At 65.6% G+C, this 57,194-nt stretch carries 52 protein-coding genes and 1 tRNA gene (1 of these 53 running past the window's edge); 43 read left to right on the top strand and 10 right to left on the bottom strand.

Annotation, left to right across the window (positions count from 1 at the left end):
* Nucleotides 1-25, top strand: partial view of a recombination mediator RecR gene (gene recR / locus ACPYOD_RS11560; protein WP_481301877.1) — the 3' portion only. The gene continues 578 nt to the left of window position 1, outside the view; 25 of the gene's 603 nt are visible here — the last part of the coding sequence; its start codon lies beyond the left edge, outside the window; it ends in the stop codon at nucleotides 23-25.
* An 18-nt stretch (nucleotides 26-43) separates the two neighbouring features.
* Nucleotides 44-388, top strand: coding sequence for a histidine triad nucleotide-binding protein (locus tag ACPYOD_RS11555; RefSeq protein ID WP_481301876.1), 345 nt, complete (start codon nucleotides 44-46; stop codon nucleotides 386-388).
* A 37-nt stretch (nucleotides 389-425) separates the two neighbouring features.
* On the opposite strand, the gene ACPYOD_RS11550 is transcribed toward ACPYOD_RS11555, so the two are convergent.
* The 5 genes from ACPYOD_RS11550 to ACPYOD_RS11530 are packed head-to-tail and all read right to left on the bottom strand — an operon-like array spanning nucleotide 426 to nucleotide 6,237.
* Nucleotides 426-1,649 (bottom strand): DUF418 domain-containing protein, encoded by a 1,224-nt coding sequence (locus ACPYOD_RS11550; protein WP_481301875.1) that lies wholly within the window; start codon nucleotides 1,647-1,649, stop codon nucleotides 426-428.
* 58 nt (nucleotides 1,650-1,707) lie between these two features.
* On the bottom strand, nucleotides 1,708-2,307 hold the full coding sequence (locus ACPYOD_RS11545; protein WP_481301874.1) for a Slp family lipoprotein: 600 nt from the start codon (nucleotides 2,305-2,307) through the stop codon (nucleotides 1,708-1,710).
* A 41-nt stretch (nucleotides 2,308-2,348) separates the two neighbouring features.
* The gene (locus ACPYOD_RS11540; protein WP_481301873.1) at nucleotides 2,349-4,343 is read right to left on the bottom strand and encodes a transglutaminase TgpA family protein; all 1,995 of its coding nucleotides are present in this window, start codon (nucleotides 4,341-4,343) and stop codon (nucleotides 2,349-2,351) included.
* Nucleotides 4,340-5,296: a DUF58 domain-containing protein gene (locus tag ACPYOD_RS11535; protein ID WP_481301872.1), complete on the bottom strand. Its 957-nt coding sequence runs from the start codon at nucleotides 5,294-5,296 to the stop codon at nucleotides 4,340-4,342. The genes ACPYOD_RS11540 and ACPYOD_RS11535 overlap by 4 nt, the downstream gene beginning before the upstream one ends.
* Nucleotides 5,296-6,237 carry an AAA family ATPase gene (locus ACPYOD_RS11530; protein WP_481301871.1) on the bottom strand — a complete coding sequence of 314 codons (942 nt, stop codon included), beginning with the start codon at nucleotides 6,235-6,237 and terminating at the stop codon, nucleotides 5,296-5,298. Before ACPYOD_RS11530 ends, ACPYOD_RS11535 begins: the two co-directional genes overlap by 1 nt.
* 5 nt (nucleotides 6,238-6,242) lie before the next feature.
* Here ACPYOD_RS11530 and ACPYOD_RS11525 point away from each other — a divergent pair, with 5 nt between their 5' ends.
* Nucleotides 6,243-7,862: an ArnT family glycosyltransferase gene (locus ACPYOD_RS11525; RefSeq protein WP_481301870.1), complete on the top strand. Its 1,620-nt coding sequence runs from the start codon at nucleotides 6,243-6,245 to the stop codon at nucleotides 7,860-7,862.
* A gap of 15 nt (nucleotides 7,863-7,877) precedes the next feature.
* Here ACPYOD_RS11525 and ACPYOD_RS11520 read toward each other — a convergent pair whose 3' ends face one another.
* Entirely contained in the window at nucleotides 7,878-8,462 is a 585-nt protein-coding gene (locus tag ACPYOD_RS11520) for a Maf family protein (RefSeq protein WP_481301869.1), read from the bottom strand.
* 2 nt (nucleotides 8,463-8,464) lie between these two features.
* Nucleotides 8,465-8,794, bottom strand: coding sequence for a hypothetical protein (locus ACPYOD_RS11515; protein WP_481301868.1), 330 nt, complete (start codon nucleotides 8,792-8,794; stop codon nucleotides 8,465-8,467).
* Nucleotides 8,795-9,068: 274 nt separating this feature from the next.
* Between ACPYOD_RS11515 and ACPYOD_RS11510 the strand changes: the two genes are divergently transcribed.
* From ACPYOD_RS11510 to nuoN, 28 genes are all read left to right on the top strand, one after another.
* Nucleotides 9,069-9,584 (top strand): YceD family protein, encoded by a 516-nt coding sequence (locus tag ACPYOD_RS11510; protein ID WP_481301867.1) that lies wholly within the window; start codon nucleotides 9,069-9,071, stop codon nucleotides 9,582-9,584.
* Between the two features lie 18 nt (nucleotides 9,585-9,602).
* Entirely contained in the window at nucleotides 9,603-9,797 is a 195-nt protein-coding gene (rpmF, locus tag ACPYOD_RS11505) for a 50S ribosomal protein L32 (RefSeq protein ID WP_090054210.1), read from the top strand.
* A 133-nt stretch (nucleotides 9,798-9,930) separates the two neighbouring features.
* Entirely contained in the window at nucleotides 9,931-10,899 is a 969-nt protein-coding gene (locus tag ACPYOD_RS11500) for a beta-ketoacyl-ACP synthase III (protein WP_481301882.1), read from the top strand.
* A 162-nt stretch (nucleotides 10,900-11,061) separates the two neighbouring features.
* On the top strand, nucleotides 11,062-11,997 hold the full coding sequence (fabD, locus tag ACPYOD_RS11495) for an ACP S-malonyltransferase (protein ID WP_481301866.1): 936 nt from the start codon (nucleotides 11,062-11,064) through the stop codon (nucleotides 11,995-11,997).
* Between the two features lie 21 nt (nucleotides 11,998-12,018).
* Complete coding sequence (gene fabG, locus ACPYOD_RS11490; RefSeq protein ID WP_481301865.1) at nucleotides 12,019-12,762, top strand: 3-oxoacyl-ACP reductase FabG; 744 nt, start codon at nucleotides 12,019-12,021, stop codon at nucleotides 12,760-12,762.
* Between the two features lie 173 nt (nucleotides 12,763-12,935).
* Entirely contained in the window at nucleotides 12,936-13,175 is a 240-nt protein-coding gene (acpP, locus tag ACPYOD_RS11485; protein WP_072321351.1) for an acyl carrier protein, read from the top strand.
* 149 nt (nucleotides 13,176-13,324) lie between these two features.
* Nucleotides 13,325-14,614 (top strand): beta-ketoacyl-ACP synthase II, encoded by a 1,290-nt coding sequence (gene fabF, locus ACPYOD_RS11480; RefSeq protein WP_481301864.1) that lies wholly within the window; start codon nucleotides 13,325-13,327, stop codon nucleotides 14,612-14,614.
* A gap of 4 nt (nucleotides 14,615-14,618) precedes the next feature.
* A complete protein-coding gene (locus tag ACPYOD_RS11475) occupies nucleotides 14,619-15,965 on the top strand; it encodes an aminodeoxychorismate synthase component I (protein ID WP_481301863.1) in 1,347 nt (448 codons plus the stop codon).
* Nucleotides 15,962-16,798 (top strand): aminodeoxychorismate lyase, encoded by an 837-nt coding sequence (pabC, locus tag ACPYOD_RS11470; RefSeq protein WP_481301862.1) that lies wholly within the window; start codon nucleotides 15,962-15,964, stop codon nucleotides 16,796-16,798. The genes ACPYOD_RS11475 and pabC overlap by 4 nt, the downstream gene beginning before the upstream one ends.
* 2 nt (nucleotides 16,799-16,800) lie before the next feature.
* Nucleotides 16,801-17,823: an endolytic transglycosylase MltG gene (gene mltG / locus ACPYOD_RS11465; RefSeq protein WP_481301881.1), complete on the top strand. Its 1,023-nt coding sequence runs from the start codon at nucleotides 16,801-16,803 to the stop codon at nucleotides 17,821-17,823.
* Complete coding sequence (tmk, locus tag ACPYOD_RS11460) at nucleotides 17,820-18,464, top strand: dTMP kinase (protein ID WP_481301861.1); 645 nt, start codon at nucleotides 17,820-17,822, stop codon at nucleotides 18,462-18,464. The genes mltG and tmk overlap by 4 nt, the downstream gene beginning before the upstream one ends.
* Nucleotides 18,461-19,396: a DNA polymerase III subunit delta' gene (gene holB, locus ACPYOD_RS11455; protein ID WP_481301860.1), complete on the top strand. Its 936-nt coding sequence runs from the start codon at nucleotides 18,461-18,463 to the stop codon at nucleotides 19,394-19,396. Before tmk ends, holB begins: the two co-directional genes overlap by 4 nt.
* A gap of 77 nt (nucleotides 19,397-19,473) precedes the next feature.
* Entirely contained in the window at nucleotides 19,474-20,436 is a 963-nt protein-coding gene (locus tag ACPYOD_RS11450) for a PIG-L deacetylase family protein (RefSeq protein WP_481301859.1), read from the top strand.
* Between the two features lie 35 nt (nucleotides 20,437-20,471).
* Nucleotides 20,472-20,831, top strand: a complete 360-nt coding sequence (locus ACPYOD_RS11445; RefSeq protein ID WP_167023400.1) for a PilZ domain-containing protein — start codon at nucleotides 20,472-20,474, stop codon at nucleotides 20,829-20,831.
* Between the two features lie 276 nt (nucleotides 20,832-21,107).
* A complete protein-coding gene (locus tag ACPYOD_RS11440) occupies nucleotides 21,108-21,464 on the top strand; it encodes an NADH-quinone oxidoreductase subunit A (RefSeq protein ID WP_481301858.1) in 357 nt (118 codons plus the stop codon).
* Entirely contained in the window at nucleotides 21,455-22,009 is a 555-nt protein-coding gene (locus tag ACPYOD_RS11435; RefSeq protein ID WP_072321341.1) for a NuoB/complex I 20 kDa subunit family protein, read from the top strand. The genes ACPYOD_RS11440 and ACPYOD_RS11435 overlap by 10 nt, the downstream gene beginning before the upstream one ends.
* Before the next feature lie 15 nt (nucleotides 22,010-22,024).
* The gene (locus ACPYOD_RS11430) at nucleotides 22,025-22,753 is read left to right on the top strand and encodes an NADH-quinone oxidoreductase subunit C (RefSeq protein WP_481301857.1); all 729 of its coding nucleotides are present in this window, start codon (nucleotides 22,025-22,027) and stop codon (nucleotides 22,751-22,753) included.
* Between the two features lie 27 nt (nucleotides 22,754-22,780).
* On the top strand, nucleotides 22,781-24,010 hold the full coding sequence (locus ACPYOD_RS11425; protein ID WP_481301880.1) for an NADH-quinone oxidoreductase subunit D: 1,230 nt from the start codon (nucleotides 22,781-22,783) through the stop codon (nucleotides 24,008-24,010).
* A 21-nt stretch (nucleotides 24,011-24,031) separates the two neighbouring features.
* Nucleotides 24,032-24,559, top strand: coding sequence for an NADH-quinone oxidoreductase subunit NuoE (gene nuoE, locus ACPYOD_RS11420; protein WP_481301856.1), 528 nt, complete (start codon nucleotides 24,032-24,034; stop codon nucleotides 24,557-24,559).
* 10 nt (nucleotides 24,560-24,569) lie between these two features.
* Complete coding sequence (nuoF, locus tag ACPYOD_RS11415; protein ID WP_481301855.1) at nucleotides 24,570-25,913, top strand: NADH-quinone oxidoreductase subunit NuoF; 1,344 nt, start codon at nucleotides 24,570-24,572, stop codon at nucleotides 25,911-25,913.
* Nucleotides 25,910-28,225, top strand: a complete 2,316-nt coding sequence (gene nuoG / locus ACPYOD_RS11410) for an NADH-quinone oxidoreductase subunit NuoG (RefSeq protein ID WP_481301854.1) — start codon at nucleotides 25,910-25,912, stop codon at nucleotides 28,223-28,225. The genes nuoF and nuoG overlap by 4 nt, the downstream gene beginning before the upstream one ends.
* A gap of 2 nt (nucleotides 28,226-28,227) precedes the next feature.
* Nucleotides 28,228-29,250: an NADH-quinone oxidoreductase subunit NuoH gene (gene nuoH, locus ACPYOD_RS11405; protein WP_481301853.1), complete on the top strand. Its 1,023-nt coding sequence runs from the start codon at nucleotides 28,228-28,230 to the stop codon at nucleotides 29,248-29,250.
* Between the two features lie 6 nt (nucleotides 29,251-29,256).
* Complete coding sequence (nuoI, locus tag ACPYOD_RS11400) at nucleotides 29,257-29,748, top strand: NADH-quinone oxidoreductase subunit NuoI (RefSeq protein WP_166698874.1); 492 nt, start codon at nucleotides 29,257-29,259, stop codon at nucleotides 29,746-29,748.
* An 18-nt stretch (nucleotides 29,749-29,766) separates the two neighbouring features.
* The gene (locus ACPYOD_RS11395) at nucleotides 29,767-30,420 is read left to right on the top strand and encodes an NADH-quinone oxidoreductase subunit J (RefSeq protein WP_481301852.1); all 654 of its coding nucleotides are present in this window, start codon (nucleotides 29,767-29,769) and stop codon (nucleotides 30,418-30,420) included.
* A complete protein-coding gene (nuoK, locus tag ACPYOD_RS11390) occupies nucleotides 30,417-30,722 on the top strand; it encodes an NADH-quinone oxidoreductase subunit NuoK (RefSeq protein ID WP_481301851.1) in 306 nt (101 codons plus the stop codon). Before ACPYOD_RS11395 ends, nuoK begins: the two co-directional genes overlap by 4 nt.
* Nucleotides 30,723-30,726: 4 nt before the next feature.
* Complete coding sequence (gene nuoL, locus ACPYOD_RS11385) at nucleotides 30,727-32,820, top strand: NADH-quinone oxidoreductase subunit L (protein WP_481301850.1); 2,094 nt, start codon at nucleotides 30,727-30,729, stop codon at nucleotides 32,818-32,820.
* A gap of 14 nt (nucleotides 32,821-32,834) precedes the next feature.
* Nucleotides 32,835-34,346, top strand: coding sequence for an NADH-quinone oxidoreductase subunit M (locus ACPYOD_RS11380; RefSeq protein WP_481301849.1), 1,512 nt, complete (start codon nucleotides 32,835-32,837; stop codon nucleotides 34,344-34,346).
* Nucleotides 34,347-34,359: 13 nt separating this feature from the next.
* The gene (gene nuoN, locus ACPYOD_RS11375) at nucleotides 34,360-35,820 is read left to right on the top strand and encodes an NADH-quinone oxidoreductase subunit NuoN (protein WP_481301848.1); all 1,461 of its coding nucleotides are present in this window, start codon (nucleotides 34,360-34,362) and stop codon (nucleotides 35,818-35,820) included.
* A 147-nt stretch (nucleotides 35,821-35,967) separates the two neighbouring features.
* On the opposite strand, the gene ACPYOD_RS11370 is transcribed toward nuoN, so the two are convergent.
* Nucleotides 35,968-36,044 (bottom strand) — tRNA-Met (locus ACPYOD_RS11370).
* A 280-nt stretch (nucleotides 36,045-36,324) separates the two neighbouring features.
* On the opposite strand from ACPYOD_RS11370, the gene ACPYOD_RS11365 reads away from it, so the two are divergent.
* Nucleotides 36,325-36,786, top strand: a complete 462-nt coding sequence (locus ACPYOD_RS11365; RefSeq protein ID WP_481301847.1) for a YccF domain-containing protein — start codon at nucleotides 36,325-36,327, stop codon at nucleotides 36,784-36,786.
* A 51-nt stretch (nucleotides 36,787-36,837) separates the two neighbouring features.
* On the opposite strand, the gene ACPYOD_RS11360 is transcribed toward ACPYOD_RS11365, so the two are convergent.
* Nucleotides 36,838-38,760, bottom strand: a complete 1,923-nt coding sequence (locus ACPYOD_RS11360) for a glycoside hydrolase family 76 protein (RefSeq protein WP_481301846.1) — start codon at nucleotides 38,758-38,760, stop codon at nucleotides 36,838-36,840.
* 463 nt (nucleotides 38,761-39,223) lie between these two features.
* Here ACPYOD_RS11360 and ACPYOD_RS11355 point away from each other — a divergent pair, with 463 nt between their 5' ends.
* The 4 genes from ACPYOD_RS11355 to ACPYOD_RS11340 all read left to right on the top strand — a co-directional run bounded on the left by ACPYOD_RS11355 (nucleotide 39,224) and on the right by ACPYOD_RS11340 (nucleotide 45,014).
* Nucleotides 39,224-40,588, top strand: a complete 1,365-nt coding sequence (locus tag ACPYOD_RS11355; protein ID WP_481301845.1) for a hypothetical protein — start codon at nucleotides 39,224-39,226, stop codon at nucleotides 40,586-40,588.
* A gap of 91 nt (nucleotides 40,589-40,679) precedes the next feature.
* Nucleotides 40,680-41,555, top strand: a complete 876-nt coding sequence (locus tag ACPYOD_RS11350; protein WP_481301844.1) for an AraC family transcriptional regulator — start codon at nucleotides 40,680-40,682, stop codon at nucleotides 41,553-41,555.
* A 357-nt stretch (nucleotides 41,556-41,912) separates the two neighbouring features.
* Nucleotides 41,913-44,405: a protease pro-enzyme activation domain-containing protein gene (locus ACPYOD_RS11345; protein ID WP_481301843.1), complete on the top strand. Its 2,493-nt coding sequence runs from the start codon at nucleotides 41,913-41,915 to the stop codon at nucleotides 44,403-44,405.
* Nucleotides 44,406-44,489: 84 nt separating this feature from the next.
* Nucleotides 44,490-45,014 (top strand): 2'-5' RNA ligase family protein, encoded by a 525-nt coding sequence (locus tag ACPYOD_RS11340; protein ID WP_481301842.1) that lies wholly within the window; start codon nucleotides 44,490-44,492, stop codon nucleotides 45,012-45,014.
* A gap of 100 nt (nucleotides 45,015-45,114) precedes the next feature.
* On the opposite strand, the gene ACPYOD_RS11335 is transcribed toward ACPYOD_RS11340, so the two are convergent.
* The gene (locus ACPYOD_RS11335; RefSeq protein WP_481301841.1) at nucleotides 45,115-45,747 is read right to left on the bottom strand and encodes a GIY-YIG nuclease family protein; all 633 of its coding nucleotides are present in this window, start codon (nucleotides 45,745-45,747) and stop codon (nucleotides 45,115-45,117) included.
* Nucleotides 45,748-46,057: 310 nt separating this feature from the next.
* Here ACPYOD_RS11335 and ACPYOD_RS11330 point away from each other — a divergent pair, with 310 nt between their 5' ends.
* The 7 genes from ACPYOD_RS11330 to pnp all read left to right on the top strand — a co-directional run bounded on the left by ACPYOD_RS11330 (nucleotide 46,058) and on the right by pnp (nucleotide 55,242).
* Entirely contained in the window at nucleotides 46,058-46,573 is a 516-nt protein-coding gene (locus tag ACPYOD_RS11330) for a ribosome maturation factor RimP (protein ID WP_481301879.1), read from the top strand.
* 42 nt (nucleotides 46,574-46,615) lie between these two features.
* Nucleotides 46,616-48,130, top strand: a complete 1,515-nt coding sequence (gene nusA / locus ACPYOD_RS11325) for a transcription termination factor NusA (protein ID WP_481301840.1) — start codon at nucleotides 46,616-46,618, stop codon at nucleotides 48,128-48,130.
* A gap of 133 nt (nucleotides 48,131-48,263) precedes the next feature.
* Nucleotides 48,264-51,134, top strand: a complete 2,871-nt coding sequence (gene infB, locus ACPYOD_RS11320; RefSeq protein WP_481301839.1) for a translation initiation factor IF-2 — start codon at nucleotides 48,264-48,266, stop codon at nucleotides 51,132-51,134.
* Nucleotides 51,135-51,195: 61 nt separating this feature from the next.
* Nucleotides 51,196-51,570: a 30S ribosome-binding factor RbfA gene (gene rbfA, locus ACPYOD_RS11315; RefSeq protein WP_481301838.1), complete on the top strand. Its 375-nt coding sequence runs from the start codon at nucleotides 51,196-51,198 to the stop codon at nucleotides 51,568-51,570.
* Nucleotides 51,571-51,695: 125 nt separating this feature from the next.
* Nucleotides 51,696-52,691: a tRNA pseudouridine(55) synthase TruB gene (gene truB / locus ACPYOD_RS11310; RefSeq protein ID WP_481301837.1), complete on the top strand. Its 996-nt coding sequence runs from the start codon at nucleotides 51,696-51,698 to the stop codon at nucleotides 52,689-52,691.
* A gap of 145 nt (nucleotides 52,692-52,836) precedes the next feature.
* Complete coding sequence (rpsO, locus tag ACPYOD_RS11305; protein WP_166698855.1) at nucleotides 52,837-53,106, top strand: 30S ribosomal protein S15; 270 nt, start codon at nucleotides 52,837-52,839, stop codon at nucleotides 53,104-53,106.
* Nucleotides 53,107-53,136: 30 nt separating this feature from the next.
* Nucleotides 53,137-55,242 carry a polyribonucleotide nucleotidyltransferase gene (gene pnp / locus ACPYOD_RS11300; RefSeq protein ID WP_481301836.1) on the top strand — a complete coding sequence of 702 codons (2,106 nt, stop codon included), beginning with the start codon at nucleotides 53,137-53,139 and terminating at the stop codon, nucleotides 55,240-55,242.
* Nucleotides 55,243-57,194 lie beyond the last annotated feature (1,952 nt).

Here is a 57,194-nt window from a genome sequence, read left to right as displayed (position 1 = left end):
CGGAAGCCGGCAGTCGCTTGGCTGATCTTTTGAGGACCCCAGGATGACCGATACGATTTTCGCCAAGATCGTTCGCCGCGAGATTCCGGCCGACATCGTCTACGAGGACGACGACGTGCTGGCCTTTCGCGACCTCAACCCGCAGGCGCCGGTGCATGTGCTGTTCATTCCGAAGCGGCCCATCGCCACGCTGGACGATGCCGTTGCCGGCGATGCCGAACTGCTCGGCAAGCTGCTGTTGGCCGCCGCGGAGTACGCGCGGAAACAGGGTTTAGCGAAGGACGGCTATCGCACGGTGATCAACACCAACACCCACGGCGGACAGACCGTGTTCCACATCCATGTCCACCTCCTGGCCGGGCGCCAGATGCACTGGCCGCCGGGCTGAGGGTCGCGGCCGAGCGTCAGCACGATGCATGGACCCGTTAGGGGGTCCTGATCCGCCAAGGTTGGCGAACGCCATACATCAGCGTTCGCCATAACCATTCCATCGGGCCGAACCGATACCGCTTCAGCCACCAATGGCTGACAAAGACTTGACCAAGGTAAACGGCCATCCCAAGCCACATGGCTTGCGATGGACTCAGACAGCCAAACAGGCCTAGTCCGTACCCGAAGAATATCCAACCGAAAATCAGGGACTGGGCCAGATAGTTGCTGAAGGCCATTCGACCCAGGGGGCCAAGCACGCTCAGCAGGTGATCGGCCCTGGTGAACGTGTAAAGGGCTACGCAGGCGGCTCCATAGCCGATGGCGAGCACGACCGGGCCCAGCGTGATCAGAGCGGAGACGACGGGCGCCAAAACTCGCCAGGAAGATCCTGCATCAGGTAACTCCAACAGGCCTATACCTGCGCCAAGGACGAGGCCGAACACGGCGGCACCGATGAATACACGGCGATGCCTCTCGGGATTGCGGAACACACCGCTCCGCCAAGCGAACACGCCAAGCAAAAACAACGCGAACGTCCGCGGGGCCACCAATACGTGGAGCGGAGCAATGCGAGGTATTTCGGCGAGGTTGAAGCGGACGACTTCGCTCCAGGTTCCACTCGAATAGACCAACGTAGCAACCCGGACGTATTGTCGAAGTGCCGCCTCGTCGGGTCCAAGGAAACTGTCGGGAAGCCACCATGGCATGACGGCATAAGCCAGCATGGCCACTGCACAGGCGGCGACGAGGACGCGATTCGAGGCATATAGGAATGGCAGGGCTATCAACCCTATCAGCGCGTACTCCGTGAGGATGTCGCCATTCCAGATGAAGCACAGATGCAGGACGCCAAATCCAAGCAGAGCAAGCAGTCGTCGGACCAGCAGCGATAGGCGCTGTGCTTTGGCAGCGAGCCTCTCGAACTGAATGGCAAGGCCAATGCCAAACAATAGGGAGAACAGGGCAAACGCCTTCGATTCCATACCAATGCCGACCACCGCATCGACCATACGATCCAAGCGGGATCCTTCCATGGTCGGCGGCAGAAACTGCTGAAACAACGAAACACGGAACTCGGTGATCAGGTTGACCGAGAGCACCCCGAAGAGTGCCACGCCGCGCAGCACGTCGATGACGGATATCCGATGGTCGGGGCGGATGGGTAGCGCAATATCCTGCCCCAAGTATCCGCCCGGTGTTGAAACTTGAGTATCCATGTAAGCCATGCGCGATGGACAAAAAAAGCCGGCTTTTGACAGCCGGCTTTTTCGTGGGTCACTTGCGGGGCGGGGGTGCTACGTGGACCGGCCGCACGATGACCGTGCGCGGGCGGTACCAGAACGGGTCGCCCCAAGGACCGTAACCGTACGGGCCCCAGCCCGGACCCCAGCCCGGGCCCCAGAACGGGTCGTAGAAACCTGGCGGGTAGCGGTTCACCGGAACGCGCTTGGGCCACAGGTACACCACGTCGGCCTCGACGCGCGGGTAGGCGTAATCGAAGTCGCCGACCTTCTGCGTGACGGCGCCGTGCAGCGTGCCGGTCACGGTGATCTCGCGACCGCGGACGAAGACCTCCGGATCGTAGAAACCGTCGCGGCAGGCCACGAAGCGGCCCTGGCTCTCGTTCTTGCCGGCCGTGGGCCGTGCCTGATCGTCGAGCGGTTCGGACAGTACGAAGAAGCAGGTTTGCTGCGGGCCCGGCTCGGTCTTGATGATCTCGCCGCCCCAACGCACCTTGGCGCCCGGCGCGCCGCCCTGCTGGGCACCGGCCGTGGATACGTCGTTGAACTGGCCCTGCAACGGCTGGGGCACCGTGGCGCAGGCGCCGAGTGCGAGAGTCGCCGCGGCGATGGCCAGCGGTTTGTACATGGACATGTCACGTCTCCTGAATACCGGGCACGGCCGATACCATGCCCTTATTTGACCACGCGGCGCGCCTTGAATTCCTTCACCTCGCGCCGAAACCGGATGACCGATTCAGGCGGCGGTTCGTCATGCCCGTAGCGCGACCGCAAGTAAAGCTCGCTCAACCTTTCCAATGCATTTCTCTGCGTGGGCAAGGCGCGTCCGGCGCGTGCAAGGAAATGCCTTGGACCTTCACCCGTCCTTCGCGCGACACCCGCTCTTGCCAGCTTCCGCTGGAGCCTGCGCATCGATACGTCCAGCGCATCGCCCTCGCGCGGCTGGAACAGGGCCCAACCCAGCGCCACGGCGATCAGCAAGGCGCAGCCGACGGCGAAGATCGCGACCAGGTCCGCCGCCTCGGCGCGCGCGACGCCGAACGGTTGCAGCAGTCCTTGCTGACGTAGCGCGTCGAAACCGATAACGCCCCGGTTCCACCATTGGTTGACCACGTCCCAGCGGTCGCGGAGGTTGCGCAGCCAGGCCATGTCGAAGAGGCCATCGCCGCCGCCATGTCCCGCGTTCGCGGCGGCGGCACCGAGCTGCACGCGCTCCGGGCGCACCGCGGCCGTCGGATCGAAGCGGACCCACCCCCGACCCTCGAGCCATACCTCCGACCAGGCGTGCGCGTCCGCGCGCCGCACCAGGAGGTACTGTGCATTGGCGTTCCAGTAGCCGCCCTGGTAGCCGGTGACGACGCGGGCGGGCAGGCCGGCCGCGCGCATGAGGAAGGTAAAGGCGGACGCAAAGTGCTCGCAGTAGCCCTCGCGCGTGCCGAAGAGGAAATCGTCGATGCGGTCGCGGCCCAGTGGCGCGGCAGCGAGCGTGTAAGAAAAATCGGCGTGGAACATGGCCAGGGCGGCACGGGCGATGGCCTCGCGATCCTCCCCGTAACGCTGTGCCCAGGATGAGGCGAGGGCCCGTGCGCGCGGGCCTACCCCGGCCGGCAAAAGCAGGTTTTCCGTCCGGGTGGCCTCGCCCAGGGTCGCCTCGAGCCGGTAACGCGTGGCGGCAAGCCCGGCGAAGGATGTGACCTCGTCGATGCGCTTCCGTGCCAGCACGGTGTGATCGGCATGCATGACCGTCTCGGGCGGTGCAGCCATGGGCAGGTCGAGCATGGGCACGACCCGGTCGTGCGTGGGTTCGATCGACACCTCGTAGGCCGTCTGGCCACCGTATTCGGCCGGCGCGGGCGAACGGCCCATGTTGCGGAAACCCGGCGCCCAGGCTTTTCCGTCGAACGACTGCATGGTGAATGCGCGGAAGTACCGCAATTCGTTTGGCGGTGGCGGCCCGGCGAAGGTCACGCGAAGCGCCGGGGTGTCGTCGGTCATCAACTCCATCATGTCGCCGGGCGCGAGACGATTCGAAAGTCCGGTGGTGGCCGCGGCATTCTGCGGCGTTCCCCATAGCGGCGTGCTGAGGCGTGGCACGAACAAGAAGGCGAACAGCGACAGCGGCACTGCGGCGAGGAGGGCGAGCAGCACGGGTTTGAATTCGCCCGCCCACGTCGTGGTCTGCGGCTCGATCTCCTCGAGCGAGCGCAGTGTGGCCAGTGCCGGCACGATGCCCAGGCAAACGAAAAAGCTTGCGACCAGCCCCTGGTCGAAAAGCAGCGCGCTCATGAGGGCGAAGCAGGCGAAGGCGATGCCGACGCGCGCGTCGCGCCGGTGTTCGCTCTCGAGCAGCTTGAGCACGAGCAGGCCTACCGCGAAGGCGCTGCCTGGCTCGCGTCCGAAAAGCGTGCCGTTCTGCATGATGATGGCGCCGAGCAGCAGGCCGATCAGCGGCAGCTTGATCCACACGGGCGCGCTACGGCCTCCGGTGCGCCGCTGCCGCCACCGCGCGGCAAGGATGACCGAGAGTGCCCCGGTGAGCCAGATCGGCAGGTGGAACGCATGCACCAGCAGCACGAATCCCATGGTGAGGCACAGCAGGTCGAACGAACGCCTGCCAAGCACGGGATCGCTCGTCGGTGCGCGCCGGAGCGACGGACGGAAGCCGGTCATGGCCGCAGCGCCAGGGCGGTCATGCAACGGTGATAGTGCTCGTCGCCCTGCGCCACGTCGAAATAGGCGTCGGGAAGACGCAGGCTCCAGCGACGTCCGGTATCGCGTGCTTCGTCGATCCAGCGCGCGAGCCGGGCGATGCGCGACTCGTCATCGAGGCCGTGCACGCCGTCCCAGTCCAGGCGCCAGTCTTCTTGCGGCGCCGGTTGTTCGAGATCCTTCACCAGCAGGCCATGGTGGCGTGCGCTGAGTTTCCAGGCGATCTGCCGGCGGGGATCGCCAGGACGGTACTCGCGCAACGACGCCGGTTCGTCGCCAGGGCGCGGACGTCCGCGATCCGTGTCGCCGCGGGGCTCGAACGGTTTCGGACCGAGCGCCTCCGGGCGCGGATAGACCAGCACGTTGCGGTCGGGACGCAGCCAGCTCCAGACCCTGAAGAGGCCGAAGGGCCACCGGCTGTGCATGCGCATGCGCGGCAAGGCGAGCCAGCCGCGGAATTCGGTGGGCAGTTCGAATTCCACCGTCACGGTGCCACCGTCGGGAACGCCGAACGCGAATTCGCGACCGGCGACGTCGAGCCGCACCGCCATGCGTTTGCGCTGGCTGGCGGCAACGTCGATCGACACATGGATGGCCTCGCCCGCACGCGCGGTGCCGGTGCGCACGCCGCCGATGGTGAGGCCGTTGAGCACGCGGAAAGCCACCAGCATGCTTCCCGACGCCGCCGCGCCGAGCAGACAGGTCAGCATCAGCGCGGCGTTGTTCGCGTAATTCAGCGCCCCGACGAGCATCACGGCGAGCAACACCGAAAAGCCCATGCCGAATCCGGTCGGCACGATATAGATGCGGCGCCGGTGCAGCAGGATGGGCAGCGGCTCCGGTTGGCGGAGCCGGGTCAGCGATGGCAGGCGACGCTCCGCCCAGGCGACCACCCGCTGGACCTGCGGCAGCATCAGGGCACCGCGGTCTCGGCGAGGATGGCGCGCGCGATGGCCTCGCGATGGCTACCCCGCGCGGGCACGAGGCGATGGGCGGCGGCAGGCACGAACACCGTCTGCAGATCTTCCGGAATGACGTAGTCGCGACTGCTCACCAGGGCCCACGCACGCGCCGCCGCGAGCAAGGCGAGACCGGCGCGCGGCGACAGCCCCACACGCACGTCGTTGTGCTTGCGGCTGGCGCTCAGCAGGGCCTGCAGGTAGTCGAGCAGGGTGCCGCTCGCCTTCACCGCCTGGGCCGCCGCGTGCAATTGGCCGATGGCCGCCATGTCGAGGCGCGGCGTCAGTGAGGCCATCATGTCGCGGCGGTCTTCCCCGGTGAGCAGGGCGCGTTCGGCGGCGGGGTCCGGGTAGTCCAGGCTCAGCCTGAGCATGAAGCGGTCGAGCTGCGAATCGGGAAGCGGGAACGTGCCCGCAAGGTCGAGCGGATTCTGTGTCGCCACGACGAAGAATGGCTTGGGCAGTTCCCGGGTGACACCGTCCACCGTGGTCTGTCCCTCGGCCATCGCCTCGAGGAGCGCGCTCTGCGACTTTGGCGTGGCGCGGTTGATCTCGTCGGCGAGCAGCAGGCTGGTGAAGATGGGGCCGGGATGGAAGCGGAACTCCCCCGTCTCGCGCTCGTAGACGCTGACCCCGATAATGTCGGACGGCAGGAGGTCACTGGTGAACTGGATGCGCTGGAATTCGAGATCGAAGGTAGCGGCCAACGCATGCGCCAGCGTGGTCTTGCCCACGCCGGGCACGTCCTCCAGCAGCAGGTGCCCGCCGGCGATGAGACAGGTAAAGGCCAGCTTCACCTGGCGGGGCTTGCCCAACAACACGCCATTGACCTGGGCCAGGGCGGCGTCGAGGCGGTGCCGCAGCATTTCATCGTGTAACGGATTTATCGCGGACATGATCGATGCGTCTGCCCCCCGGCCTGGCGATAGCGATGAGTGAGCGTTCGAGTGTAGCCGTGCCTGCGCGATCGTGGCGAGGCATCTTTCTCGCCGTGTTCGTCGCTTCGTGCGTCGCGAAGCTGGTGATAGCGTGCACGTTGTCGCCTTTCGGTGACGAGGCGTTCTATTGGCAGGAAAGCCTCGCTCCCGCATGGGGCTACAGCGACCTCCCGCCACTCACGGCCTGGCTCATCGCCGCGTCGGAGGCCGTGTTCGGCCACGGCCTGCTGCCCATGCGCCTGCCGTTCCTGCTCATCGGCGCCATGCTTCCCTGGCAGGTGGGCGCGATGGCCGCGCGCTACGGTGGCGAGCCGGCGCGCTGGCAGGCGGCCACGTTCGCGGCGCTTCTGCCTCTGGCGGGCAGCCTTGGCGTGCTCGCGCTGCCCGACGTACCGCTCACCTTCGCCACGCTCCTCGCACTGCACGGCCTGCTGATCGCGCTCGACACCGATCGCTTCGATGGGTCGCTCCTGCTGGGCCTTGGCCTCGCCATCGCCTGGATGACGCATTACCGCGCGGCGATGCCGATGCTGGGCGGCCTGCTTTTCCTTTTGCTTACGCCACGCGGACGCCTGCAGTGGCGGCGCCCCGGTCTGTGGATCGCGATGGGCGTCGCCGCGCTCGGGCTGTTGCCCATCGTCCTCTACAACGTGGGCGCGCATGGAGCAGGCCTCGCTTTCCAACTGGTCGATCGCAATCCCTGGCGATTTCATGCGGATGCCCTCGTGCAACCACTGGAACAGGCCGTGGCGTGCACGCCGCTCGCCTGGGCGGCGCTGCTTTGGGCGATGGCGCGCGCATGGCGTCGCCGTGCCGAGCCACCCCTGGATGCGATCGCGGTTATCGGCGGCACGTTCGTCGTGGCGTACTTCGTCCTCGGTTTGTTCGCCGACGACCTGCGATTCCGCGCCCATTGGCCGTTGCCGGGTTACCTCGTGGCGTGCGTCGGGTTGCCGCTGGTGCTGCGCGATTCGCGAGTCGCCTGGCGCCGCACGGTCCTGGCCGGCTTCGTTCTGGCGGGTCTGGGGCTCGCCGCCGGCCTGAGTTACCTCGGCCTTGCCGCATCGACGCACGGTGCCACCGTCCTTGCCGGCGTGAAGGCGTTCCCTACGAATTTCACAGGGTGGCGAGAGAGCGCGGCGGTAAGTCGCGAGGCATTGGCGACGCGGCCGGACGCCATCCTCGTCGCCGACAACTTCATGCTTGCGGCGGAACTGCGCTTTGCGCTCGGTGCGTCGCATGCCGTCTATTCGTTGGACGGCCCGTTGAACGTGAAGCATGGGCGGGCGCCGCAACTTGCCACTTGGGAGCTGGACGAAGCAGGCCTCGCGAAACATGCGGGGCGCAGGATCCTGCTGGTGGTCGACGAGTCGAAGCTGCACGACGTCGAGGCGCGCGACTGGCTCGGTTCGATCTGCGCGCGGGTCGACATCGTCGCGCCCGCAGGGCGGGTAGAGGCGTTCGGCAAGCGCCGCAGCTTCGCGCTGTACGAGGGCAGGGCGAAAGCATCGCGTGGCCCCATCGGCCATCCGGACGATTGCGTCGTCTGGATGGCCGCCTACAAGGCGTCGCTTGCCAAGTAGCTTGGTGGGAGCCGGTTACGGGAGCATCACGCCGGCGGCTCTGAGCAGGCGCGATGTCGCGATCAGGGGCAGCCCCACCAGTGCGGTGGGGTCTTCGTTGTCGATCCGTTCGAACAGCGCGATGCCCAGGCCTTCGCATTTGAAGCTGCCGGCGCAATCCAGCGGCCGTTCGCGTTCGACGTAGCGCTCGATGTCTTCCGCGGACAACTCGCGGAAACGGACCCGGGTTTCGTCGACATGGGTCGTCGCGTCGCCATGGAGGTCGATCACGCACACGGCCGTATGGAAGACGACGTCGCGGCCCGAACTGGCCGCCAGCTGTTCGTGCGCCGCCCGCACGGTGCCGGGCTTGTCCAGTATCCGGCCTTCCAGGTCGGCCACCTGGTCCGACCCGATGATGACGGCGCCGGGGAACCGGCCGGCGACGTCCCTGGCCTTGGTTTCCGCGAGCCGAGCCGCGCGTGCCATCGGGCTTTCGTCGTGCCAGGGCGCCTCGTCGGTGCCCGGAGGCGCCTGTTCGAAGTGATCGAGCAGACGGCGAAGCAAGGCGGCGCGGTAGTGCGATGTCGAGGCGAGTACGACGGTGGGTTGCGGTGACACGTTCAGAAGTCCTTGTGGATGTGCTCGCGCACGGCGGTATCCAGGGCGGTCTGCGCGTCGTCGAGGGCCCGCAGGCGCGGTTCGAGCTGGTGCCTGGCCCGCACCAGGGCATCCACCGCGTCGTCCAGTTCCCTCTGGCTCGCCTCCGGGGCGCGGTCGCGGATCCACAGGCGTTGCTGGAGCAGGGCGCGAAGACCGGAATCCACCGCCTGCTGGGCTTCCAGTTCACCGGAGGCGGGCACGTCCGGGCTCACCGACATGACGGCGTGCGCTCGCTGGAGGCGATCGCGGCAATCCTTGAGATCGGACTCAAGCCGGTCGGCATTGTCCATCAGGTCTTGCAGGGCCCCGTGGCGTCGGCGCGACCGTTGATGACGCAAGGTCCACGCGCACAGCCCCAAGGCTATGATGACGGTGCCCGCAAGTGCATAATAGGCAAAGGAAAACACGCGCTCTCTTCCCCTTCATGGGCACCGGCCCGCCAATGGGGCACAGGAAGGGCAGTCTGCCCGAAAGTCGCCGGACCGCGCAAAAGCGTCGGAAAGTCCTGTCGGCGCCCCCTAACCGGTTGACTTCAGGCATGTTGATGCCTAACATCTCACGATTATGTCCGTGACATTGCCATCGTCCGTGGACGCTTGGCGCGAAGTTCGTGCGCGGCGTTCGTTCCAGGGTCAACTTCCCGTTTCGGCGTTTTCGCGCCTGGGTGAAGTGGTCGCGTCTCCCGAGGGCGACGTGACCTATGAACTGGATTTCGGCCGTGACGAATTCGGTGTTGCCTACGTGGCTGTACGCGCGAAGGCCGGGTTGACCCTCATCTGTCAGCGCTCGCTGGAACCATTCCAGCTGCCGGTGGAAGTCGATGCCCGTCTCGGACTGATCGTCGAGGAAAGCGAGGAGGCTTCATTGCCTCCCGGGTACGAAGCGTTGCTCGTCGAACAGGACGGCAAGCTCGATCCGATAGCGACCATCGAGGACGAACTGCTGTTGGCGCTGCCACTGGTTCCGGTGAATCCGGACCACGAACTGCCCGACGATGTACTGGGATCCGACGGGGACGACACGACCCCGCAGGAAAAATCTGAAAACCCGTTCGCGGCACTCCGCGGACTCATAAAGTAATTTCGCTGGAGATTTGTCATGGCCGTTGCCAAGAGCCGCAAGACCCCGTCCACCCGCGGCATGCGTCGTTCGCACGATGCGCTGAAGTCCGTGCAGCTGTCGACCGATCCGACCAGCGGTGAAGTGCACCTTCGTCACCACGTGACCAAGGACGGCTTCTATCGCGGCAAGAAGGTCATCGACACCCGCGGCGCGGTCGAAGTCGAGGACTGATCTCCCTTCCAGGGACGATCACAACGCAGGCGGCGCGGCAACGCGCCGTTTTGCGTTTGTGGCATATGGTTTTTCCGGCCCCGGGCCCGTCATGTCGCCCGGGTGAATCCTCCGTCTCATTGGGGATACGGTTCTGAAATACGCCCGCATCATCGGTACCGGCAGCGCGCTTCCCGAGAAAGTGCTGACCAACGCCGATCTCGAAAAGATCGTCGACACGAGCGACGAGTGGATCCGCACGCGCACCGGCATCACCGAACGCCATATCGCGGCGGAAGGCGAGACCACCGGCGACCTCGCCTTCCTCGCTGCCCAGCGCGCCCTCGAGGCGGCCGGCGTGAAGGCCACCGAGATCGACCTCATCGTGCTCGGCACCACCACGCCCGACATCATCTTTCCGTCCACCGCGTGCCTCGTCCAGCATCGTCTGGGCGCCAATGGCTGCGCCGCCTTCGACGTCAACGCCGCCTGCTCGGGCTTCGTCTACGCGCTGGGCATCGCGAACGCGTTCATGCGCAGCGGTCAGTCCAAGAAGGCCTTGGTGATCGGTGCCGAGACGCTCACCCGCATGGTCGACTGGACCGAGCGCGAGAGCTGCGTGCTCTTCGGCGACGGCGCGGGCGCCGTGGTGCTCGAGGCCTCCGACGAACCCGGCATCTTCACCACCCGCATGCGTGCGGACGGCGGCTTCAAGCACCTGCTGTTCAACCCGGTGGGCGTGTCGGCCGGTTTCAAGGACGAGCCGAATCACGGCGTGCGCATCAGCATGCTGGGCCGCGAAGTCTTCAAGGTGGCCGTCAAGACGCTCGACTCCCTGGTGGGTGAGACGCTCCAAGACGCCGGCATGAAGGAAGAGGAAATCGACTGGCTGATCCCGCACCAGGCGAACCTGCGCATCATCGAAGCAACCGCGAAGCGGCTGAACATGTCGATGGACCGCGTCATCGTCACCGTCGACAAGCACGCGAACACGTCGTCCGGGTCCGTGCCGCTGGCGCTCGATTACGCCGTGCGCTCGGGCAAGGTCCAGCGCGGCCAGAACCTGCTACTGGAAGCTTTCGGTGGCGGCTTTACCTGGGCCTCGGCGCTGCTGCGCTACTGACCGGGGAGAATGTGGGAGCCGCTTCAGCGGCGATAGGTGCTCCCGGCGGCCTCGCACGCCGCCGCGGGATCGCCGGCGTAGCCGGCTCCCACAAACAGACGGTGGCGCATGGCAGGAGCTTGCTGGCACCATTCGCGGTTTGAAGTCCCGGAACCGTTTCGCATGACCTCATCGCTTGCCTTCGTTTTCCCCGGCCAGGGATCGCAATCCGTCGGCATGCTCACCGAACTGGCGGCGGTCCATCCGGAAGTCCGCGCCACCTTCGACGAAGCCTCAGAAGGCGCGGGCGCCGATCTCTGGTCGATCAGCCAGGATGGCCCGAAGGAACTGCTGGACAGCACCGAGAACACCCAGCCCGCGCTGCTGGCCGCCAGCATCGCCGTCTGGCGCGTCTGGTTGAAGCAGGGTGGCCGCATGCCGGCCCTTCTTTCCGGACACAGCCTCGGCGAATACAGCGCCCTGGTGGCCGCCTCGGCCATTTCGCTGAAGGATGCCGCCGGCCTCGTCGCCGAGCGCGGCCGCCTGATGCAGGCGGCCGTGCCTCCGGGCGTTGGCGCCATGGCCGCCATCCTGGGGGGCGACGACGCCCAGATCGCCCAGGTGTGCGAAGAAGTGGCGCAGGGGCAGGTGGTGTCCCCGGCCAACTACAACTCCCCGGGGCAGCTGGTGATCGCCGGCCATGCCGAGGCCGTGGACCGCGCGTTGGCGCGTCTCGCGGAACTCGGCGTGAAGAAAGCCGTGAAGCTTGCCGTTTCCGTACCTTCGCACTGCATGCTGATGCGCGACGCGGCCGACCGCCTCGGCGAGCGCATGGCGGCCCTGGACTGGTCGCTGCCGTCGATCCCGGTGGTGCAGAACGCCGACGCGAAGGTGCATGGTTCCATCGAGGACATTCGCGGCGCGCTGATGCGCCAACTCTACCTGCCGGTGCGCTGGACCGAATGCGTGCAGGCGCTCGCCGCGGCAGGAATCGTCCAGACGCTGGAATGCGGCCCTGGCAAGGTGCTCAGCGGACTCATCAAGCGCATCGACAAGTCCATCGACGGCAAGGCCATCGGCACGCCGGAAGAGCTCGAAGCGGCCCTGGCCGCTGCCTGACCCTCACCACAGGACATCCTCATGACCTCATCCCTGCAGGGTGAAATCGCCCTCGTTACCGGTGCCAGCCGTGGCATCGGCGCCGCCATCGCCGACCTTCTCGCCGCGCGCGGTGCCACGGTCTACGGCACGGCCACCAGCGAAAGCGGCGCCAAGGCCATCGGCGAGCGGCTCGCGGCGCATGGCGGCCATGGCCGTGTGCTCGACGTGACCGACGCCTCGGCCATCGAAGGCCTGGTCGACGCCATCGCCAAGGAAACCGGCGCGATTTCCGTCCTCGTGAACAACGCGGGTATTACGCGTGACCAACTCCTCATGCGCATGAAGGAGGAGGACTGGAGCGCCATCATCGAAACCAACCTCACCTCCGTCTTCCGCACGTCGAAGGCCGTGATGCGCGGCATGATGAAGGCGCGCAAGGGCCGCATCGTGAGCATCGCGTCCGTGGTCGGGGTTACCGGCAATCCGGGGCAGGCGAACTACGCGGCGGCGAAGGCCGGCATCATCGCCTTCTCGAAATCGCTGGCCCGTGAGATCGGATCGCGTGGCATCACCGTGAACGTGGTGGCGCCGGGGTTCATCGATACCGACATGACCCGCGCGCTGCCGGAAGAACAGCGCACCGCGCTGCTGTCCGGCATTGCCCTGGGCCACCTGGGCGAGGCCAGCGACATTGCCGAGGCCGTGGCCTTCCTGGCTTCGCCGGCCGCCCGGTACATCACCGGTGAGACCCTGCATGTCAACGGCGGCATGTACATGCCCTGATAGGGCGCCCCGGGCGAGGCAGTCGCCACCGGCCCGGATTTGAGAGACAATCGCTATTTCGCGCCCCGCTCGTCACCGGTGGGGCGTCATCAACGTGATGGCGGCATGCTGGCGGGCACGGTCCTTAGCCACTACAATGCCGCCGGATTTTCCCTCGGGAGGCAAAGGCAAACATGAGCACCATCGAAGAACGCGTCAAGAAGATCGTCGTTGAGCAGCTGGGCGTCAAGGAAGAAGAAGTCACCACCAACGCGTCGTTCGTTGACGATCTGGGCGCCGATTCTCTGGATACGGTCGAGCTCGTGATGGCCCTCGAAGAAGAGTTCGAGTGCGAGATCCCGGACGAGGAAGCTGAGAAGATCACGACGGTCCAGCAGGCGATCGATTACGTCAAGGCTCACGTCAAGGCCTGATCGAGCGACTGGTTGTCGATCGGAGGCGCCGCCTCCCGTCGATCTCCGAGCGACACGGAAGCTGCGCCGTCATGGCGCAGTTTTCGTTTGCGCGTAACGCAACCTGCGCCCGCGTATGGTTCGCGCGAAACAGTGAAGGATGAGAACGCATGAGTAAGCGACGTGTGGTAGTGACCGGTATGGGCATCGTCTCGCCGGTCGGCAACGATCTCGCCACCGCGTGGAAGAACGTCGTGGAAGGCAACAGCGGTATCGGCCCCGTCAGCGATTTCGACGCCACCGCCTATGCGACGAAGATTGCCGGCGAGGTGCGCGATTTCGATCCGGTCGAGGCTTATTTCGTCGGGTCCGACGCGGACGACGACGAGAGGCGCTCCATCGCGAAGGACTTCAAGCGGATGGATCCGTTCATCCACTACGGAATCGTCGCGGGCACGCACGCGCTGCGTCAGTCCGGGCTGAAGATCACCGACGAGAACGCCGGGCGCATCGGCATCGCCGCGGGCGCGGGCATCGGCGGCCTGCACACCATCGAGGCCACCGCGATCGAGCTGCGCGACAAGGGTCCGCGCAAGGTCTCGCCGTTCTTCGTGCCGAGTTCCATCATCAACATGGTGGCGGGCAACCTGTCCATCTACCACGGCATGAAGGGCCCGAACATCGCCCTCGTCTCGGCATGCACCACGGCTGCGCACAACATCGGCATGGCCATGCGCCTCATCCAGTACGGCGATGCCGACGCGATGCTGGCCGGCGGTGCCGAGTTCGCCACCACGCCGACGGCAATGGCGGGCTTCTGCTCGGCCAAGGCCATGTCCACGCGCAACGACGATCCGACGCACGCCAGCCGTCCGTGGGACATCGGCCGCGATGGCTTCCTGCTGTCCAACGGCGCGGGCATGCTCATGCTCGAGGAATACGAGTTCGCCAAGGCTCGCGGTGCCACCATCCTGGCGGAGCTGATCGGCTTCGGCATGAGCGGCGACGCGTACCACATCACCGCGCCGAGCGGCGACGGTGCCGAGCTGGCCATGCGCAACGCGCTGCACGACGCCGGACTGAAGGCGGAAGACGTGCAGTACGTGAACGCGCACGGCACGTCCACGCCGGTCGGCGACCTTGGCGAAGCCAAGGCCATCCGCAACGTGTTCGGGGACCATGCCACGCAGAAGGGCAAGTTCGCGGTGAGCTCCACGAAGTCGGTCACGGGCCACCTGCTCGGTGCCGCCGGCGGCGTCGAGGCGATCTTCTCGATCCTCGCCATTCGCGACGGCATCATTCCGCCGACGATGAACCTCGAGAACGTCGATCCGGAAGTCGAGGCCCTGGGCATGGACCTCGTGCCGAACAAGGCGGAGAAGGCCGACATCCAGGTCGTCATGTCGAATTCGTTCGGCTTCGGCGGCACCAACGGCACGCTCGTCTTCCGTCGCGCCTGACGCGTTGGCATTCGTCACGCGAACCCTGGCCGGCCGGCGCGACCTCCTCGCGCCGGCCGCGTCGTATCCGGAGCGCTATGCGGCGCTGCTCGCCAGTGCCGTCACCGGCACGCCGCAGGCACGCTTCGACATCCTCCTCGCCGCAGGCGCGGAATCGCTGACCCTTTCGGCCGACGGCGTGACCCGCAACGAGCGCGGCGACGTGTTGCCCGGTTCCTTCCTCGACCTGCTGGACGCCGCCTGGGCCGCGCGTCGCCGCCCCCGTGTCGACGACGGTCTTCCATTTCATGGCGGATGGGTGGTCTACCTCGCCTATGAACTGGTGGGCCAGATCGAGCCCAGCCTCCGCCTGCCGGTGTCCGACGGTGCCATGCCCGTGGCCTTTGCGCTGCGCGCGCCGGCCGCGGCCATCGTCGACCATGTCGAGCAGCGCACCGTGCTCGTCGCGGAGGAGGGCGCGGAGGCATGGCTGGACATCCTTGCCGTCGACCTCGACGCCGAAAGTCCCGAACTACCGCTGGCGATGCCGTTCGCCGTGGAGGAAGACGATCCGTCGCGCTTCCTCGAGGGCGTACGCCGCGTGCACGAACACCTGCATGCGGGCGACGTGTTCCAGGTGAACCTCTCGCGCCGCTGGACGGCTCGCTTCACCGACGCGCCGGCTCCGGCGTCCCTCATGCGTGCCCTCCGCGCCGCCAATCCGGCACCGTTCGCCGGGCTGTTGCAGCGCGCCGGTTGGGCCGTGGTCAGCTCGTCACCCGAGCGGCTTGTGGCGTCGCGCGATGGCGTGCTCCAGACCCGGCCGATCGCGGGCACGCGACCGAGAGTGGCGGGCGACGACGATGCCGCGCGTGTCCGCGAACTCGTCAGCCATCCGAAGGAGCGCGCGGAGCATGTGATGCTCATCGACCTCGAACGCAACGACCTGGGGCGCGTATGCGTGCCGGGCAGTGTATCGGTCGACGAATTCATGGTGGTGGAGAGTTATGCGCACGTGCACCACATCGTGTCCAACGTGCGTGGCCGTGCCCGCGAGGGCACCACGCCGGGCCAGGTGATCGCCGCCACGTTCCCCGGCGGCACCATCACCGGCTGCCCCAAGGTGCGTTGCATGGAGATCATCGGCGCGCTGGAACAGGAGGCCCGCGGTGCCTATACCGGCGCGCTCGGCTACCTCGACGACAGCGGCGACATGGACCTCAATATCCTCATTCGCACGCTGTCCGTCGAAGGCTCGCGTGTCTCGTTGCGCGCGGGTGCGGGCATCGTCACCGACTCGATACCCGAGCATGAGCTTGACGAAACACGGGCCAAGGCGCGCGGCCTGCTTCGCGTGTTCGGCCTGGCATGACGTCGCGGACGTCCGTGGATTTCCTCGACGCGGACCGCGTGTCCGTGTCCGATCGCGGTTTCACCTATGGCGACGGGCTGTTCGAAACCGTCCGCGTCTTCCAAGGGCAGGCCCCGTTGTGGCCGCGTCATGTCGAGCGCCTGCACCTGGGTTGCGAGCGTCTGCGCATTTCGCCGCCGGACTTGGCGGCCGTCGGCAATGAAGTGTCGCGTTTGTCCGTGGGCCTCGACGATGCCGTTGCGCGCATCACGCTGACCCGTGGCACCGGCACGCGAGGCTACGCGCCTCCGGCCTCTCCGCACCCGACGCTTGTCGTGACCGTGTCGCCCCTCGCGCTCGACCCGGCGGCGGGCAGGGATGGCATCACGGTACGGCTTTGCACGACACGGCTCGCCGTCCAGCCGTTGTTCGCCGGCATGAAGCACCTCAACCGTCTCGAGCAGGTCATGTCGCGCGGCGAATGGGACGATCCGAGGATCGCCGAAGGCCTGATGCTGGACACCGACGGCCACCTGGTTTGTGCCATCGCCGCCAATCTCTTCGCCGTGTTCGGCGACCGGCTGGCGACACCGCCGGTCGATCGCTGCGGCGTGGCCGGCGTGGCACGGGCGGAAGTGATGTCGATACGCGACGTGGACGAAGTCCGCCTGAACCCGGCTCGACTCGCCGAAGCCGACGAGGTCTTCCTCACGTCGGCGGTTCGCGGCATTCTCCCGGTCCGGGTTTTCGCGACCCGCACGTGGCAGCCCGGCCCCGTCACCCGCGCCCTGCAGGCGCACTGGCGTGACATCGGCCTGCCTTCGCCAACAGGTTTCGAGGAATCCGATCGATGAAAATGCGCGGCGCCGCCTTGTGGCGGGCCATCCTGCTGGTGGTGCTGGTCGCGGCGATCGCCGTCGGCGCCTGGCTCTGGTTCGACTGGGCGCGCTTCGCCGGCACGCCACTGACCGTGCCCGCCACGGGGCAGAGCATCGACGTGGCGCGCGGGGCCTCGTTCAAGGACATCGTTCGCGATCTGCGTACACGCAAGGTCACGCACGCGTCGCCGCTTTACTGGCGCCTGCTGGCGATGGAAATGCATGCCTCGGGCCGGCTGCACGCGGGTGAGTACGTGCTGCGTCCCGGCATGACGCCGCGCAACCTCATCGCCGACATGGCAGCGGGTAAGGTCATGCAGCGCAATTTCACCATCGTCGACGGTTGGACCTTCGCCGACCTGCGCAAGGCACTGGCCTCCGTGGACACGCTGGCGCACGACACCGCCGGCGCCGACGACGCGGACGTGATGAAGCGCCTTGGCGCGGAAGGGGACCATCCGGAAGGCCGCTTCCTTCCGGAAACCTATGCGTACGTGAAGGGCGATACCGACTCGAGCATCCTGAAGCGCGCATACGCCGCGATGTCGAAGACGCTCGACACGGCATGGAGCGGCCGCGCGCCCGACCTGCCGCTGGCCACGCCCTACGAGGCGCTGATCCTCGCGTCCATCGTGGAGAAAGAGACGGGCAGGGCTGACGAGCGTCCGCGCATCGCCGGGGTCTTCATGCGCCGCCTTCGCCTGCGCATGCTGTTGCAGACCGACCCGACGGTGATCTACGGGATGGGTGCGGCATACGCCGGCAACATCCACCGCAGCGACCTCACGGCCGACAGTCCCTACAATACGTACACGCGGGTCGGCCTGCCGCCCACGCCGATCGCCCTGCCGGGACGCGCGGCCATCGAGGCGACGCTGCATCCGGCGGACGGCAAGGAGCTGTATTTCGTTGCCCGGGGCGACGGCAGCCATGTCTTCTCGTCGACTCTCGAAGAACACAACCGGGCCGTGGCCTGCTACCAGTTGAAGCGATGCCAGTGACGAGTACTCAGCGCGGCCGGTTCATCACCCTCGAAGGCGGCGAAGGCGCCGGCAAGAGCACCTTGCTGCGCGGCCTGGAGGAACACCTGCGCGAGCGTGGCATCGACCTCGTCGTCACCCGCGAACCGGGCGGCACTGAGGTGGGCGAGGCCGTGCGCGCCGTCGTGCTCGATGCCGCGAACAACGCGCTCTGCGCCGAGGCAGAACTGCTGCTGATGTTCGCCGCCCGGGCGCAGCACGTGCGCCAGGTGATCGAGCCGGCGCTGGCCGCCGGACGCTGGGTGCTCTCGGACCGCTTCACCGATGCCAGTTATGCGTACCAAGGTGGCGGCCGCGGCCAGCCCATCGAGCGTATCGCCGAACTGGAACGGTGGGCGGCGGAAGGCCTGCGTCCCGACCTGACCCTGCTGCTCGACCTGCCGGTCAGCGATGGCCGTGCCCGCGCCGCCGGCCGCGGCGAAGCCGATCGCATCGAGGTGGAGGGCGACGCCTTCTTCGAACGCGTGCGCGATGCGTACCGCGCCCGTGCCGCCGCCGATCCCGCCCGTTTCCGCCTGCTCGACGCCTCGGCCTCGAAAGCGGACGTGCTCGCGCAGGCGGTCGGTGGCCTCGTTCCCCTCCTTGCCGGAGGCACGCGATGAGCCGCTGGCCCTGGCACGACGACGCCTGGTCTCGGCTGCAGGCGCGGCACGAGCGGGGTGCGCTCCCGCATGCGCTGCTGCTGGCCGGCCCCGCGGGGCTGGGCAAGCGCGATTTCCTGGCCGCTTTCGTGAAAGGCCTGCTTTGCCAGCGACCGGTGGACGGCGAGGCCTGCGGCGCCTGCCGTGCGTGCCAGCTGGTGGATGCCGGTTCGCACCCCGACCTCGTCGCGTTGTCGTTCGGGCTGCGCAAGGACGGCGTCACACGCAGCGAGATCGTGGTTGACCAGGTACGCGACCTCTCGCAGAGGCTGTCGATGGCCAGCCAGTTCGGTGGCTGGCAGGTAGTGACGATCGACCCTGCCGACGCGATGAACGCCGCAGCGGCGAATGCCCTGCTGAAGACGCTCGAGGAACCGACGCCGTCGACCCTTCTCGTGCTCGTCGCCGACCAGCCGGCGCGATTGCCTGCGACCATTCGCAGCCGCTGCCAGCGCATCGACTTCCTGGTGCCCCCGCGCGACGTGGCCCTCGAGTGGCTACGCGCCCAGGGCGTGGCCGACGCCACCGCCGCGCTGGAAGCCGCCGGCGGCAATCCCGGCATGGCGCGGGCGTGGGCGGCCGACGGCGCACTGAAGCAGCGCGGCGAGGTCCGTCACGACCTGAAGGCGCTGGCCGCGGGGCGGGGCGACGCCATGGAAGTCATCAAGCGTTGGCAGGCCGCCGATCCGGCGCGCTATCTCTGGTTTGCCGCGCAGGCCGCCACCGACGAATTGCGCGCCCGCGCCGCCGGAATGCCGCCGCCGCTGGAGAGCCAGCTCGACGACGAAGCCCTCGATGGCTGGTACGGCAAGGCCAACCGGGCGCGCGATGCACTGCGTGGCCCCCTGCGCGCCGACCTCGTGCTCCTCGAAGTGCTCGCCGCCTGGCGCTGAAGCCATGCCCGTTGACGCGCTTTTATCGCGTCTTCGGTCTTAATCGAGCCGACGTTTCGATTCATCAGGAGCACTCCTTGGCACGCCATCCGGTCATCGACGGCAGCACCCGTCTCCTCGTCGTCGCCCCGCATCCGGACGACGAATCGCTGGCCGCGGGCATGCTGATCCAGCGCACGCTGGCGGCGGGCGGGCGTGCCGACGTGCTGCTGCTGACCGACGGCGACGACAACCCCTGGCCGCAGCGCTGGCTGGAGCGGCGCCTCGTCGTCGACGCCAGCGCGCGAGCGCGCTGGGGCGCCAGGCGCCGTGGTGAGGTGGCGGCGGCCCTGGGTCGATTGGGGGTCGGGTCCGACCACCTGCACGCCCTCGGCTGGCACGACATGGAGGTCACCAAGGAATTGCGCGTGCGCCATGCCGAGGCCCTGGCATCGGTCCGCCGCGTGCTGGAGCGGGTACGGCCCAATCTCGTGGTCATCCCCGATCTGGGGGACACCCATCCCGACCACGGCTCGGCCCACGTACTGGCCCGGCTAGCCCTGGCGGCGGCCGGGTCGATGGCCGACGTGCTCACCTACATGGTGCACGGGACGGAGCGCTCGGCGCCGGAAGACCTGCTGGTGCCGGACCTCGACCCGGAGCGGCAGGCGACGAAAGTCAGCGCCGTGCTGGAACACGCGACCCAGATGGCCCTCAGCCGGAAGCGGATGCTCCGCGTAGCGTCGCGGCCGGAACGCTTCGACCGCCCGCCGCCCGCACCCGGCACCGGCGCCCTGCGCCTGCCATGGCGGCCCGGCCCGCTGGCCCGCGCCCGCCTGCGGGTGGTCCTGGCAGACGGGAAGGGCGTGGTGGTGTGGCCGTGGCGGAAGGCGCCCCTGGAGCGGTCGGGCGGCGACTGGATCCTGCCCCTGCGCGACGCTCCGGGCCCGGCCTTCGCGAAGCTCACCGCCGACCTGTCCACGCCGTGGATCTACGACCGCTATGGCTGGGCCGGCCAGGACCCCGAACCGGTCGGGCTTGTAGCCCGCCCCGTGGGGTAGCTAGCATGGCCGTCAATCCAGGGAATCCTACGTCCATGACCGCCACCGCCTCCTCGCCGCGACAGGGCATCCTTTCGCTGAAGATCAAGGACGTGAACTCCCTGTACATCTCGTACATGCCCTACCTGAAAACGGGCGGCCTGTTCGCTCCCACGGCACAGCGCTACAGCCTGGGCGACGAGGTGGCCCTCCTGGTCACCCTGATCGACGAGAACGAGCGCCTCTCCGTCGCCGGCAAGGTGGTCTGGATCACCCCGGTGGGCGCGCAGGGCAACCGCACGGCCGGCGTGGGCGTCCAGTTCAACGAATCGCCCGAGAGCGAGGCCGCCCGGCAGCGCATCGAGGGCCTGCTGGCGGGCACCCTCTCGTCCGAGCGTCCGACCCAGACGATGTGAACCGCTGGCGCGGCACCGTCGAAAGCCTGCGAATGCACCATCGCAAGGCAGTTTCGCCTCATTAAGGCTTGTCGGAATACCTGCACGCACTGGTACAATAGATCGGTTCCCCAACGTGAGATTGTGGATATCCGGAGTCGTTGGCGCGTCCGTCGCGCCGGCACGGAGCGGTCCGTTTGGATCGATTCGAAAAAAGCTCCGGCGACACTAGCCGGACCGCTCGTCCCCGCCGACGGTCACTGATGCGCCCAGCGAGGCGCGGAGGTACGCAGCATCGTGCTTGCCCAATACTGGCCCGTCCTGTTGTTCATCGCCGTCGCCATCGGCCTTGGCATCGCCCTCCTGGTGATCGGCATGCTTGCCGGTCCGAAGCGTCCGGACGCCGAGAAACTCGCGCCGTACGAGTGCGGCTTCGAGGCCTTCGAGGATGCGCGCATGAAGTTCGACGTGCGCTACTACCTCATCGCCATCCTCTTCATCATCTTCGACCTCGAAATCGCCTTCCTTTTCCCGTGGGCGGTGGTGTTCGACAAGATCGGCGTGATCGCCCTCGTCGAAATGGCGCTGTTCCTCGCGCTGCTCGTGGTCGGTTTCGCTTACGTCTGGAAGAAGGGAGCGCTCGAATGGGAGTGATGACCAGCATCGACCGGGTGATGCACAACCCGGAGCCGCTCAATCTCGTCGACGACATCCTGCGTCCCAACGGCGACGCGCCGGTGGTGAACCGCGGTTTCGGCGTCACCAGCATCGACGCGCTCATGAACTGGGCACGCACGGGCTCCATGTGGCCGATGACCTTTGGCCTCGCCTGCTGCGCCGTCGAGATGATGCACGCGGGTGCCGCGCGCCTCGACCTCGACCGCTACGGCGTCATCTTCCGTCCCAGCCCGCGCCAGTCCGACGTGATGATCGTGGCGGGCACGCTGGTGAACAAGATGGCCCCGGCGTTGCGCAAGGTCTACGACCAGATGCCGGACCCGAAGTGGGTCATCTCCATGGGTTCCTGCGCCAACGGCGGCGGGTACTACCACTATTCCTATTCGGTCGTGCGTGGTTGCGATCGCATCGTTCCGGTCGACATCTACGTGCCGGGTTGCCCGCCGACGGCCGAAGCGCTGATCCACGGCATCCTGCAGTTGCAGAAGAAGATCCGCCGCACCCACACGATCGCGCGCTAACAGGGCCAGGGCATCATGAGCGTTATCAACGAGACCTCGCTGGTCGAACGGCTCGCCGCGCGCTTCGGCGACATGCTGAACGTGAAGGTCGAGCGCAACGAAGTCACCGCCGAGGTGGCTCCGCGCGACCTCATCTCCGTCGCCACCGCGCTGCGTGATGAAGCCGGCTTCCGCTTCGGCACCATCATCGACGTATGTGGCATCGATTACTTCGGCTACGGCAAGACCGAATGGGACACCGACACCGCGCAGGGCGAGAGTTTCTCGCGCGGCGTGGAAGGCGAGGCCATGGGCCGTTTCACCTGGGCGGAGCGTCCGCGCCATGTGGAGCAGCAGCGCCGTTTCGCCGCGGTGATCCACCTGCTGTCGATCGAACGGAACCAGCGCATCCGCCTGCGCGTGTCCTGCGAGGACGACGCATTCCCGGTCGTGCCTTCGATCACGCCGATCTGGCCCGGCGCCGACTGGTTCGAGCGCGAGACGTTCGACCTCTTCGGCATCATCTTCGATGGCCACCCGGACCTGCGCCGCATCCTCACGGACTACGGTTTCGTGGGCCACCCGTTCCGCAAGGACTTCCCGCTGATCGGCAACGTCGAGGTCCGCTACGACCCCGAGCAGAAGCGCGTGGTGTACGAACCGGTTTCGATCGAGCCGCGCGTGCTGGTGCCGCGCACGATCCGCAACGACGCCGACCTCGATCAGGCCAGGGCGGAATCCGCCGACCACTGGCGGGAGAACTAAGCCGTGGAAGAAATTCGCAACTACACGATGAACTTCGGCCCGCAGCATCCCGCTGCGCATGGCGTGCTGCGCCTCGTGCTGGAGATGGACGGCGAGACGATCGTCCGCGCCGATCCGCACATCGGCCTGCTGCACCGTGGCACCGAGAAGCTCGCCGAGTCCAAGCCGTTCAACCAGTCCATCGGTTACATGGACCGTCTCGACTACGTGTCGATGATGTGCAACGAGCACGCCTACGTGCGCGCCATCGAGAACCTGATGGGTATCGAGGCGCCCATCCGTGCGCAGTACATCCGCACGATGTTCGACGAGATCACCCGCATCCTGAACCACCTCATGTGGATCGGCTCGAATGCGCTCGATCTCGGCGCCATGGCCGTCTTCCTCTACGCGTTCCGCGAGCGCGAGGAACTGATGGACGTGTACGAGGCGGTGTCGGGCGCGCGCATGCACGCCACGTACTACCGCCCGGGTGGCGTGTACCGCGACCTGCCGGAGCAGATGTCGAAGTACCGCGAGTCGCCGTGGCACAAGGGCAGCGACCTCAAGCGCCTGAATGCCTGGCGCGAAGGCTCGATGCTGGACTACCTCACGGAGTTCACCAACGACTTCCCGGCGCGCGTCGATGAATACGAAGCGCTGCTCACCAACAACCGCATCTGGAAGCAGCGCACGGTCGGCATCGGCGTCATCTCGCCGGAACAGGCGCAGGCCTGGGGCATGACCGGCGCCATGCTGCGCGGCTCGGGCATCGCCTGGGACCTGCGCAAGAAGCAGCCGTACGCCGCCTACGCGGACATGGATTTCGATATCCCGGTCGGCGTGAATGGCGACTGCTACGACCGTTACCTCGTGCGCGTCGAGGAAATGCGCCAGTCGAACCGCATCATCCAGCAGTGCGTGGCATGGCTGAAGGCCAACCCGGGTCCTGTGATGGTGCAGAACTACAAGGTCGCGCCGCCCAGCCGTGAAGAAATGAAGACGGACATGGAAGCGCTGATCCACCACTTCAAGCTCTTCACCGAAGGCTATGGCGTGCCCGCGGGCGAAACCTATGCCGCGGTGGAAGCGCCGAAGGGCGAGTTCGGCTGCTACCTCGTGTCCGACGGTGCGAACAAGCCGTTCCGCGTGCACCTGCGCGCGCCGGGCTTCGCGCACCTGTCCTCGATCGACGCCATCGTGAAGGGCCACATGCTCGCCGACGTCGTCGCGATGATCGGCACCTACGATCTCGTCTTCGGCGAAGTCGACCGCTAAGTCGACGGAGTGAACTGAACCATGAAAGCCACCGGTCATTTCGAGCAGGTCAAGGACGTCGATCCCGTCGCCGTGCTCAACGATCACACGCGTGTCCACATCGACCACTGGGTGTCCAAGTTCCCGCCGGATCGCAAGCGCTCGGCGCTGATCCAGTCGCTCATGGCCGCGCAGGAGCAGAACCAGGGTTACCTCACCGACGAACTGATCACCGCGGTCGCCAAGTACCTCGAACTGCCGGCGATCTGGGCGTATGAGGTGGCCAGCTTCTACTCGATGTTCGAGACGAAGCCCGTCGGTCGCAACAACGTCGCCATCTGCACCAACATTTCCTGCTGGCTCAACGGTGCCGAGGGCATCGTGCGCCATTGCGAGAAGAAACTCGGCATCAAGACCGGCGAAAGCACGGCCGACGGCCGCGTCTACCTGAAGCAGGAAGAGGAGTGCCTGGCTGCATGCGCCGGCGCCCCGATGATGGTCGTCAACGGTCACTACCACGAGAAGCTGACGACCGAATCGGTCGACGCGATCCTCGACGGTCTCAAGTGAGGTAAGGGCAATGGCTAGCACCACCGGTCCGGTCGGACCCGCACCGCAGGAACACCAGGTCGTCTACACGACCCTGCACTTCGAAAAGCCCTGGGCCCTCGAGAGCTACGAGAAGGTCGACGGCTACAAGGCGTGGCGCAAGATCCTCGCCGAGAAGCCCGATCCCGCCGCGCTGATCGAAGAGATCAAGAAGAGCGCGCTGCGTGGCCGTGGCGGCGCCGGCTTCCCGACGGGCCTGAAGTGGTCCTTCATGCCGCGCACGGCGCCGGGCCAGAAGTACATCCTCTGCAACTCGGACGAATCCGAGCCGGGCACCTGCAAGGACCGTGACATCCTGCGCTTCAACCCGCACGCGGTCATCGAAGGCCTGGCGATCGCCTGCTACTGCACCGGGTCCACGGTTGCCTACAACTACCTCCGCGGCGAGTTCCACCACGAGCCGTTCGAGCACATCGAGGAAGCCCTGAAGGAAGCCTATGCGGCCGGCCTGCTGGGCAAGGACATCGGCGGTTCGGGCATCGACGTCGACATCTACAACGCCCTCGGCGCAGGCGCCTATATCTGCGGCGAAGAAACCGCGCTGATGGAGTCGCTGGAAGGCAAGAAGGGCCAGCCGCGCTTCAAGCCGCCGTTCCCGGCCGGCTTCGGCCTGTATGGCCGTCCGACCACGATCAACAACACCGAAACGTATGCGTCGGTGCCGGCGATCCTGCGCAATGGCGCGGAGTGGTTCCTCAACATCGGCAAGCCGAACAACGGCGGTCCGAAGATCTTCTCGGTGTCCGGCCACGTCAACAACCCGGGCAACTTCGAGATCAAGCTGGGCACCTCGTTCGCCGACCTGCTGCAGATGGCCGGCGGCGTGCGCGGCGGCAAGAAGCTGAAGGCGGTCATCCCCGGCGGTTCCTCGATGAAGGTGCTGCCGGCCGAGAAGATCATGGAATGCACGATGGACTACGACTCGCTGCAGAAGGCGGGTTCGGGCCTCGGTTCCGGTGCCGTGATCGTCATGGACGAAACCACCTGCATGGTCCGCGCCTGCCATCGCATCGCGCGCTTCTACATGGCGGAGTCGTGCGGCCAGTGCACGCCGTGCCGCGAAGGCACCGGCTGGATGTACCGCGTGCTGTCGCGCATCGTCGAAGGGCAGGGTACGCAGGACGACCTGCATCGCCTGAAGGCCGTCGCCGGCCAGATCGAAGGCCACACCATCTGCGCCTTCGGTGAAGCTGCCGCGTGGCCGGTGCAGGGCTTCCTGTACCACTTCTGGCACGAATTCGAATACTTCGTGGAGCATGGCCGTTCGCTCGTGGACGGCCCGGCTGACACGGTCACCACTGGAGTCGCTGCATGAGTGCGCAGCCCGTAGCCAATGCCGCGCCGGACCTCGTCAACATCGAGATCGACGGCGTACCGGTGCAGGTAGCCAAGGGGTCGATGATCATCCAGGCGGCCGATGCCGTCGGTATTCCCATCCCGCGCTTCTGCTACCACCGCAAGCTCCCGATCGCCGCCAACTGCCGCATGTGCCTGGTGGAGATCGAGAAGATGCCGAAGCCGGCGCCGGCCTGCGCCACGCCGGTGGGCGAGGGCATGAAGGTCTTCACGCGTTCGGACAAGGCGCTGAAGTCGCAGCGCAACGTGATGGAGTTCCTGCTCATCAACCATCCGCTCGACTGCCCCATCTGCGACCAGGGCGGCGAGTGCGAACTGCAGGACGTCTCGCTCGGCTACGGCCGGTCGGTGTCGCGGTTCAACGAGCGCAAGCGCACGGTGGCCGACGAGAACCTCGGCCCGCTGATCGCCACCGAGATGACCCGCTGCATCCAGTGCACGCGCTGCGTCCGCTTCACCAGCGAGATCGCCGGCACGTACGAACTGGGCGGCATGAGCCGCGGCGAGAACCTCGAGATCGGCACGTACATCGGCAAGACGATCGAGAGCGAACTGTCGGGCAACATCATAGACGTCTGCCCGGTCGGCGCGCTCACCAACAAGCCGTTCCAGTTCCAGGCCCGCGCCTGGGAACTGATCGCGCGCCCGTCCATCGGCTACCACGATGCGCTGGGCTCCAACCTGTGGATGCACACGCGCCGCGGCGAAGTGCTGCGCAACGTGCCGCGCGACAACGAAACCATCAACGAGTGCTGGCTGTCCGACCGCGACCGCTACAGCCACCAGGGCCTGTACGCCGCCGATCGCGTGAAGACGCCGATGGTGAAGCGCAACGGCCAGTGGTCCGCCACCACGTGGGACGACGCGCTGTCGGTCGCCCGCGAGGCGCTGAAGAGCGTCGCCGGCTCCGATCTGGGTGTGCTCGTGCATGGCGCCACGTCGAACGAGGAGGGCGAGCTGCTCGTCCGTCTCGCCCGCGGCCTCGGCAGCGCGCACATCGACCACCGCCTGCGTCAGCTCGACTTCGCCGACAACGCCTTCGCGAAGCCGTTCGCCTCGACCATCGCGTCGTTCCAGACGGTGAAGGCCGCACTGCTGGTCGGTTCCGACCTGCGCCACGAAGTGCCGCTGCTCAACCATCGCCTCCGTCAGGCGGTGAAGCAGGGCGCCAAGGTCTACGCCGTCAATCCGGCGCACTTCAACTTCAACTACCCGCTGGCCGGTGAGTCGGTCGCAGCGCCGCATGTGCTGGTGAACGAGCTCCTCGTGCTGGCCAAGGCCGCGAGCGAGAACGGTGCCAAGCTGCCGGACGCGCTGGCTTCCGCCCTCCAGGGTGTGGAGACCACCGACGCGCATCGCGAGGCTTTCAAGGCACTGTCCGGCGACGGCACGGTGGTGGTTTTCGGCCACGCCGCAGCCACCCACCCGGAAGCCTCGTGGCTGCGTGCGCTGGCCCGCTTCATCGCGCAGGCCACCGGTGCCGCCTTCAACGAGATTCCGGTCGGCGCGAACGCGCTGGGCCTGTCCGCGGTGGGCGTGCTGCCCAGCGCCGGCGGTCTCGATGCACGGGCCATGCTGGCGCAGCCGCGCAAGGGTTACGTGCTGTACAACGTGGAGCCGCCGCACGACTTCGCCGATGGCACCCTCGCGCTGCAGGCAATGCACTCGGCGCAGACCGTCGTGGCTTTCGCGGCTTTCGCGGGCGATGCGCTGAAGGACTCGGCGGACGTGATCCTGCCGATCGGCCTCACTCCGGAAATCGACGCCACGCTGGTGAATGTCGAAGGCAACAGCCAGGCGGTGCTCGCAGGCGCCAAGGCGCCGGGCGACGCGCGTCCGGGCTGGAAGGTGCTGCGTGCCCTCGGCGGCGCGCTGAACCTGCCGGGCTTCGAGTTCGACGACCTCGCCGGCCTGCGTGACGGCCTGACCGAGCGCGCCTCGGAAACCCGCCAGCAGCTGGCACAGCGTGGGGCGGCGGTGGCCTTCTCGCGCCTCGCCACCACGCCGATCTATCGCGGCGACGCGGTGCTTCGCCGTGCCGGCGCGCTGAACGCGCATCCGCTGAACCGTCCGGCCGCCGTGCGCATCAACGCGGACGACGCCGGCGCGCTCGGCCTCGCCGACGGCGGCAATGCCCGCATCGGCGACGCCGTCCTGCCGGTGGCTGTCGACGCCGCGGTGCCGAAGGGCGCCGTGTGGATCGAGGCCGCGCATTCCGAAACCGCCATGCTGCCCCCGTACGGCGCGGCCATCACCCTGAGCAAGGCATGACCATGGCCGATCAACTCATCCATCACCTGTTGATCCCCGTACTGTTCATCGTGGCGATCGTGTTGCCGCTGATCATCGCGGTGGCCATGTTCGTCTACTGGGAACGCAAGGTCATCGGCTGGATGCACGTGCGCATGGGGCCGAACAAGATCGGTCCCCTCGGCCTGCTGCAGGCCTTCGCGGACGTGGTCAAGCTGCTGCTGAAGGAAGTGATCCTTCCGACCAACGCGAACAAGTTCCTCTACTACCTCGCCCCCATGCTGGCCCTCGTGCCGGCGCTGGCGGCGTGGGCGGTGGTGCCGTTCGGTCCGGAAACCGTGCTCGCGAACGTCAACGCCGGCGTGCTGTACCTGCTCGCCATGACCTCGATGGGCGTGTACGGCATCATCCTCGCCGGCTGGTCGTCGAACTCGCGCTACGCGATGCTCGGCGCCATGCGCGCGGCCGCCCAGGTCATTTCCTACGAGCTGGCGATGGGCATGTCCATCGTGTGCGTGCTGGTGCTCACGGGCAGCCTGAACCTCACGGCCATCGTCAACGCGCAGAGCGGCAACTTCTTCGACTGGTTCTGGCTGCCGCTGCTGCCGGTGTTCGTCATCTACTTCGTCTCGGGCGTGGCCGAAACCAACCGCGCGCCGTTCGACGTGGCCGAAGGCGAATCCGAGATCGTGGCGGGCTTCCACGTGGAGTACTCGGGTTCTGCGTTCGCCATCTTCTTCCTGGCCGAATACGCCAACATGATCCTGGTGAGCTTCCTCGCCTCGATCCTGTTCATGGGCGGCTGGCTGTCGCCGTTCCCGGAATCCTGGGGCTTCATCGGGCACGGCGGCTTCCACTGGCTGTTCATCAAGGCCTTCCTCTTCGCCTTCTTGTTCCTGTGGTTCCGCGCCAGCTTCCCGCGTTATCGCTATGACCAGATCATGCGCCTCGGCTGGAAGGTCTTCATCCCCATCACCATCGTCTGGGTCCTCGTCGCCGGCTGCATGAAGTACTTCGGCTGGGTCCACCTCGGCACGGGAGCTTAGAAAGTCATGACCCGCGTTACCCATTACTTCAAGAGCCTGCTGCTCATCGAGCTGTTCCAGGGCATGGCGCTGACCATGCGCTACATGTTCAAGCCGAAGTACACGATGCGCTACCCGATGGAGCACATTCCCAAGTCCAACCGCTTCCGCGGTCTGCACGCCCTGCGCCGTTACGCCAACGGCGAGGAACGCTGCATCGCGTGCAAGCTGTGCGAGGCGGTGTGCCCGGCGCTGGCGATCACGATCGACTCGGCGCCGCGCGCCGAGGACGGCCAGCGCCGCACCACGCGTTACGACATCGACCTGTTCAAGTGCATCTTCTGCGGCTTCTGCGAAGAGAGCTGCCCGGTGGACTCGATCGTCGAGACGCACGTGCACGAATACCACTTCGAACACCGTGGCGAGAACGTGGTCACGAAGGCCCAGCTGCTGGCCATCGGCGACCGCTTCGAGCAGGACATCGCCGCCGCCCGCGCTCAGGACGCGGCGTACCGCTGAGCGCCCGGAGACCATGCGATGAATACCGACCTGCTCCAACTCATCTGTTTCTACTTCTTCGGCGCCGTGGCCGTCCTCGGCGGCCTGATGGTCATCAGCGTGAAGAACTCGGTACACGCCGTGCTCTCTCTGGTGCTCACCTTCTTCAGCATGGCCTGCGTCTGGCTGCTGGCCGAAGCGGAGTTCCTCGCCATCGCCCTCGTGGTCGTCTACGTGGGCGCGGTGATGGTGCTCTTCCTGTTCGTGGTCATGATGCTCGACATCAAGCAGGAGGCGGTCCGCGAGGGCTTCATCCGCTACCTGCCGGTGGGCATCATCGTGGCCCTGGTCATGCTGGCGGAAATGCTGGCGATGATCGGCGTGAAGGCCATGCACGCGCACACGCTCGGCCCGAACCCCGCCGGCGATTCCAACGTGGCGTGGCTGGGGCAGGCGCTCTACACCGAGTTCCTGCTGCCGTTCGAGATCGCCGCGCTGATCCTCACCGTGGGCATCGTGGCCGCCGTGGCGCTCACCCTGCGCCAGCGCACCGGCATGCGCCACCAGTCCGCTGCGCAGCAGGTGGCCGTGAACGCCGCCGACCGCGTCCGCGTCGTGAAGGTCGCCGTGGAGCGTCCGGCTTCGGTGAATCCGGCTCCGGTCGTCGTGCCCCCGCAGGAGAACGCCCCGTGATCACGCTTTCCCATTACATCGTGCTCGGCGCGATCCTGTTCTGCATCGCCGTCGCCGGCATGTTCATCAACCGCAAGAATGTGATCGTGCTGCTCATGGCGATCGAGCTGATGCTCCTCGCGGTGAACACCAACTTCGTGGCCTTCTCGCGCTTCTTCGGCGACGTGGGCGGCCAGGTGTTCGTGTTCTTCATCCTCACCGTGGCCGCGGCGGAATCCGCCATCGGCCTGGCGATCCTGGTCCTGCTGTTCCGTAACCGCAGCACGATCAACGTCGCCGAAATCGACAGCATGAAGGGTTGATCCGATGAGTCTCTCGCTTTCAATCCTGCTGACGATCGCCCTGGCACCGCTGGTGGGCTCGATCCTGGCCGGCCTGTTCGGCAGGGTGATCGGCCGGGCAGGGGCGCACACCGCGACCATCCTCGGCGTGGCGATCGCCTGCGGCCTGTCGTTCTACGTGCTCTACCAGCTGGTCTGGGGCGGCGCGCAGAACTTCAACCAGGACGTCTACACCTGGTTCCAGGTCGGCCACTTCCACGCCTCGGTCGGCTTCATGGTCGACCGCCTCACCGCCATGATGATGGTGGTCGTCACCTTCGTGTCGCTGCTGGTGCACCTGTACACCATCGGCTACATGGCGGACGACCCGGGCTACCAGCGCTTCTTCAGCTACATCTCGCTGTTCACCTTCTCGATGTTGATGCTCGTCATGAGCAACAACTTCATGCAGCTGTTCTTCGGGTGGGAAGCGGTGGGCCTGGTGTCGTACCTGCTGATCGGCTTCTGGTACAAGCGCCCGACGGCGATCTTCGCCAACCTCAAGGCCTTCCTGGTCAACCGCGTGGGCGACTTCGGTTTCCTGCTGGGCATCTCGGCGATCCTGTTCTTCCTGGGCACGCTGGATTACCAGACCGCCTTCGACCATGCCCCGTCGCTGGTCGGCAAGACGCTGCAGATCACCCAGAACCACGCGTGGGATGCCGCCACGGTGATCGGCGTGCTGCTGTTCATCGGTGCCATGGGTAAGTCCGCCCAGGTGCCGCTGCACGTGTGGCTGCCCGACTCGATGGAAGGCCCCACGCCCATCTCGGCGCTGATCCATGCGGCCACGATGGTGACCGCGGGCATCTTCATGGTCGCCCGCATGTCGCCGCTGTTCGAGCTGACCGACGCCGCGCTGTCGTTCATCCTCGTCATCGGTTCCACCACGGCGCTGTTCACCGGCCTGATCGGCATCGTGCAGAACGACATCAAGCGCGTGATCGCGTATTCCACGCTCTCGCAGCTGGGCTACATGACCGTGGCGCTGGGCGTGTCCGCCTATAGTGGCGCCGTGTTCCACCTGATGACCCACGCCTTCTTCAAGGCGCTGCTGTTCCTCGGCGCCGGCTCGGTCATCATCGGCATGCACCACGAGCAGGACATGCGCTACATGGGCGGCCTGCGCAAGTACATGCCGGTCACCTGGATTACGATGTGGATCGGCTCGCTGGCCCTGGCCGGCACGCCGTTCTTCGCGGGCTTCTATTCGAAGGACGCCATCATCGAGGCGGTGGGCGAGTCGCATCGCTGGGGTGCCGGTTACGCTTACTTCTGCGTGCTGGCGGGCGTGTTCGTCACGTCGCTCTACAGCTTCCGCCTGCTCTACATGACCTTCCATGGCAAGGAGCGCTTCACCGTGGCCCACGGCCACGCGCATGCCGCCCATGCCACGCACGACCAGCCGCACGGGCACGACCCGCACGGCGAGGCGCACGACGAAGACCATGCGGACACGCACAAGGAAGATCCGCACCACACCCCGGGCGTCCTTGAGCACGCGCCGCATGAGTCGCCGTGGGTGGTGACGGTGCCGCTGGTGCTGCTGGCGATTCCGTCGATCGTCATCGGCTTCCTCACCGTCGGCCCGATGCTCTTCGGCGACTGGTTCGGCAAGGCCATCCACGTCAACGAAGCCAACAACGTCCTGGGCGAACTGGCGCACGAATTCCACGGCGCGCTGGCCATGGGCCTGCACGGCTTCGCGGCCGCGCCGTTCTGGCTGGCCTTCGCGGGCTTCGCCGTGGCGACCTACGTGTACCTGTTCAATCCGTCCGTGGCCGACAAGGCGAAGAGCGCGCTCAAGCCGGTCTACGAAGTGCTCAACCACAAGTACTGGATCGACGAACTCTACTTTGCGGTGTTCGCCAAGGGTGGCGTGAAGCTGGGCGAAGGCCTGTCGAAGGTTGGCGACGCCGCCATCATCGACGGTGCCATCGTCAACGGTTCGGCCAGCCTCGTGCAGCGCATCGCCGGCGGCGCCCGCCGCCTGCAATCCGGATTCCTCTTCCACTACGCGTTCGCCATGATCCTCGGTCTGATCCTGCTCCTCGGCGGGTACTGGCTGATCGGGCAATAAGGGAAACGAGCTCTATGTCGAATCACTTGCTCAGCCTGCTGATCTGGCTCCCGGTCGTCGGTGCCGTCCCGGTGCTGCTCGCCGGCGCCGGCCGGCCCGGCCTCGCCCGATGGATCTCGCTGCTGGTGGCGGTTGCCACCTTCGCGGCCAGCCTTGCCCTCCTGCCTGCCTACGATGTCACCACCGGCACGCTCCAGCTCGGCGAGTCGCTGAGTTGGATCCCGTCGCTCGGCATCAACTACTCGCTGGCCGTCGACGGCATCTCGATCGCCCTGATCATCCTCACGACCTTCGTCCAGATACTGGTGATCGTGGGCGCGTGGGAAATCATCCAGAACAAGCCGCACCAGTACATGGCCGCGATGCTCGTGCTGGAGGGCCTGATGATCGGCGTGTTCTGCGCCACGGACGCGTTGCTGTTCTACGTGTTCTTCGAGGCCATGCTGATCCCGATGTTCATCATCATCGGTATCTGGGGCGGCCCGCGCCGTGTCTACGCCACGCTGAAGTTCTTCATCTACACGTTCTTCGGCTCGATCTTCATGCTGGTCGGCCTGATCTACCTGTACCACAAGACCGGCGGCAGCTTCGCCATCGCCGACATGGTCAACGTGCACCTGACGCTGACCGAGCAGGCCTGGCTGTTCTTCGCCTTCCTGCTGGGCTTCGCGATCAAGGTGCCGATGGTGCCGGTGCACACCTGGCTGCCGGACGCCCACGTGGAAGCGCCCACCGGCGGTTCGGTGGTGCTGGCGGCGGTGATGCTGAAGATCGGCGGCTACGGCTTCCTGCGCTTCAGCCTGCCGATCACGCCGGACGCCTCGCACGAGTTCGCGTGGCTGGTCATCGTGCTCAGCCTCATCGCGGTCTGCTACATCGGCTATATCGCGCTGGTGCAGCAGGACATGAAGAAGCTGGTGGCCTATTCGTCGATCGCCCACATGGGCTTCGTGACGCTGGGCATCTTCATCGCCTTCATGCTGGTTCGCGAGTCGAACAACCCGGAAGCCGCTCGCCTGGGCATGCAGGGCGCGATGGTGCAGATGATCTCGCACGGCTTCATCTCGGGCGCCATGTTTACCTGCATCGGCGTGCTCTACGACCGCATGCACACGCGCCAGATCAAGGACTACGGTGGCGTGATCAACGTCATGCCGATCTTCGCGCCGTTCTACGTGCTGTTCGCCATGGCCAACAGCGGCCTGCCGGGCACCAGCGGGTTCGTGGGCGAGTTCATGGTCATCCTGGCCTCGTTCAGCGCCAATCCGTGGATCGCGCTGTTCGCCGCCTTCACCCTGATCATCGGCGCCGCCTACACGTTGTGGATGGTGAAGCGCGTGCTCTGGGGCGACATCAAGAACAAGCACGTGGCGGAACTGAAGGACGTCAACGGTCGCGAGATCTTCGTGCTTGGCGCCTTCGCGGCCGGCGTGCTGGTTTTCGGTATCTGGCCCGAGCCGCTGGTCCACCTGATGGATGCGTCCGTTGCTCGTATCGTCGAGCAGCTGGCCATCACCAAAGTCTGAGCGGGAACTATCCATGCCGAGTATCAACGACATCCTGATCCTGCTCCCCGAGGCATACCTCGTGGTGGCGGCTTGCGTGCTGCTCCTTCTGGATGCGTACCTGAAGCCGGCCCAGAAGGGCATCGTCCATTGGCTTTCCATCGTGGTGCTGCTGGTCGGCGCCTACCTCGTCGTCGACGGACAGCCCGCCACGCCGGTCACGGCCTTCAGCGGCATGTTCGTCCGCGACGGCGTTTCGGAAGTGCTGAAGCTGTTCTCGCTGCTGATCATGGCGGTGATCTTCGTCTACGCGCGTCCTTACCTGAAGGAGAGGGCGATCCCGTTCGGCGAGTTCTACACGCTGTCGATCTTCGCCACCGTGGGCATCATGTTCCTGGTTGCCGCCGGCAGCCTCGTCACGGTGTACCTGGGCCTCGAACTGCTTACGCTGTCGTCGTATGCGCTGGTCGCGCTGAACCGCGATTCGCAGTTGTCGTCGGAAGCGGCCATCAAGTACTTCGTGCTGGGCGCGCTGGCCTCGGGCATGCTGCTGTACGGCATGTCGATGGTCTACGGCGCCACGCATAGCCTCGACCTGCACACGATCCACGCCGCCATCGTCGGCACGGAGTGGAAGACGCTGCTGCTGTTCGGCCTGGTCTTCATGATCGTGGGCATCGGCTTCAAGCTGGGCGCCGCGCCGTTCCACATGTGGATTCCGGACGTCTACCAGGGCTCGCCGACCGCCGTCACGGTGTTCATCGGTTCGGCGCAGAAGCTGGCAGCCTTCGGCATGGCGTACCGTCTGCTCTCCACGGGCATGGGCGATATCGCCGGCGGCGCGTCGGGCCTGGCTCCGCAGTGGCAGATGATGCTGGCCGTGCTGGCGGTGCTGTCGCTGGCCATCGGTAACCTCGTGGCCATCGTGCAGACGAACCTGAAGCGCCTGCTGGCCTATTCGACCATCTCGCACATGGGCTATCTCCTGGTGGGTCTGGTCAACGCGGGTCCGGAAGGTTATTCGGCCTCGATGTTCTACGCGGTGAGCTATGCGCTCACCAGCGCCGCGGCCTTCGGCATGATCCTGGTGCTGTCGCGCTCGGGCTTCGAGTGCGAGGAGATCGACGACCTGCGCGGCCTGAACCAGCGCTCGCCGTGGTTCGCCTTCCTGATGCTGCTGGTGATGTTCTCGCTGGCCGGCGTGCCGCCGCTGTTCGGCTTCTTCGGCAAGCTGCTGGTGCTGAAGGCGGCGATCGACGCGGGCATGTTGTGGCTGGCGATTGTGGGCGCGGTGTTCGCCATCATCGGCCTGTACTACTACCTGCGCGTGGTGAAGGTGATGTACTTCGACACGCCGGTGGAAGGCAAGGACGTCCGCGCCACCGCGGACGCCCCGGCCCGCTGGGTGCTCTCGATCAATGCGCTCGCGCTGCTGGTCCTGGGTTTCACCTGGGCACCGCTGCTGGCCTGGTGCCAGAGGGCGTTCGCGGGCTGAGTTCCGCGAAAGTCGTCAAACGAAGAGGGCGCCGGTCACCGGCGCCCTTTTTTTATGCCCGCCCGCGCAGGCACGACGGCAGGTGGGGAGCGGGCCCGAAAAGCCCAAAAGAAAAAGGCGCGAACCGAAGTTCACGCCTTTAAAAACTGGTAGCGGGGGTAGGATTCGAACCTACGACCTTCGGGTTATGAGCCCGACGAGCTGCCAGACTGCTCCACCCCGCATCAGAGTCGGCAAGTATATGGAGGTGGCCGGATTCTTGCAAGTACTTTTCTTACGGTCGTGTGAAAAATCCGGAAGTATTGCCCGTGACCGCTTGCGCGCGGGCGCGCATTCCCTCGCCGCATGCTGTGCGGGTTTCGCAAGGTTTTCTCGCCACTATAGCCGCTCCTGCAAGTCGCACTGAATAACGGCTAATCCCGCCGGACAAGAAGGCCGACTGGCACATGCCTCGCCGGCGTCGCGGGCTTAAGTTGGCGCCGAATCCACAAGGAGTAGCCGTACGTGAGAACCCTGGGCAATGTGATCTGGTTCGTCTTCGGTGGCCTGGTAATGGGCCTTGGCTGGTGGCTGGCGGGGCTGCTTGCGATGATCACCATCGTCGGTATTCCCTGGGCGCGGTCGTGTTTCGTCATCGGTACGTTCGCTTTCTTCCCGTTCGGCAAGGAGGCCGTCGATCGCGAGCAGCTGTCCGGACGCGGCGACATCGGCACGAGTGTGTTCGGCACCTTGGGCAACATCATCTGGTTCGTGTTCGCCGGCATATGGCTCGCGATCGGTCACCTGTGTTCGGCGGTGGCCTGCTGCCTGACGATCATCGGCATTCCGTTCGGCATCCAGCACCTGAAGCTGGCGGCTATCGCGCTCGCGCCGATCGGCAAGACGGTGGTCAGTTCCGACGTGGCTGCCGCGTCGCGTCGCTTCAATGCGGACGCCACCGTGCAGCGGATGCGCGGCGCTGCATGATGCGCGGTGTGTCTCCGTCTCCGCGTGTGCGGAGACGGAGACACCTTCCAGTTACTGCACGATGTTCGCGGTGACGTGGTACACGCGCCCGCCCCAGCCGTCGTTGGGGAAGCTGTCCGAAACCTTCAGGTAAACCGGCTTGGCGCCGCCAGTGCCGGTGCCGAGGTAGGGCGTCAGGTCGACGGTGCGGTCGGCTTTGTTGGAACCGTCGGTAATCGGGCGGTCTTCCTGGAGCACGGTGGTCCAGTGCTCGTCATCGGAACTCACCTGCACCACGAATTCCGCGTCGATGGTGAGCGTGACGCTCGCGGAGCTGGTATCGGCGGGGAACGGGAAGCGATAGGTGAAGTGCGCGTTGCCGTCGGCGAAGCGATTCTGCACGCCATTGCTCTGCGAATGGTCGGCGTCGAACAACCACGGAAGCTCGCCCGCGGTGCCGGTGTCGAAGTCGACGGTGTGCGCGACGAGTACGTCGGCTTGCGTGGTGAAGCGCAAACCTGCCGAGAAGACATTCGCTGTCACCATGTGGTGCCCATCGGTGGCCGAACTCGGCACGGTGATGTTCATCGGCACGCTGCGGCTGACCGGAGCCGCATTGCCGTGCGGCTTCAGGGTCACGAGGGTGGCGCGCGGCGATACCGTCCAGCCGGCTGGAGCCTCGGTGGATGCGAGCGTCACGAGCGGGAAGAATCCCGTGGCCGATACGCCGAGTTCCGCGGGAATGGCGACGGTGCCCGACGCGGACGGCATGATCACCGGCTGCGCCGGCGACAGGGTTGCGGCGAGCGAGGCGAACGGTGTTGGAACCGGGACCGCGCCGATGAGGGCGCTCAACGCGCTGGCCTGCGTGCGCCAGTCGAAGACATTGGGGTGGTCGTCGTTCGTGGCGCCGGCCCAGCGTGTGCCGAGGCGGCTTGCCGCGTCCCTGTCCTGGTTCCAGACGGTTTCCGCCTGCCGGGCCAGGAAGTCCGCATACCGGCTATCGTGTGTGGTGTCCACGAGGTCGGTCCAATAGCGCATGAAGATGCCCTTGAACTGCTTCGCGTTGTCGTCGCAGGTTTGGTCCGCGGCGTCGCAGCTTTCGCTGAGGGTGCCGTCGACCACGAGGCCTCCTGGGCCGATCGCCGCGTCGGCAAGGCGCTTCACGGTGCTCAGGACAGACGGGTCCTTCGTCGCCCGCCACAATTCCAGTCCGCCGCCGATGGCAAGGCCCTGGTTGTACGTCCACACGTTCTGGCCGTTGTTGGTGCAGGCGTTGGTGAGGCCGTCGTTGACGAGGCCGTTGGCATTGACCATGCCGCTGCCCTGGAACCAGGTCCATGCGGTTTGCGAGCGGCCTAGCCACAGGGTGTCGCCGGGGATGCGGTTGTGCAGCTCCGCAGTGAGGCGGATCCAGAGGCCGTTCGTGATCGCATTCTTGTACGTGCGCTCGGCGTCCCACCACACGCCGCCCCCACAGGTGCTGGTGTCCCAATAGCCGTATACGTAGTTGGCGATGGTTACCGCCATGTCGAGGTACTTCGGGTCGCGGGTGAGGTCGTACGCCTGTATCCAGGTCAGGCCCCACCATTCGGAATCGTCGATAGCGCGGCTGGTGAAATTGCCGAGCAACGGATCGCCGGACAGCACGCCGCCGGGAAACACGCCCTTGTCTTTCTCGAAGGTGTTGTCCAGCTGGCCGAGGTAGCGGCGATCGCCGGTGCGTTGCATGTAGTCGCCGATGGTCTGGAGGGCCACCGCCGAGTTCCACCAACTGGACGGGAACCACGCCTTCTCAGGGTCGTACGAACCCATGAGGACGTCGGCCGCCACGCGGGCGCGGGCCATGGCGGTGGGGCCGTCGGTGTGGGGATAGGCGGCGGAGGGTGTTTCGGCCGCTCCGGTCAGGGGCAGCGCCAGGAGGGCGAGGCCGGTCACAGCCAGCAGGGTCTGGAGTCGTGCGCGTAGTCCGGAAAACTCGATCTTCGGTTTCACGATGCGAGATGCTCCTCAGGTAGCCCACGAACGGAGAGAGCGGGGCTCTCGGGCAGCGCGGCCGGACCGTGGGCGGTGATCCGGCACGAAAACTGCTTACATGCAATTTAGACGTCTAAATGTCAGATCCGGCCAGGCAATCCGTGGAGTGTTGCAGAGGAATACCGCGAATAGTGAGAACCCGGTCAAGTCGGGCGCCGGAAAACGTGCCGATGTTGGGCGTCGTACCGGGCCAATCCTATGGCGTGCGCTACCACGTGACATAGGATCGTGCCCAAATCGCGGCCGACGAGCCTGCTGATAGCCTGGCGGAAATCAGTGCCGCAAATCGGCCCTGAGATATGCCGTCAACTGAGCCGGGTGTGTTTTTCGAGTTGACGGGGCGGCAGGCCGTCCTTGCGAAGGCACTTTTGTTCGTGCGACTTTGCGTATGAAAGGCCCACTTGTCGGCATGGAGGCTGTCATGAAAAGGAGTTTCATCCGGCCACTCGCTTTATTCGGCTATGTCTTCCTCCTTCTTGCGTGCGGGCTACGGCCGGGTGGGGTACAACCGCCTGCCGAAAGGCCTTTTCAGGCATTGCCCGCAGGGCAGGATGAGAAGCAGACGCGAGAACTGGTGGGAGACCAGGCGGTAGCGGACCTCCGCCGTTGGTATAGCGACACGCGCAGCAATTGCGGAAGCGAGAGCCGACCGGCTTTCTTGTGTACGGGCGTAATGCTTCGGGCCACCGAAAACAATCAGGCGTTCCTTCCGTGGAACCCCAACCCGTCGGCATCGGGAGTGTCGTTTTCCTGGCTGCGTTCCGATACCGGTTTTACGGGTACCGCCTTCAACTACAAAAACGGATTTGTTTTTTATCCCAAGGACGTCGGCGCGACAGGATCTAACGTTATCAATGTCCTCTGCGTATTTCCCCACGACTCCGACACGAACTATCGTGAGTCGAACGGCTGCGGGAAGCACAAGGATGGAGGCGAGGGAAGCCGTCCTTGTGATCTGCAAGGCATAGCGACCGGCAGTCAATGGATCGCTCACTTCAATGCGCTCGCTGGGTGGGGCAAGTATATCGGGCAATGCGGGTGGAACGTGGGTACCGGTACAACGTCCGCAGCTGCCAATTTCACGGCTTTCATCGATGGCAGGAAGCGAATGGCGGCTGCCGATTGGTACACCCAGAATGAGGTTCGGCTGGACAAATGGACACAGAACGCCGTGGTCCCGATTCGTGCCTTTTTCTATCTCAGCGGCAACGCCGACGCTCTCAGCAAAGCGACGAACGACCAGACGCGCTACGAAGGCTATTTCAAGGTATTTGCTCCCGTCATTCGCTTGACCTTGCCAAGCTCGCAAACAGGGTCCGCATCGTTTGCTTATGACAAGAACGAGCAGGCGGTGCCGGATCCGGGGCTGGTTACTCCGCCAGATCCTGAAGGTTGGGTGTTGGATTTCGAGTCGATGCCTTTGGGGAGCGTGCACTACATTTTTTTTCAGGATGTGACGATTTCGGCAACGATCGGAGAAGTTGCGATTAAGAATGAGCCGGTGCAGGGAATGAGTGGTAATTATCTGGAAGAATCTAGCCTGATAGCTATTAAGCCTCCACTTAGAACGTACAGGGGGGTTCGCTTTGCATGGGCAAGTTCCAACGGGTCCGTAAATGTAAGCGTATGGTGTGGCGAATCCCTTACTCGTTCAGGCCCGGCAGATAGCAATCCTTTCGGATTCACATGCCCGTCTGGACGTGAAGAAATTAGTAGAATTCACATATTGCTACAAGGAGCGCTCCCTAGGCATTTTCAGGTGGATGATTTAAATCTTATTCCATAAGGTGGTCAGCCACCTCCCTGTAAGGCTTTCGCGGCACTTGCTTAGCAAGATCGGTCATGCCGGATTCTGTCTTCGCAGTTACGCTGTACCCATGACCCATCCATCGCATCAGCGCTTCCGCCACGTGCTCCAATACATCGACAGCCATCTGGACGGCGATGTGTCGCTCGGCGTCCTGGCGGAGGTCGCCGCCTACTCACCTCATCATTTCCACCGGCGCTTCTCGGCGCTCACCGGAACGCCCGTTCATCGCTACGTGCAGTTGTCGCGTTTCAAGCGGGCGGCGTGGCAAGCAGCCTTCCGGCCTGCGATGTCGTTGACGGATATCGCCCTGGACGCTGGCTACGAGAGTCCGGAAGGGTTCTCCCGCGCATTCCGGCAACGGCTCGGACAATCGCCGGCGGCGTTCCGTGAGGCGCCGGACTGGCAGATGTGGGCCACCGCCTGGCGCGAACTCGACGAAGTAAGGAGGTTCCATATGCCTGCAGGGCACCACGCCGACAACATACGCATCGTCGACTTTCCCGAGACGCCCGTCGCCTGCCTCTCGCACGTGGGCCCGCCGGAGCGCATCGGCGACACCATTCGCCGCTTCATCGCCTGGCGTCGTGCCAATGGCCTGCCGCCGGCGAAGCACGCCACCTGGAACGTCCTGTACGACGATCCCGAAACCACGCCGCCCGAACGCTACCGGCTCGACATCTGCGTGTCCTGCGAGACGGTTGCGGCGAACGACACTGGTGTCGTGGCAGCGGACCTGCCCGGCGGGCGCTGTGCCGTGCTGCGCCACACCGGCTCGGACACCTTGCTGGGCGACGCCATCCGCTTCCTTTACGGCGAGTGGCTGACGGAAAGCGGGGAGGAGCCGGGAGACGCGCCGCTGTTCCTTCGCCGCGTAGCGTTCTTCCCGGACGTGCCGGAACACGAGGCGATCACCGATATCCACTTGCCGTTGAGGACGCCCTGACACGGACGGTCCGGCATGAACTTGCGAATGCGTCGCCGCTGACGTAACTCCGGCGGCAAGGATGGCCGACGGCTGCCGATTCTGCGCCGTCTTTTTTTGGGTGTCGTGTCACGGACTTCGGTTTCTTCGCCCCGCGCCGCGCTTCTCCGAAAGCCTTGCGAAAGCTTGCGCCGCCATTGCTCGAAGGACAGGGGGAGCAAGGGGCGTGAAGGGTGGGGTGACGCAATTTCCTGCGAAGCACGAAGCGGCCGGCGGCAGCGCCGGCCCACGGGATGGTGCCGCTCGATCCAGAACGCCTGCAGTGTCAGGGCTTCCGCCTTGGCGGAAGCAATCTACGGGCTAATGGAAGGATCACTCATGAAGATCGATGCTTTTGCTTCTGGGATCTCTCGCAAGACGGTACTGACCGCGGCTATCGCGTTGGCGATGTCGTCCCTTTCCGCGCATGCGGATGAGAGTTGGGTGTCCACGCGCACCCAGGCCGCGATGCTACCCGTCGCCGGTACGCAGCCGCTCGCCGCGGCGTCCACCACGGGTACGCCGGTGGCCTCGGGCTATGCGCTGAACATGACGGGTTCGCCGCATATCGACGGTGCCGCCGTCACCGCGATGCCGGCGGACAAGCCGTTGCATGTGGCCGTCAGTCTCAAGCTGCGCAACCCCGACGAACTCCAGTCGTTCCTCGCGGCGGTCACCACGCCGGGCAACAAGCTCTACGGCAAGTTCCTCACGCCAGAGCAGTTCAAGGCGCGCTTCGCGCCGACGCAGGCGCAGGTGGACGCGGTAGTGGCGCACCTCAAGCAGGCGGGCTTCGGCAACATCGACGTGGCGCCCAACAATCTGCTGGTTTCGGCGGACGGCAATGTCGGTGCCGCTGCGAATGGCTTCCACACATCGATCAAGCGATTCAATGCCAACGGCCGCGAATACTTCGCGAACGACACGCCGGCGCTGGTGCCGGCCGCGCTGGGCGACGCCGTGCAGTCAGTGCTCGGCCTGCAGAACGTGTCGGTCAAACATCCTCTCAACCATGTGTACAAGCCCGAGGACGTGACCGTTCCGGGATCGAGCATGAGCACGCAGGCCGCCGCGGCCGTCGCCGCCCATCATCCGCAGGACTTCGCCGCCATCTACGGCGGCGGCAGCGTGCCGACGGCGAGCGCAACCACGGTCGGCATCATCACCTGGGGTTCGATCACGCAGACGGTGACGGACCTCAACAGCTTCACGGCAAGCGCCGGCCTGCCGACGGTCAGTTCGACGATCACGAAGGTGGGTAGCGGCACGTTCGCCAACGATCCCGATTCGAACGGCGAATGGTCGCTCGACAGCCAGGACATCGTGGGTATCGCGGGTGCCGTGCAGCGCCTGATCTTCTATACCTCGGCCAACGGCGATTCCAGTTCCAGCGGCATCACCAACGCCGGCATCACCGCCACCTTCAACAGGGCCGTCACCGACAACCAGGCGAAGCTGATCAACGTTTCGCTCGGCGAAGACGAGACGGCTGCCGAGCAGTCCGGTACGCAGGCCGCGGACGATGCGATCTTCCAGCAGGCCGTGGCGCAGGGCCAGACCTTCTCGGTAGCCGCGGGCGACGCGGGTGTGTACCAGTGGTCCACCGATCCCCTGTCGGGTTCGCCGGGGTACGTGGCCAACTCCGCCGGTACGGTGAAGATCGACCTGACCCACTACTCGGTCAGCGAGCCAGCGAGCTCGCCGTACGTGATCCAGGTGGGCGGCACCACATTGTCCACAAGCGGCACGTCGTGGACCGGCGAAACAGTGTGGAACGAAGGGCTCTCGGCCATCGCACCGAGCCAGGGCGACAACAACCTGCGCCTCTGGGCCACCGGTGGCGGCACCAGCCTCTACGAAACCGCGCCCTCGTGGCAGTCGTCGGTAAGCAGTTCGACGAAGCGCGTGGGTCCGGACGTGTCGTTCGACGCCGCGTCGTCCTCGGGTGCGCTCATCGTCGTCAATGGACAGACCGAACAGGTTGGCGGCACCAGCCTGGCCTCGCCGCTGTTCGTCGGCGCCTTCGCGCGCATCGAGTCGGCGGCCGGCAACGCCATCGGCTTCCCGGCCTCGAAGTTCTACCAGGCCTTCCCGAGCCAGGCGTCGCTCCTGCACGACGTGACTTCCGGCAACAACGGGTACCAGAGCCATGGCTACACCGCGTCCACGGGTTTCGATGAAGCGACCGGTTTCGGCAGCTTCAACATCGGCGCCCTCAATACCTACGCGCAGGCGAACTGGGTGAGCGGTGGCGGTGGCGGGAACACACCGCCCGTGGCGAACTTCAGCTTCACCACCAGCGGCCTCACGGCGACCTTCACCGACAGTTCCTCGGACAGCGACGGCAGCATCGCATCACACTCGTGGAACTTCGGCGATGGCGCCACGTCCACGTCCACCAATCCCAGCCACACCTACGCGGCCGCCGGTACCTATACGGTGAGCGAGACGGTGACGGACAACGGTGGGTCGAGCAACAGCAAGTCCTCGTCGGTGACGGTGGGTTCGTCCGGCGGTGGCAACGTGTTGCAGAACGGCGTGGCCGTGACGGGCCTTTCGGCGGCGACGAACGGGAAGCTGAACTACACGGTGGTGGTTCCGTCCGGTGCGACCAACCTGAAGATCGCGATCTCGGGTGGCACCGGCGATGCCGACCTCTACGTGCGGTACGGCGCCGCTCCGACGCTGTCGACCTACGACTGCCGTCCGTACGTCACCGGTAACACGGAGAGCTGCACGGCGAGCGCGCCCACCGCGGGCACGTACTACGTGATGCTCAACGGGTACGCGGCGTTCTCGGGCGTGACGTTGAAGGCAACCTGGACCAACTGAGCTCCGTGAAGGAAGGGGCGCCGGTCCGCCAGGACCGGCGCCCGACTCACGGCGGAACGTGCGGCGCGGTATAAGCTGTATGGCATGAGCCGCACTTTGCTGGCACTCATGGTCCCGGAGGCCGAGCCCCTCATCGGCGACCTGCGCGCGCGCCTCGATCCCGCCGCGAAACTGGGCCTCGGCGCCCACATCACCCTGGTCTACCCATTCCTCGACAGCGAGCGCATCACGCCCGCCGTCACCGAGCGCTTGCGGACGGTGGCCGCGGCCCGCCGCCCCCTGGCCTTCCGTCTGGACGCGGTGCGCACGTTTCCGTCGACGGTGTGGCTGGCGCCGTCCCCGACCGCCGCCATCGGCTCGCTGGCCGCCGCCTTGCAACTGGCCTTTCCGGAGCGCCCGCGCCGCGACCGTGAGTTTCCGGACTACGTGCCGCACCTGTCCGTGGCCAGGGAAGTGCGCCGCGACCGCGATGCCATCGCGGCCACCCTGGAGGAACGCCTGCACGCCAACGGTCCGGTGTCCTGCATGGCGCGACAGGTGCATGTGATGGAGCGTGCCCCTGAGGGGTGGCAGACACGCCTGGTCGTGGAACTGGGCGGCTCGGTGTAGGAGCGCGCCCTTGTGGGAGCCGCTTCAGCGGCGATGGGTGCTTGCGACAAGCTGGCCCACTGCCGCGGGATCGCCGGCATAGCCGGCTCCCACAAGGTTCCTACCTATCCTGGAAGAGGCGGCGGTGGTCGCCGTGTTCGTGCCAATGTCTGACCGAGGCCGGCACGAGGGAGTGCACGTCGATGCCGGCGGCTTCGAACAGGTCCCAGGTGTCGAGCAGGGCGCTGCTCAAGCGGGCTGCGCCGGGGTCGTCCGGGGCATTATTCCGCGCCCAGTCCAGGGTGTCGACGATACGGAGCGACCAGTCGTGGAGGAGGTCGGCGCGGGCCAGCAGGTGCGCACGCAGCCATGGCCGCAAGCCCTCCTGGACATCCAGGCCTTCGTCTTCCGCGTGGCGTCTCAGCGCGGCCGCGACTCCTTCGTGCGCGCCCCGGTACCATTCCGTATGCCCGCCGGCCGCGGCGCGCACCACCAGCGGTGCCGTGGCGCGATGTTCCCGGAACGTCTCGATCAGGTGCCGCTCGATCCGCCGCGCCGCCGCGACCCGTTCCGCATCGACCAACAGGCCCCGGTCGAGGTCGAAGAACTCGTAGAACCGGCGGTGCAGGGTGGCGAAACGGGTGAAGGGGTCGCGCGAGAAACCCAGTTTCAGGAGGTCCTCGTCCCGGCACGGCACCACGTAGACGAAGGCCCGGCCGCGGGTGGCGAATCGGGGGTAGGGGGCGTCTTCCATGTGAAGATTATCCCTGCGGAACCTTGCACGAACCTACAAAATTACGATAGAATCCGTGAATCTTAAGCGGTGTTCGCGACGGCCAAGGCCTGTTGCCGGGTATCGCTTCAGGAACTTTCTTTTTACAAGAAAGCCTCCTCGTGAGGCTTTTTTGTTGGGCGCACGGAGGCGTCCTGCGACACATCTGTGAGCGCCGTCAAAGGCATCGCGTGGGCGCTGGAGGAAAGTGTCGGGATACATCGGCGACGTAAAGGAATGGGCCGTTCGCGCCCTTTTTTTGTTTCTGGCGACCGGAAAACCTGCAGGCAACGTGGATACAAACGCACTTTCACAGCGATTCTCGGACATCGTGGCCGACCTCGGCCTCGAGGTGCTGGGCATGGAGTTCCTCCCGTCCAGCGGGCAGAGCACCCTTCGCGTTTACCTCGACGTGTCCGGTGGCGAGCGCGAGGTCACGGTCGACGACTGCGAGGCTGCCAGCCGCGAGTTCTCGGCCTATCTCGACGTTGAAGATCCGATCCCCGGCAACTATGTATTGGAAGTCTCCTCTCCCGGTATCGACCGTCCCCTGTTCACGGCGGCGCAATTCGCGCGCGTGACCGGCCAGGAGGTCAAGGTGCTGCTGAAGGCCCCCATCGAGGGTCGCCGGCGCCTCAAGGGCAACGTCGTTGAAGTAAACGGCGAGCACATTGTGGTCGAGGGCGAGGCCGGCAGATTCGAATTCGAGCATGCGGACGTCGAAAGCGCCCGCGTGGTTCCCGACTGGGTGGCCCTCGGCTATGCGCCGCAGCCGAAGCCCACGCCGGGCGGCAAGAAACCCAAATAACGCAACGACGGGATGCGGGGCATCCTTACGGGAGTAGCGGCAATGAGCAAAGAACTTTTGCTGGTAGTCGACGCGGTCGCCAATGAAAAGGGCGTACCGCGCGAAGTCATTTTCGAAGCCATGGAAGCGGCGCTGGCCTCGGCCGCCAAGAAGCGCTACCCCGACGAGGATCCGGACATCCGGGTCGAGATCGACCGTAACACCGGCGATTACGAAACCTTCCGTCGCTGGGAAATCATCGCGGACGACGGCGAGATGGAGGATCCGTCCTTCCAGATCCGCCTGATGGACGCCCAGGACGAAGCGGGCGAAGACGAAGTGGCCGAGGTCGGTGGCTGGATCGAGCACCAGATCGAGAACGCCGAGTTCGGCCGCATCGCCGCCCAGGCCGCGAAGCAGGTCATCGTCCAGCGCGTTCGCGAGGCCGAGCGCCAGCAGGTGGTCGACGCCTTCCGCGACCGCGTGGGCGAACTGGTCACGGGTATCGTGAAGCGCGTCGAGCGCGGCAACGTCTACCTCGACCTGGGCAGCAACGCCGAGGCGTTCATTCCGCGCGACAAGACGATTCCCCGCGAGTCGGCCCGCGTGGGCGATCGCGTTCGCGGCTACCTCTACGAGGTGAAGTCGGAAATCCGCGGTCCGCAGCTGTTCGTTTCGCGCAGCGCGCCGGAATTCATGATCGAACTGTTCAAGCTCGAAGTGCCGGAAGTCGGCCAGGGGCTGGTGGAAATCAAGGGCTGTGCCCGCGATCCGGGCGACCGCGCCAAGATCGCCGTGGTGGCCCACGACAGCCGTACCGATCCCATCGGCGCGTGCATCGGCATGCGCGGTTCGCGCGTGCAGGCCGTGTCGAACGAGCTGAACGGCGAGCGCGTCGACATCATCCTGTGGCACGAGAACCAGGCCCAGTACGTCATCAATGCGATGGCGCCGGCCGAGGTGCAGTCGATCATCATGGACGAGGAAAAGCACTCCATGGACATCGCGGTGGCCGAGGACAAGCTGTCCCAGGCCATCGGCCGCGGCGGCCAGAACGTGCGCCTCGCCAGCAAGCTCACCGGCTGGCAGCTCAACGTGATGACGCAGGACCAGGTCACCGCGAAGTCGGAAGCCGAGCAGCAGGCCGCGCTCACCTTGTTCATGGAACGCCTGGAAGTCGACCAGGAAATCGCCGGCATCCTGGTCCAGGAGGGTTTCTCCTCCGTCGAGGAAATCGCGTACGTGCCCAGCGCCGAGCTGCTGGCGATCGAAGGCTTCGACGAGGACATCGTCGAGGAACTTCGCGCCCGCGCCCGCGACGCACTGCTCACCGAGGCCCTGGCGGTCGAGGAAGGCATCGACGAAAACGGCCCTTCCGCCGAGCTGCTCGAGCTGGAAGGCATGGACGAACCCACCGCCTTCGCGCTCGCCGAGCGCAACGTGAAGACGCTCGACGACCTGGGCGACCTTGCCGTCGACGAGCTGATCGATATCGAAGGCATGACCGAGGAACGCGCATCGCAGCTGATCATGGCTGCGCGCGCTCCGATGATCGCCCGACTGGAGAAGGGCGGCTAAGCGCGTGTCCGGAAGCGCCCTGGAGGGGCGCCCCGAGGGAAGCCGCAAGGTTTCCCGCCAAGGATGGAGGCAGCCGTACGGGTCATCGACGGCACGTAAGGTTACGCGCGGGAACGGCGGAGAATAAAGAACGATGTCGGACGTCACTATCAAACAACTGGCCCAGGTCCTGGAGATGCCAGTCGAGAAGCTCCTCGGGCAGCTCGACCAGGCCGGGATGAAATTCAACAACGCGGATCAGGTCATCAGCAGCACCGAAAAGGTGAAACTGCTCGGTTTCCTGCGCCGCACGCACGGCAAGAACGAACCCGCTCCCGAAGCGGACGATTCGGCTCCGCGCCAGATCACCCTGAAGCGCCGCACCGTCGGCGAGCTGAAGGTGAACACGGGCAGCGGCCGTGGCGCCGGTCCGGCCAAGACGGTGAACGTCGAGGTCCGGGCGAAGCGTACCTACGTGAAGCGCAGCGCGATCGCCGAAGACGCCTCGCACGACGCCGAGCGCGAGGAGGCCGCACGCAAGCTGGCCGAGTCGCAGGCGCAGCGCGAGCACGAGGAAACCCAGCGCCGCGAGGAGGCCGAGCGCCGCCGCGAGGCCGAGGAAGCCCGGCAGCTTGCCGAGGCCGAGGCCCGTCGTCAGGAAGAGGCGGCCGCCGAGGCACGCCGCCAGGCGGAAGAGGCCGCGGCCGAGCGCGCTCGCACCGAGGAAATCCGTGCCGAAGCACCTGCCGCCGAACCCCAGCCGGAAACCCCGGCGGCGGTTGCGGGCGACGACGGCATCGGCCACCAGACGGCGAAGCTCGACAACCGTTCGCTCGGCATGATCCTTCCGCGCATCCACGAGCCGCGCAAGCGCGAGCGTGTCGTTTCCAAGCCCGCTCCGGCCCCCGCGCCCGCTCCGGCTCCTGCTCCGGCCCCCGCACCGGTGGCGTCCGCGCCAGCGGCGCGTCCGGCCGCTCCGTCGGGTGCCCGTCCGGCACCGGCGTCCGCGCCGTCGACCAACGACGCCCGCGGCGCGGCGCGTCCGAAGCACGGCGGCGGTGGCGCCGGCGGTGGCCGTAACGGCGATCGCGAGCCCGGTGGCAAGCGCTTCGCCGCCGGCGAACTGCACCTGTCCGATGCCGACCGCGCGCGCCGTTCCAGCGGCAATCGCCGCGGTGGCGGCAAGGTCAGGGGCCGTTCCGAGGCGCCGCGCGGTGCCACGTCGTCGGGTCCGCACGGCTTCACGCGTCCCACCGCCGCGGTGGTGCGCGACGTCGTGATCGGCGACAACAACCTCGTCACCGAGCTGGCCCAGAAGATGGCCGTGAAGGGCGCCGAGGTGGTGAAGGCGCTGTTCAAGATGGGCGTCATGGCCACGATCAACCAGACGATCGATCACGACACCGCCGCGCTGGTGGTCGAAGAACTCGGCCACAACCCGGTTCGCGCCACCGACAATGACGCGGAGGCCGCGCTGGCTTCGCACACCCAGAACGTGGAACTCGAGGGCGAGAAGATCCAGCGTCCGCCGGTCGTCACGATCATGGGCCACGTCGACCACGGCAAGACCTCGCTGCTCGACTACATCCGCCGCACCAAGGTCGCCTCGGGCGAGGCGGGCGGCATCACGCAGCACATCGGCGCCTACCACGTCGAAACCAGCCGCGGTGTCATCACGTTCCTCGACACCCCGGGCCATGCCGCGTTCACGTCGATGCGCGCCCGCGGTGCGCAGTCCACGGACATTGTGGTGCTGGTGGTCGCGGCCGACGACGGCGTCATGCCGCAGACGATCGAGGCGGTGAAGCACGCGCGCGCCGCGAAGGTGCCGCTGATCGTCGCCGTCAACAAGATGGACAAGTCCGACGCCAATCCCGACAACGTGAAGCAGGGCCTGGCGAACCTCGAAGTCATCCCCGAAGACTGGGGTGGCGACACGCAGTTCGTGCCCGTGTCGGCGAAAACCGGCGACGGCGTGGACGCGCTGCTCGACGCCATCTCGATCCAGGCGGAAGTGATGGAACTCAAGGCGGTGGCCGACGGCCGCGCCTCGGGTGTCGTCATCGAGTCCAGCCTCGACCGCGGTCGCGGTCCGGTGGCCACGGTGCTGGTACAGCAGGGCACGCTGAAGAAGGGCGACTTCGTCGTCTGCGGTGTGGAATACGGCCGCATGCGCGCGCTGGTCGACGAGACCGGCAAGCAGGTGAACGAGGCGGGTCCGTCCATTCCCGTGCAGGTGCTGGGTCTGTCCGGCGTGCCGGAATCGGGCGACGACTTCGTGGCCGTCGAGGACGAGCGCCTCGCTCGCCAGGTCGCCGCGGAGCGTCAGCAGAAGCGTCGCGAGAACCGTCTGGTCAGCAAGTCCAACCGTCTGGAAGACATCATGGCCCAGATGGGCCAGGGCGAAGGCCAGCAGACCCTCAACATCCTGGTGAAGGCCGATGTGCAGGGTTCGGTCGAGGCGCTGCGCGACTCGCTCACCCAGATCGGCAACGACCTGGTGAAGGTGAACGTGATCTCGTCCGGCGTGGGCGGCATCACCGAATCGGAAGCCACGCTGGCGGCGGCCTCGAAGGCGCTGATCATCGGCTTCAACGTCCGTGCCGACGCGTCGGCACGCAAGGTGATCGACACCAACGGCCTCGACGTCCGTTACTTCTCGATCATCTACGACGTCATCGACCAGGTGAAGCAGGCGGCGTCCGGCCTCCTCGGCATGGAGATCCGTGAAGAGATCATCGGTATCGCCCAGGTGCGCGACGTCTTCCGCTCGTCGAAGTTCGGCGCGGTGGCGGGTTGCATGGTCACCGAAGGCATCGTCAAGCGCTCCAAGCCGATCCGCGTGCTCCGCGACAACGTCGTGGTGTTCCAGGGCGAACTGGAATCGCTGCGCCGCTTCAAGGAACTCGTCGACGAAGTGCGCAACGGCATGGAATGCGGTATCGCCGTGAAGCAGTACAACGACGTGAAGGTCGGCGACCAGATCGAGTGCTTCGAGCGCATCGAAGTCGCCCGCACGCTGTAACAGCAGGCAATGTGCCTCCCCGGCCTGGCCGGGGAGGCTTTATTCGTTTCAGGAGGCTGACATGCCGTCCCGTGATTTCAAGCGTACCGACCGGGTGTCCGCCGAACTCCGCCGCGAGATCGGCTTGCTCGTGCATGCGGCCGTGCGCGACCATGCTTTACCGTCGGTCAGCGTGTCCGATGTCGAGACCACCAAGGACCTGGACTGGGCCACCGTGTGGGTCACCGCATTGATGCCCGAGCAGTCCGCCACGGCGATGAAGGCTCTCAAGGAGCTGGCCCCGGAATTCCGCCGCAGCCTCTCGCGCTCCATGCGCCTGCGCCGCGTGCCGGAGCTGCGCTTCAAGTACGACGAATCGGTGGACGAGGGCGAGCGCATCGAGCGCCTGCTGCGTGAGAATCCCGTTCCGCCGGCCGACGAATCCAGGGAAGACTGAGGGTTCGACAGGTTTTATGTGGGAGCCGCTTCAGCGGCGATGGGTGCTCGCCACAAGCCTGCCCGCTGCCGCGGGATCGCCGGCATAGCCGGCTCCCACAGAGTTCGCATCCCAAACCGATACCCATGAACCGCCGAACCTTCCGCGACATCCACGGCATCCTGCTGCTCGACAAGCCGCTGGGCCTCAGTTCCAACCAGGCACTGCAGACGGCGCGGAGGCTGGTCGGAGCGGCCAAGGGCGGCCACACCGGCAGTCTCGATCCGCTGGCGACCGGCCTGCTTCCACTCTGCTTCGGCGAGGCGACCAAGATCGCCGGCTGGCTGCTGGGTTCGCGCAAGGCCTACGAGGCCGAGGTGAAGCTGGGTGCGACCACCACGACGGCCGACCTCGAGGGCGAGGTGGTGGAGACCCGCGCCGTGCCTGCGCTTGACGAGGCCATGCTCGAAGCCGCCCTCGCGCCCCTGCGCGGGCGCATCGTGCAAGTGCCCCCTGCCTATTCGGCGATCAAGCAGGACGGTGTGCCGCTTTATGTGAAGGCGCGCCGGGGCGAGGCGGTCGACGTGCCCGCGCGCGAGGTCGACATCCATCGCCTGGAGGTGATCGGCAGCGACGGCGATACCGTGCGGCTGTACGTGGAATGCGGTTCCGGCACCTACGTGCGCAGCCTGGCCGTCGACCTCGGTGAAAACCTGGGTTGCGGCGCCCACCTGACCGGCCTGCGCCGGCTCTGGGTGGAACCCTTCATGACGCCCGCGATGGTCACCCTCGACCAATTGCGGGAGGCTGCCGAGACGGGGCCGGACCCGCTGGAGGCCTGCCTGCTGCCGGTCGAAGCCGGCCTCGCGCATATTCCCCGGGTGGATCTCGACCCCGAGCAGACCCGGATACTCGGCTTCGGCCAGCCGGTGCCATTGGGAACCCATAGGGCCCGGGCCTTGCGGGAAGCCCTTGTGGGAGCCGGCTGCGCCGGCGATCCCGCGGCAGCGGGCACGAGTCCCGCGAGCGTCCCTGCCCGCTGCGCCGCCTACGGCTCCGACGGCCGGCTGATGGCCCTGGCCGAGGTGGACGGGGAGGGGGTCCTCCGGGTCCTCCGCGGATTCAATCTGCCGCCTGTCTGACCGGGCTTGTTGCCGCTACGCGCAGGACGTTACAATTACGTGCTCGTTTAACGGCTTTCATCAAAAGCGAGGCTTGCGCAACTTCATCGGGGGCCGTTGAGGTTGCGCAAGTCTCGCATCCGCTTTTTTTTAGGAATCGATACACATGTCGCTCACCGTCGAACAGACCAGCCAGATCATCAAAGACTACGGCCGCGCGCCCAACGACACGGGCTCGACCGAAGTCCAGGTCGCCCTGCTGTCCGCCAACATCACCGCGCTGCAGGACCATTTCCAGGCGCACAAGCAGGATCACCACTCGCGTCGCGGCCTGCTGAAGATGGTCAACAAGCGCAAGACGCTGCTGGCCTACCTCAAGAAGAGCGACCTCGCTCGCTATCAGACCCTGATCGAACGCCTCGGCCTGCGCCGCTAAACCACCGGAACAGGACGAGGAGAGATCGAAGTGGCGAAAGTAACCAAGTCATTCCAGTACGGTAGTCACGAAGTCACACTGGAGACGGGCGAAATCGCCCGGCAGGCCTCCGGTGCGGTCATGGTCAGCATGGGCGGCACCGTCGTCCTGGTCACGGTCGTCGCAGCCCCCAAGGCGCGCGAAGGCCAGGACTTCTTCCCGCTCACGGTCGACTACATGGAGAAGTTCTACTCCGCGGGTCGCATCCCCGGTGGCTTCTTCAAGCGTGAAGGCCGCCCGACGGAGAAGGAGACGCTCACCTCGCGCCTCATCGATCGCCCGCTCCGTCCGCTGTTCCCGGAAGAGTTCCGCAACGAGATCCAGGTCATCGCACAGGTCGTGTCGCTGAACCCGGAAGTCGACGGCGACATCCCGGCGCTCATCGGCGCCTCTGCCGCCATGACCCTGGCCGGCGTGCCCTTCAAGGGTCCGATCGGCGCGGCTCGCGTCGGTTACGCCAACGGCCAGTACATCCTCAACCCGACGGCTACCCAGCTGAAGACCTCCGACCTCGACCTCGTGGTCGCCGGTACGGCCAAGGCCGTGCTGATGGTGGAATCGGAAGCGAAGCTGCTCAGCGAAGACGTCATGCTCGGCGCGGTGGTGTTCGGCCACCAGCAGATGCAGGCCGCCATCGACACGATCAACGCCTTCGTCGCCGAAGCCGGCGCCAAGTCGTTCAAGTGGGAAGCCCCGGCCGCCAAGTCGGCGCTGTACGACGCGGTCAAGGCCGCCGTCGGCACGCGTTTCGCCGAGGCCTTCCAGATCCGCGACAAGCTCGCCCGCCGCGACGTCATCTCCGCGCTGAAGACCGAGGTCAAGGCCTCGCTCGCCGCGCAGGCGGAAGCCAATGGCTGGACCGATGGCGACATCGGCGCCGCCTTCGGCGAAGTCGAGTACCGCACCCTGCGCGACGGCGTGCTGTCGACCAAGGTCCGCATCGACGGCCGCCAGCTCGACGACATCCGCCCGATCTCGGTGCGCGTCGGCGTCCTGCCGCGCACGCACGGCTCGGCGCTGTTCACCCGCGGCGAAACCCAGGCGCTGGTCGTCGCCACCCTCGGCACCACCCGCGACTCGCAGGTCATCGACGCGCCGGAAGGCGAGTGGAAGGACACGTTCCTCTTCCACTACAACTTCCCTCCGTTCTCGGTCGGCGAAACCGGCCGCGTCGGCAGCCCGAAGCGTCGCGAAATCGGCCACGGCCGCCTCGCCAAGCGCGGCGTGCAGGCCGTCAAGCCCACGATCGAGGAATTCCCGTACGTGGTGCGTGTCGTCTCGGAAATCACCGAGTCGAACGGTTCCTCGTCCATGGCCTCGGTCTGCGGTTCCTCGCTGGCCATGATGGACGCGGGCGTGCCGCTCAAGGCACCGGTGGCGGGCATCGCCATGGGCCTGGTGAAGGAAGGCGACGACTTCGTCGTGCTCTCCGACATCCTGGGTGACGAAGACCACCTCGGCGACATGGACTTCAAGGTGGCCGGTACCGCCGACGGCGTGTCCGCGCTGCAGATGGACATCAAGATCGAGGGCATCACCGAAGAGATCATGCGCACGGCGCTGGCCCAGGCCAAGCGCGGTCGCGTGCACATCCTCGGCGAGATGGCCAAGGTGATGAGCACGGCCCGTTCGGAAATGAGCGAGTTCGCGCCGCGCCTGCTCACCATCAAGATCCACCCGGACAAGATCCGCGAAGTCATCGGCAAGGGTGGCGCCACCATCCGTTCCATCACGGAAGAAACCGGCACCACGATCGACATCACCGACGACGGCAACGTGGTCATTGCCTCGGTCAACCGCGAAGCCGCCGAAGCCGCGCGCAAGCGCATCGAGCAGATCGTCTCGGACGTCGAGCCGGGCCGCATCTACGAAGGCAAGGTCGCCAAGCTGATGGACTTCGGCGCGTTCGTCACCATCATGCCGGGCAAGGACGGCCTCGTGCACGTCTCGCAGATTTCCAGCGAGCGTGTCGAGAAGGTCTCCGACAAGCTGAAGGAAGGCGACATCGTCAAGGTCAAGGTCCTGGAAGTCGACAAGCAGGGCCGCATCCGCCTGTCGATGAAGGCCGTCACCGAAGAAGAAAGCGCCGCGAGCTGATCCAGCTCCAAAGCGTATGAAGAAGCCCGGCATCGCAAGATGCCGGGTTTTTTTTGTTCTTCCCGTATTTCGGGGTAGCCGTCGCCGGTTGAACGCGCCATTGTGTTGGCCTTGCACACCGCGGCCATGAGTGGAGGCGCCGGGCTGCGCCCCTCCGGGCTCAAACATGCGGTCGCAAGCGACCGAACTCGCCCGGAGGGGCACAGCCCGACACCTCTCCTATCACTGAGGTTTCGTGAGGGGAGAGCCGGAGGCCGATGAAGGAGTGGGTGATCGGCTGGTAGCGAACGTCAAAAAACTCATTTTTTTCAGAATTATCCCGAAGACATCGCCGGGCGGGTTCCATCGGCCTGCAAGGCGGGATAAATACTTATGCGTATGCAAATTCCAATCCTTTGATGTACACCGACCGAACGGGTCTGGCTTGCGATCAAAGAGGGTGCTGGGTCACTCGTGCCGAGCAGGGTTGTGCAAATGCAGGGAATTGGAGTCTTTACTATCAAGCTGCCTGTAGCGGGGGTGATCCTTACGCCTGCGGGGCTCGGGAAATTGCCGGCAACAGAGGCATTCTTTCCGGTGTTACGAATCTTCGTCTAGCGAACTCGATTTCCGACAACCTTCCTAGGGGGACGAGTTGCTCGGCCAGTTCCCGGGAGATCGATCAGCGTATGGAGGGGGTGCGAGTAGATTTGGCACGAGCTCACGCCAAGGCTTTAAATGCGGAGAATGCAAGCCCGTATCACCCCGTTATGCTGGATCGATGGAGCCATGTGGATGCGTTTCACTCGGAAGTATTTTCGAAGCATGGTGCATCTCCTGACGCATTTGGTGGCCGGCCATACGATAAATATCTTGGTAGAGGGACGTTCGGTTTTGATTGGTGCCCATCCCCTAGTTGCAGATGATATGGGCTGGACATGACTGTTCAGATTGTTCAGCTTTATCTGATACCTGCATTTCTCGCCATCGACGTTGTTGTTTTTATCAGTGTTCGAGGTGGCCGAGACTGAATTTCTCAAATCACGAGACGTCTTTTTATCTTGTCGGTTGCGGGGTTTGCTTTCACTGTCCTGGGAATTCTCGACTTGATTTCTCAAGTATGGGTGGCTCGATCCAGTCCCGCACTTCTTTATGTCTCAGCGAGAACGTTGTTCTTCTTGCTATCGATAGCCTGCATTTCGAGCGGATTGCTGGCATATAGAGCAAGACGAAAGCGATGAGTGATTCCTCGGCTCTGAGGACGTGCGCAGAATGTAACCTGCGCACGTTGCTCCGTACCAAGCGAAGCGGCAAAGTCCGTCAACGTGGCAATGCCAGTGGATGGAAACTCGGCGGAGTAGATTGTTCGAAAGATGAAGGTGGTGCAGTGCGCCAGCGTGCCAACCATGACTGAGGGCCGGCAAACCATCTGGAAGGCCGCACTTGTTGCGCCATTAGGTGCCCCTTTTTCGATAGCCCTTGCGCTCGTCTGGGACTCAGTAGCATTTCAAGGCTTCGCTGGCTTCCAAGATATGCACTTTGCGGTGCTTTTCATTTTTGCGTTTGGGCTACCCATTAGCTACGGCGCTATGCTTGTTTTTGGCTTGCCGTATCTTTTGTGGCTTCGTTCCAAAGGGTGCCTGACATGGATTTCCGTTTGCGCCGGCGCCGTCCTCCTGGGTTCGATCGTGTGGGCCGTTTTCTGGCACTCAGGCCTCCGGCCCAAGCCTCTCATCCACACCATTCCGCTTGGAGCCCTTATAGGGCTTGCCGTGGGAGTTCTCTTTAGCTTGACGGCAAAGTGGCAAGTGAGGTGATCGATTCGGTGTCTGCTTGCCCCTGTTGCGACGGGTACAGGCTGCGGCTCTTCTGCCACAAAATCCCAGTAATCGGAGAGGTGTCGGGCTGCGTCCCTCCGGGCGAGTTCGGTCGCTTGCGACCGCATGTTTGAGCCCTGTCTCTTATACACATCT

This window comes from Luteibacter sp. HAY1-4A, from assembly GCF_056755355.1.
This window is presented reverse-complemented; position numbering and strand designations above follow the sequence as displayed.

Excerpts from the sequence above, each read along its gene's own strand:
- ACPYOD_RS11540 (WP_481301873.1), bottom strand. The coding sequence starts at position 4,343 with ATGACCGGCTTCCGTCCGTCGCTCCGGCGCGCACCGACGAGCGATCCC.
- fabD (WP_481301866.1), top strand. The coding sequence starts at position 11,062 with ATGACCTCATCGCTTGCCTTCGTTTTCCCCGGCCAGGGATCGCAATCC.
- ACPYOD_RS11355 (WP_481301845.1), top strand. The coding sequence starts at position 39,224 with ATGAAAAGGAGTTTCATCCGGCCACTCGCTTTATTCGGCTATGTCTTC.
- ACPYOD_RS11530 (WP_481301871.1), bottom strand. The coding sequence starts at position 6,237 with ATGTCCGCGATAAATCCGTTACACGATGAAATGCTGCGGCACCGCCTC.
- rpsO (WP_166698855.1), top strand. The coding sequence starts at position 52,837 with ATGTCGCTCACCGTCGAACAGACCAGCCAGATCATCAAAGACTACGGC.
- ACPYOD_RS11525 (WP_481301870.1), top strand. The coding sequence starts at position 6,243 with ATGCGTCTGCCCCCCGGCCTGGCGATAGCGATGAGTGAGCGTTCGAGT.
- ACPYOD_RS11445 (WP_167023400.1), top strand. The coding sequence starts at position 20,472 with ATGACCGCCACCGCCTCCTCGCCGCGACAGGGCATCCTTTCGCTGAAG.
- nusA (WP_481301840.1), top strand. The coding sequence starts at position 46,616 with ATGAGCAAAGAACTTTTGCTGGTAGTCGACGCGGTCGCCAATGAAAAG.
- ACPYOD_RS11345 (WP_481301843.1), top strand. The coding sequence starts at position 41,913 with ATGAAGATCGATGCTTTTGCTTCTGGGATCTCTCGCAAGACGGTACTG.
- ACPYOD_RS11510 (WP_481301867.1), top strand. The coding sequence starts at position 9,069 with ATGTCCGTGACATTGCCATCGTCCGTGGACGCTTGGCGCGAAGTTCGT.
- nuoG (WP_481301854.1), top strand. The coding sequence starts at position 25,910 with ATGAGTGCGCAGCCCGTAGCCAATGCCGCGCCGGACCTCGTCAACATC.
- ACPYOD_RS11340 (WP_481301842.1), top strand. The coding sequence starts at position 44,490 with ATGAGCCGCACTTTGCTGGCACTCATGGTCCCGGAGGCCGAGCCCCTC.
- ACPYOD_RS11350 (WP_481301844.1), top strand. The coding sequence starts at position 40,680 with ATGACCCATCCATCGCATCAGCGCTTCCGCCACGTGCTCCAATACATC.
- rbfA (WP_481301838.1), top strand. The coding sequence starts at position 51,196 with ATGCCGTCCCGTGATTTCAAGCGTACCGACCGGGTGTCCGCCGAACTC.
- ACPYOD_RS11395 (WP_481301852.1), top strand. The coding sequence starts at position 29,767 with ATGAATACCGACCTGCTCCAACTCATCTGTTTCTACTTCTTCGGCGCC.
- ACPYOD_RS11555 (WP_481301876.1), top strand. The coding sequence starts at position 44 with ATGACCGATACGATTTTCGCCAAGATCGTTCGCCGCGAGATTCCGGCC.
- truB (WP_481301837.1), top strand. The coding sequence starts at position 51,696 with ATGAACCGCCGAACCTTCCGCGACATCCACGGCATCCTGCTGCTCGAC.
- ACPYOD_RS11545 (WP_481301874.1), bottom strand. The coding sequence starts at position 2,307 with ATGTCCATGTACAAACCGCTGGCCATCGCCGCGGCGACTCTCGCACTC.
- nuoH (WP_481301853.1), top strand. The coding sequence starts at position 28,228 with ATGGCCGATCAACTCATCCATCACCTGTTGATCCCCGTACTGTTCATC.
- fabG (WP_481301865.1), top strand. The coding sequence starts at position 12,019 with ATGACCTCATCCCTGCAGGGTGAAATCGCCCTCGTTACCGGTGCCAGC.
- pabC (WP_481301862.1), top strand. The coding sequence starts at position 15,962 with ATGACGTCGCGGACGTCCGTGGATTTCCTCGACGCGGACCGCGTGTCC.
- ACPYOD_RS11335 (WP_481301841.1), bottom strand. The coding sequence starts at position 45,747 with ATGGAAGACGCCCCCTACCCCCGATTCGCCACCCGCGGCCGGGCCTTC.
- fabF (WP_481301864.1), top strand. The coding sequence starts at position 13,325 with ATGAGTAAGCGACGTGTGGTAGTGACCGGTATGGGCATCGTCTCGCCG.
- rpmF (WP_090054210.1), top strand. The coding sequence starts at position 9,603 with ATGGCCGTTGCCAAGAGCCGCAAGACCCCGTCCACCCGCGGCATGCGT.
- ACPYOD_RS11380 (WP_481301849.1), top strand. The coding sequence starts at position 32,835 with ATGTCGAATCACTTGCTCAGCCTGCTGATCTGGCTCCCGGTCGTCGGT.
- holB (WP_481301860.1), top strand. The coding sequence starts at position 18,461 with ATGAGCCGCTGGCCCTGGCACGACGACGCCTGGTCTCGGCTGCAGGCG.
- nuoE (WP_481301856.1), top strand. The coding sequence starts at position 24,032 with ATGAAAGCCACCGGTCATTTCGAGCAGGTCAAGGACGTCGATCCCGTC.
- ACPYOD_RS11425 (WP_481301880.1), top strand. The coding sequence starts at position 22,781 with ATGAACTTCGGCCCGCAGCATCCCGCTGCGCATGGCGTGCTGCGCCTC.
- nuoN (WP_481301848.1), top strand. The coding sequence starts at position 34,360 with ATGCCGAGTATCAACGACATCCTGATCCTGCTCCCCGAGGCATACCTC.
- nuoI (WP_166698874.1), top strand. The coding sequence starts at position 29,257 with ATGACCCGCGTTACCCATTACTTCAAGAGCCTGCTGCTCATCGAGCTG.
- ACPYOD_RS11435 (WP_072321341.1), top strand. The coding sequence starts at position 21,455 with ATGGGAGTGATGACCAGCATCGACCGGGTGATGCACAACCCGGAGCCG.
- acpP (WP_072321351.1), top strand. The coding sequence starts at position 12,936 with ATGAGCACCATCGAAGAACGCGTCAAGAAGATCGTCGTTGAGCAGCTG.
- mltG (WP_481301881.1), top strand. The coding sequence starts at position 16,801 with ATGCGCGGCGCCGCCTTGTGGCGGGCCATCCTGCTGGTGGTGCTGGTC.
- ACPYOD_RS11515 (WP_481301868.1), bottom strand. The coding sequence starts at position 8,794 with ATGGACAATGCCGACCGGCTTGAGTCCGATCTCAAGGATTGCCGCGAT.
- ACPYOD_RS11550 (WP_481301875.1), bottom strand. The coding sequence starts at position 1,649 with ATGGATACTCAAGTTTCAACACCGGGCGGATACTTGGGGCAGGATATT.
- nuoL (WP_481301850.1), top strand. The coding sequence starts at position 30,727 with ATGAGTCTCTCGCTTTCAATCCTGCTGACGATCGCCCTGGCACCGCTG.
- nuoF (WP_481301855.1), top strand. The coding sequence starts at position 24,570 with ATGGCTAGCACCACCGGTCCGGTCGGACCCGCACCGCAGGAACACCAG.
- infB (WP_481301839.1), top strand. The coding sequence starts at position 48,264 with ATGTCGGACGTCACTATCAAACAACTGGCCCAGGTCCTGGAGATGCCA.
- ACPYOD_RS11430 (WP_481301857.1), top strand. The coding sequence starts at position 22,025 with ATGAGCGTTATCAACGAGACCTCGCTGGTCGAACGGCTCGCCGCGCGC.
- ACPYOD_RS11535 (WP_481301872.1), bottom strand. The coding sequence starts at position 5,296 with ATGCTGCCGCAGGTCCAGCGGGTGGTCGCCTGGGCGGAGCGTCGCCTG.